This is a genomic window from Paraburkholderia unamae (assembly GCF_003268775.1).
Classification (GTDB): Bacteria; Pseudomonadota; Gammaproteobacteria; order Burkholderiales; family Burkholderiaceae; genus Paraburkholderia; species Paraburkholderia unamae.
The window spans coordinates 229213-286512 of the sequence record NZ_QLSU01000010.1; the positions used below are offsets into that span (position 1 = coordinate 229213).

Sequence of the window (57300 nt, forward strand, 5' to 3'; positions counted from 1 at the left end):
TCGTGCCGATGCCGCGACGTTCACTCCCCCAGCCACAGGCAAAGGATTCCATCATGGTCGAACTGCACACGAACCACGGCGTCATCAAGCTCGAACTCAACGCCGAGAAGGCCCCGAAAACGGTCGCCAACTTCCTCAACTACGTGAAGAGCGGCCACTATGACGGCACGGTGTTCCACCGCGTCATCGACGGGTTCATGATCCAGGGCGGCGGCTTCGACGCCGCCATGAAGCAAAAGCCCACCGAAGCGACGATCGAAAACGAAGCGAACAACGGCCTGAAGAACGAGCGCGGCTCGATCGCCATGGCTCGCACGAACGACCCGCACTCGGCAAGCGCCCAGTTCTTCATCAACGTCGCCGACAACGACTTCCTGAACCACTCGTCGCCCACGCCGCAGGGCTGGGGCTACGCCGTGTTCGGCAAGGTCGTCGAAGGCCTCGAAGTGGTCGACAAGATCAAGAAGGTCAACACCGGCTCGAAGGGCTTCCATCAGGACGTGCCGGTCGACGACGTCGTGATCGAGAAGGCTGTCGTCGTCGAATAAGTTTCACTCAACACTCAAGCGAATCCCTCTTCAATGTTGCAGGAAAAGGCATTACGACACGCAGCCGCGGGCGTGCCCGGCGAGGGCAAGCGCCCGCACGCGGCACGTCCGTTCCTGTTCATTTCCGATGTGCATCTGAATGATGGGATTCCGCACACGGTCGCCGCGTTCGAACGCTTCATCCGGGTCACGGCCGATCAGGCCGACTCGGTGTTCATTCTCGGCGACCTCTTCGAATACTGGATCGGCGACGACATGCTCGTCGATCCCTTCGTCGCGCGCATGGCCGCGCTGATGCATACGCTCTCCGAGCGCGGCATCGCGCTCTACATCATGCACGGCAACCGCGACTTCCTGATGGGCAAGCGCTTCATGAAAGCCGCGGGCGCGATCTGGCTGCCCGACCCCATCGCCATCACCGCGTTCGGCACACGCCTCGCCCTCGCCCACGGCGACGCGATGTGCACCGACGATCACGGCTACCAGCTCTTTCGCAAGATCGCGCGCAACCGGCTGCCGCAGTTGCTTTTTCTGGCGTGGCCGTTCCGCTGGCGCCGTGCGCTGGCCGAGCGGGCGCGCCGCGCGAGCGAGGCGCGCCGCAACGGTCCGCGCCTGCCGAAATACGACGTGACCGCGAAAGGCGTGGCGGCGCTTTTCAAGCGCGCGCGCACCGGCTCCATGGTGCACGGCCATACGCACCGGCCTGCGCGCCACCAGGAGCCTGGCGGCACGCGCTGGGTTCTGCCCGACTGGGATCTCGATCACGGCAAGCCGCGCGGCGGCTACCTGCGCGTGGATGCCGAAGGTTTCAGGATGATGCCGTTGGACTGAGCTCCGGCGCGCGGCTCACCGCCGCCCTTTCGCGCCGCGTGCTTCGATGCACGTGAAGGCGCGCAGGAGCACATCAGACGCGTGCGGGCGCTTTCTCTTCGCGGCTCTCCGCCTCGCCTTGCGCCCCGCCGCACTCCAGCCCCGCCGAAACACGACGCAGTTCGGCCAGCGCCGCATCGGCGCCATGCAACGCTTCGAGACGCGCACCGAGTTGCTCGAGCGCGACGACGATGGCGTCGACGCGTTGCGTTTGCGTGGCCGCGTGGTCGATCAGACCGTGAATGGCCAGCGAAACCGGATCGTCGGCGTTGGGCGAGATGCCATAGGCGCAGAAACCTTCGCGAGCCGAGGACGCTTTGGCCTGGACCGGCGCGCTCTTCGCGGGCGCGACAATGCGAGCGGGGTTGCCCACCGCCGTCGCGCCTTCGGGCACGGGCTTCACGACCACGGCGTTCGAGCCGATCTTCGCCCCGGCTCCCACGGTGAAACCGCCGAGCACCTTCGCACCCGCGCCCACGATCACACCCGCGCCAAGCGTGGGATGGCGCTTCGCGCCGCGCGTGAGCGAGGTGCCGCCGAGTGTCACGCCCTGGTAAATCGTGCAGTCGTCGCCGACCTCGGCCGTCTCGCCGATCACGACGCCCATGCCGTGATCGATGAACACGCGCCGGCCGATCGTCGCGCCCGGGTGGATCTCGATGCCGGTCAGAAAGCGCGCGAGTTGCGAAACATAACGCGCGAGCCAACGGCGCTTCGCGCGCCAGCACGCATGCGCGAAGCGATGCAGCACGAGCGCATGCAGACCCGGATAACAGGTCAGGACCTCCCACGCGCTGCGAGCGGCGGGATCGCGCTCGCGGATCGTGGCAATGTCTTCGCGAAGTCTCTTGAACATGGCAGTCACGCTTAAAACGTGTGAATCGAGGGGAATGGCGGTCGCGCGCCGTCAGACAGCGCGCGCAACCCGCGTCGCGGCCTTTGCAGCCACGCGCATTTGCTTATGAGCTTTTCGCCGGTTTTCAGGCGATTGTAGGCGTAAAGCCGCTTGCGGGCCGCAAGCCCCCGTCGGCGGCAAGGTTGGACGCGGCACTGGCGCCGCCGCGCGCGCCTTAGCGGTTCTCGCCGCCTTTGCCCTTGAGCATGAGGATGTGCTTGGCGACTCCGCGCACGATATTGACCTCCTCGCGTTCGAGCCCCGAGCGCGCGAAGAGGCGGCGCAGGCGCGACATCAGCTTCTTCGGATTGGCCGGATCGAGAAAGTCGAGCGCGATCAGCGCATTTTCGAGGTGCACGTACATGCGTTCGATGTCGTCGCTCGTCGCGAGCGGCGACACGGCGCCGGGCTGGAGCGCGCCGCCAGCGCCACCTGCTGCCGGCAGCGCCGCGGCAGGCGCACTTTCGCCGAGGTACGCAAGACGCAGTTCGTAGGCGAGCACCTGCACCGCCTGGGCGAGATTGAGCGAGCTATAGGCCGGGTTCGCGGGGATATGCGCAAGCGCGCTGCAACGTTCCACGTCGTCGTTCGACAGACCCGTGCGCTCGTTGCCGAACACGAGCGCGATGTCGCCGCCATGCGCCACCTGGCGGCAGGCGTCCTGCACCGCGATGCGCGGCGCGGCGGGCGGCGGCCCGTACTCGCGCGTGCGCGCCGTGAGCGCGAGCGACCACTGGACACCCGTAAGCGCGTCGGCCAGCGTCGGCACGATGTGGGCGGCCGCCAGCACGTCGTCGGCGCCGCTCGCCATCGCCACCGCCTCGGGGTCGCAGTGGACCTGCGGCACGCGCGGCGCGACCAGCACGAGGCGCGAAAAACCCATCGTCTTCAGCGCGCGCGCCGCCGCGCCGACGTTGCCGGGATGGCTCGGCTCGACGAGCACGAAGCGGGTGGACGTGAAGCCGCCGCGCAGCGGCTCGTGGGCTTCGCCGGCGGTGGCCGCCGGGGCGTGGGTAGCGGGTGAATCGGGGTGCACCAAGATCAGTCTCTAACGCGGGTGTAAGGAAAGTCTCTATGTTAGCGCGCCTCGCGCGCGCAGGCAGGACGGGCAGAACAGACGGAGCGAGCAGACCGGACAAAACGGACTAAACGGACAAACCGCACGCGCGCAAACGGGAAAGCGGCGCGCCGCCAGCCAGAGCGGTCCGGTCTCGGGTAAAATGGTCGTTTCGCGCGCGTCGGGCGTGCCGTGCTGCTGTGTGTTTTCGGTTCGCGCGACGCCCGGCAGGCAACTGGCTACCAGCGCCGCCGCGCCCCGCTCTTATCCAATTCGTCTCCGTTGGCGGGACAGGAACCGCAAGGCCGTACCCCGGCCCGCGTCCTGTCCAATCGTTAGACGCTTCATCTTTTGCATCACCGGCGCGCCGCAAGCTGCGGCACGGGCGCCGGACAACAAGGATCCTGGCTCATGCATCCCATGCTCAACATCGCTGTCAAGGCCGCGCGCCGCGCCGGACAGATCATCAACCGCGCGTCGCTCGACCTCGACCTCGTGCAGGTCGCGAAGAAGCAGCATAACGATTTCGTCACGGAAGTCGACAAGGCGGCCGAAGCCGCCATCATCGAAACGCTCAAGACCGCGTACCCCGACCACGCCATCCTTGCCGAGGAATCGGGCCAGTCGGAGAACGAATCCGAGTACCAGTGGATCATCGATCCGCTCGACGGCACCACCAACTTCATTCACGGTTTCCAGTACTACTGCGTCTCGGTCGCGCTCGCGCACAAGGGCATCGTCACGCAGGCCGTGGTCTACGACCCCACGCGCAACGACCTCTTCACCGCCTCGCGCGGCCGCGGCGCGTTCCTGAACGACCGCCGCATCCGCGTGGGCCGCCGCGACCGTCTCGCCGACGGCCTGATCGGCACGGGCTTCCCGTTCCGCGAGAAGGACGGCCTCGACAGCTACTGCGAACTGTTCGCCGCAATGACCAACGCATGCGCGGGCCTGCGCCGCCCGGGTGCGGCCGCGCTCGACCTGGCGAATGTCGCCGCCGGCCGCATGGACGGCTTCTTCGAGCAAGGCCTCAATCCCTGGGACGTCGCCGCGGGCGGCCTGCTCGTGACGGAAGCCGGCGGCCTGATCGGCAACTACACGGGCGACTCGGACTTCCTGCACGTGGGCGAAGTCGTCGCGGGCAACCCGAAGATCTACGCGCAGATGGTGCCGATCCTCTCGAAGTACACGCGCGTGAACAAGGCGGCGTAAGCGCCCATGCGCGCCGCGGCGCACTCAACGCTGCGCCGGGGCGCGTACAGAACGCACGCGGGGTCAGGCTTCGGCCACGCATGTGCAACGAGCGGCTTCGGCCGCTTTTTTGTTTCGCCGGTCGCCCTGCTGCACGAGGCCCCCGCACGCATCCGATGAAAAAAGGCTTCTATACGATCATCGCCGCGCAATTCGTGTCGTCGCTCGCCGACAACGCGCTGCTCATCGCGGCGATTGCGCTGCTCACGGTGATCTCCTCGCCCGCCTGGGTCACGCCGCTGTTGCAGATCTTCTTCACGATCTCGTATGTGCTGCTCGCGCCGTTCGTCGGCGCGTTCGCCGACGCCTTGCAAAAGCGCCACGTGATGTTCGTCTCGAACGCCCTCAAGGCGTGCGGCTGCCTGCTGATGATCGCGGGCATGCATCCGATGATCGCCTACGGCGTGGTCGGCTTCGGCGCGGCGGCCTACTCGCCCGCAAAGTATGGAATCCTGACTGAATTGCTGCCGCCGGAAAAGCTCGTGGCCGCCAACGCGTGGCTCGAATCGGCCACAGTGCTCTCCACCATCGTCGGCACGATGATGGGCGGCGCGCTCGTCTCGACTTACGCCGACCGGTTCGTCGCGCGCCATCCGCTGCCGATCATTCATTCCGCCGCCGACCTCGCGATGCTCGCCGTGATGATCACGTACTTGTTCGCCGCGATCATCAACATCGGCATTCCCGACACGGGCGCACGCTACGAGAACCGCCTCAGGGAGCCCGCTCGGCTCATGGGCGATTTCACGCACAGTTTCAACGTGCTGTGGACCGACAAGCTCGCGCAGATCGCGCTCTGGGTCACGACCCTGATGTGGGGCGCGGCGGTCACGCTGCAACTGCTCGTGCTCAAATGGGCGGACGCCAACCTCGGCCTGTCGCTCTCCAAGGCCGCCGTGATGCAGGGCGTGACGGGGCTCGGCATCGCGCTCGGCGCAGGCGCGGCCGCCGCGTGGGTGTCGCTGCGCGCCTCGCTGCGCGTGCTGCCGGTGGGCATCCTGTGCGGCGCGGTGGCGGTGGGCATGGCGTTCTACAGCAAGGGGCTGTTCCCGGGCGGCGGCGGTGTGCGCTTCGGCGCGTTCATCATGCCCTTCTATCTGCTTTTCGCGTACCCGCTGATGGTGCTGCTCGGCGTGCTCGCAGGCTTTTTCATCGTGCCGATGAACGCCCTGCTCCAGCATCGGGGCGCGACGCTGCTCTCCGCCGGTCACTCGATCGCGGTGCAGAATTTCAACCAGAATCTCGCGGTGCTGCTCATGCTCGGCGCGTATGCGCTGCTGCTCACCGCGAAAATGCCAGTGCAATGGATCATCGTGGTGTTCGGCGTATTCGTCGCCTCGATGATCTGGCTCGCCATGCGGCGCAGTGCGGCAAACGCGCGCACCGTGGACCTGAAGGCACTGGTCGACGAATAACGGGTGCGCCTTTGGCGCAAGGTTGGCCGAACGGCTGACTGTACATGCAATCGGCGCGCGTTAAACTCACGCCCTGAACCCCAAGCAAGACACCGAGGATGGCCACACATACCGCCGGCGCGGCCGACACCGCGCAACACACTCCCATGATGCAGCAGTACCTGCGCATCAAGGCCGATCATCCGGGCACACTCGTGTTCTACCGGATGGGCGACTTCTATGAGCTCTTCTTCGAAGACGCCGAGAAAGCCGCGCGCCTGCTCGACCTCACGCTCACGCAGCGCGGCGCGTCGGCGGGCAATCCGATCAAGATGGCGGGCGTGCCGCATCACGCGGTCGAGCAGTACCTCGCGAAGCTCGTGAAGCTCGGCGAATCGGTGGCGATCTGCGAGCAGATCGGCGACCCGGCCACCTCGAAGGGTCCGGTCGAGCGCAAGGTCGTGCGCGTCGTCACCCCCGGCACGCTGACAGACGCCGCGTTGCTCTCCGACAAGAACGACGTCTACCTGATGGCCGTGTGCCCCGGCCATAACCGGCGCGGCGTGACCGTCAATGTCGGTCTGGCGTGGCTCAATCTCGCGAGCGGCGCGCTGCGCCTCGCGGAAGTCGCGCCGGAACAGGCCGCGACAGCGTTCGAACGCATTCGCCCGGCGGAAATACTCGTTGCCGAAATGCCCGCCGAAACCGCCGCGTGGGCGCCGCCCGCAGGCAGCGGCGCGCTGACGCGCGTGCCCGCATGGCACTTCGATATCGGCTCGGGCAAGCAACGCCTGTGCGACCAGCTCGACGTGGCGAGCCTCGACGGCTTCGGCGCGCAAACGCTCACGAGCGCGTGCGGCGCGGCGGGCGCATTGCTGCTCTACGCGGCGGCCACGCAGGGTCAGCAGTTGCGTCACGTGCGCAGCCTGAAGGTCGAAGCCGAATCGGAATACATCGGCCTCGATCCGGCCACGCGCCGCAACCTCGAACTCACGGAAACGCTGCGCGGCACCGAATCGCCCACGCTGTGCTCGCTGCTCGACACGTGCAGCACGGCCATGGGCAGCCGCCTGTTGCGCCACTGGCTGCATCATCCGCCGCGCGACGCGGCGATCGCGCAAACGCGCCAGCAAGGCATCGGCGCGCTGCTCGACGCGCCACCACAGGCGAGCGTCGACACGCTGCGCGGCGCGCTGCGCCAGATCGCCGACGTCGAACGCATCACCGGGCGGCTCGCGCTGCTCTCCGCGCGCCCGCGCGATCTGTCCAGCCTGCGCGACACCTTCGCCGCGCTGCCCGCGCTGCGCGAGCAGGTCGCGGCCGCGAGCGGCGCGGCGCCTTCGCTCGTGCATATCGCCGAGGCGCTCGAACCGCCCGCCGAATGCGCGGCGCTCCTGCAACGCGCGGTCGCGCCCGAACCCGCCGCCATGGTGCGCGACGGCGGCGTGATCGCCCGCGGCTACGACGCGGATCTCGACGAACTGCGCGACATCTCCGAGAACTGCGGCCAGTTCCTGCTCGACCTCGAAACGCGCGAGCGCACGCGCACCGGCATTGGCAATTTGCGCGTCGAGTACAACAAGGTCCACGGCTTCTATATCGAAGTCACGCGCGGGCAAACCGACAAGGTCCCCGACGACTATCGCCGCCGCCAGACGCTCAAGAACGCCGAGCGCTACATTACGCCGGAACTCAAGACGTTCGAGGACAAGGCGCTCTCGGCGCAGGAGCGCGCGCTCTCGCGTGAAAAAGCGCTCTACGACGCGCTGCTGCAAGCGCTGCTGCCGTTCATTCCCGACTGCCAGCGCGTAGCCGCGGCGCTCGCGGAACTCGACCTGCTCGCCGCGTTCGCCGAGCGCGCCCGCGCGCTCGACTGGAGTGCGCCCACGTTCTCGGAAGCGCCCGGCATCGACATCGAGCAAGGCCGCCACCCGGTGGTCGAAGCGCAGGTCGAGCAGTTCATCGCCAACGACTGCGCGCTCAACGCCGAGCGCAAGCTGCTGCTCATCACCGGCCCGAACATGGGCGGTAAGTCGACCTTCATGCGTCAGACCGCGCTCATCGCCCTGCTCGCCTATGTGGGCAGCTACGTGCCGGCCAAACGCGCGCGCTTTGGGCCGATCGATCGCATCTTCACGCGCATCGGCGCCGCCGACGACCTCGCGGGCGGCCGCTCGACCTTCATGGTGGAGATGACCGAAGCGGCGGCCATCCTCAACGACGCCACACCGCAAAGCCTCGTGCTGATGGACGAGATCGGGCGCGGCACGTCAACGTTCGACGGCCTCGCACTCGCGTGGGCCATTGCGCGACACCTGCTCGCGAGCAACGGTTGCCACACGCTCTTCGCCACGCACTACTTCGAGCTCACGCAACTGCCCGCCGAGTTCGCGCAAGCGGCGAACGTGCATCTGTCGGCGGTCGAGCATGGGCACGGCATCGTGTTCCTGCATGCGGTGCAGGAAGGCCCGGCTAACCAGAGCTACGGCCTTCAGGTCGCCCAGCTCGCGGGCGTGCCGACGGCAGTGATCCGCGCTGCGCGCAAGCATCTCGTTCACCTGGAGCAGCAGTCGGCGGGACAGCACACACCGCAACTCGACCTGTTCGCCGCACCCGCCGCCTACGACGACGAACCGCCCTACCTGGAAGACCGGGCGCAAGACGGCGCATCGCAAGGCGTGCAGGAAGACCCGGCCGCGTCGCTTGTCGCGCAGCGGTTGCGCGAACTCGACCCGAACGAGCTGCGCCCGCGCGATGCGCTCGATCTGTTGTTCGAACTGCATGAGCTGGCCACAGCGCCGGACGCGAAACGCTGAGCGTCGCCTGGCGACGCCACCGCGGCCGCCGCGAATGCGGGGCCGCGGCTGGTGCGCCGCGCGTTATCTGAAATTTATGCGCGGCGTGGCCTGCGCATGGGTGCTCGCGTCGTCGCTCGGCGCACCACTTGCCGCGCACGCGCAGTCGCCGCGTTTTGCCTTCGCCGTCGTTTCGAGCGTGCTCAGCTCGCCAGGCGAGGAAGCCGCGACGCAACGCCTCATCGACGCCATCGGCCGCGATCCGCAAATCGCTTTCACCGTGTACGACGGCAATCTCAAGGGTGCGCACGAAACCTGCGCGGACCACCTTTACGAACGTCGGCACGACCTTCTCGACGCATCGCGCCCGCCGCTCGTGTTCGTGCCTGGCGAGCGCGACTGGGTGACCTGCGGCGCGAATGGATCAGGCGCCTACGACGCGGTCGAGCGACTCGATTTCCTGCGCCAGAATTTTTTTGCGGACTCGAACTCGCTCGGCCAGAACCCCTTGACCCTCACGCGCGAGAGCGAGGTTTCACGCTTTCGGCCGTACCGCGAAAATGTGCGCTGGCAACTCGGCGACACCGTGTTCATCGGCCTGAACGTGCCGGACGGCAACAACCACTTTCTCAACGCCGGCGGGCGCAACGGCGAGTTCGAAGACCGCGTGATCGCCAACGGCTTCTGGCTGGAGCACGCGGCCGAATACGCGAAGCGCCGCAACGCGCGAGCGATCGTCGTCTTCATGCAGGGCAATGCGCTCCCGGAGCACTACGAGCGCCCCGAGCGCTTCGCCTGGCTGCGCTTTCGCCGCGCGCCGCGCGACGGCTATGTGGAGTTGCGCCGCAGCCTCGTGAAGCTCGCGCAGACGTTCCGCGGCCCGGTCATCATCGTGAACGCGGACGACACGAAGCTTGCGCACGGCTTCACGATCGATCAGCCGTTGCGCAATGAAAAAGGGATAAGGATAGATAACGTCACGCGCATTGCGTTTTCGCTGCGCGATCCGCTTACGCAATGGCTTCAGGTGGACGCCGACATGACGCGCGGTACGCCGCTGCGCGTGAGCGTGCGGGACGTCCCGAAACATTTGCCGCTGCTGCCTCCGCTGCTCACGCCAGGAGCCGGGCAAGCGCCCGTCATGCCGGAAATGCCTGAGATCTCGTCGATGCCTGACGTGACCGAGATTCCCGGCATGCCGCAGTCGCCGGATGTGGCGCCCGGTGCGTCGGGTACCGCGTTGCCCGCCAGCAGCGTGCCGCAGGGCAACGCAGGCGACGGCATGCTGGTGCCCGCCTGGCCCGCACAGGGCGGTCAGACCGGATCGAATGGGGCCAATGGTGAGAGCGGCGTGAACGGCCAGAACGGCCTGAATGGCGAGCACCACGGCGTGCGCCAGGTGTTGCCGCCCGGCGCACCAGCGTCAGGCGGCGTCGCTCATTGATCCACAGGGATCAGTGCAGCGTCGGCTTCGAAGCGCCTTCGTCGCCGTCGTCTTCTTCGTCTTCATCGACGATTTCGAGGCCGTCCGCGCCATGCGCGTGCTCATGCTCGATCTCGTCTTCGGTGGCCACGCGCACTTCCTTGACCGTCAGCGCGAAACGCAGCGCCATGCCCGCGAGCGGGTGATTGCCGTCCAGCACGACCTTGTCTTCCGCGACGTCGGTGACGGTGTAGATGAGCGTGTCGAGATCTTCGTCGCCTTCTTCAGGCGTGCCTTCGAACTGCATGCCGACTTCGAGCGGCTCGGGAAAGCGGTTGCGCGGCTCGATCTTCACGAGATCGGGATCGTATTCCCCGAAAGCGTCCTGCGGTTCGAGCTGGATCTGGGTCTCGAAGCCCGGCTCCTGCCCGTCCAGCACTTCCTCGATCTTGGGGAACGTGCCATCATAGCCGCCGTGCAGATAGACCATCGGCTCGTCGCTTTCCTCAATCAGATTGCCCTGCGCATCCGATAGCTTGTAAGCGACCGACACGACGGTGTCCTTTGCAATTTTCATTCGTTCCTCCAGATTACAGACCACATTATACGATGCCGAAGCGGTCCCCAGACCACCCGGTGGACGCGCGCAAGCGGCGCGCCTCCCTCCCCCTGGCATGTCCCGCGCCCGATGTTCCCACGCCGCTTCTGGGCGGCCTGACTCCGGCGCAGTTCATGCACAAATACTGGCAGAAAAAGCCGCTTTTGATCCGCCAGGCGATTCCCCAGATCGAGGCGCCGCTCTCGCGCGACGAGCTTTTCGCGCTGGCCGACAGCGACGACGTCGAGTCGCGCCTCATCACGCATTTCCGCCGCCGCTGGGCGCTCGAGCACGGTCCGTTCTCGCCCGACGAACTACCCACGCCGAAAACGCGCCAGTGGACGCTGCTCGTGCAAGGCGCCGATCTGCACGACGATCGCGCCCGCGCCCTGCTGGAGCGTTTTCGCTTCGCCCCGGACGCGCGTCTCGACGATCTCATGATTTCGTATGCGACGGACGGCGGCGGCGTCGGCCCGCATTTCGATTCATACGATGTCTTTTTGTTACAGGTTCACGGCAAGCGGCGCTGGCGCATCGGCGCCCAGCGCGACCTGTCGTTGCAGGACGGCCTGCCGCTCAAGATTCTTGCGAATTTCGAGCCGGAGGAAGAGTGGGTGCTGGAGCCCGGCGACATGCTCTACCTGCCGCCGCACATCGCCCACGACGGCGTGGCCGAAGGCGAGTGCATGACCTGCTCGATCGGCTTTCGTTCGCCTTCCACGACCGAGCTGACGAGCCAGTTCCTGTACTGGCTCGCCGAGCGCCGCGCGGACGACGGCGCAGGCAAATCCTCGCTCTATCGCGACCCCGACCAGCCGGCCGTGTCGCGTCCGGCGCAACTGCCCCCGGCACTCGTAGAGCGCGTTGCCGGCGTGCTTGCTAAAGTGCGTTGGAGTGACGCAGACGTCTCCTCGTTCGTGGGCTCGTGGCTGTCCGAACCGAAAGCCAATGTCGTGTTCGACACCCCTGAAAAACCGCTCGACGAAGCCCGTTTCGTTGCGCGAGCCGCAAAAAGCGGGATAACACTCGACCGCAGGACAATCCTGCTTTACGATGCGCGCTCGTATTACCTGAACGGGGAACAATACTTGCTCAGAGAAGCGAGAAAGTGGCTACCGGAATTGGCCGATAATCGCTTGCTGGATGGGAAACGCTTTGTAACACTCTCACACGATTCGTGTGTGACAGCGTTGCTACACGAGTGGTATCGTGCGGGCTGGTTACGGCTCGGGGTGCTTGCCTAAGCGCTTCGGACTGTTATACCGTACTAATATAGTGCTTGTATGAGAAAGACAACGTATTGTCCCCGGATTTGTCGACGGTCGATACGAAAGTGCCTATAATTTCCGCCCAGGCCGTAGGGAAGATTCACGCTCTTGCAGTGCGTCTCCACCAGCGGCTCAGGTCGGTGTTGGGGCACATTACCGGTTTTATTTTGCGCTGTTGCTTACCTTTAACCATAAAAGGACGTGATCATGAAGAAATCCCTCCTCGTAGCATCCCTGCTGGCAGCCGTTGCACTCGCTGCGTGCAACAAGAGCAGCGACCAAGCTGCTGCGCCGGCTAGCGATGCTGCTGCCGCTTCGGCACCGGCTGCTGCCGCTTCGGACGCGGCAGCTGCTGCTTCGGGCGCTGCTGCTGCTGCGAGCGACGCTGCTGCTTCGGCTACCGCCGCTGCTTCGGACGCAGGCGCTGCTGCTTCGGACGCAGGCGCTTCGGCTCCGGCTGCTGCTTCGGGCGCAAGCCAGTAAGTTGCGTTCGCGCGAGGCTCGCGCGGGACTTCGGTCCCCGCGGGCATCGATGCGGATCGTCGTACAGTCTGGCGCCAGCGCCATGCGTGCGGCGGGCAAGCAAAAAAGCCACGAACTTTCGTTCGTGGCTTTTTTGTTTTGGAGCGCGCATGCCGATGGCATACGCGCCGCGTTCACGCGCTAGTTGGCCGCGCCCGGCTCCAGTGCCTGCTCGCCTTCCCCTTCGAAGAAGGCCTTCACCACCTCGATCTCGCGCGTGCGCTTGAACGGCGGCAGGCTTTGCCAGATGCGCCGCCCGTACGGTTTGTCGACGAGGCGCGTGTCGCAGATCATTAGCACGCCGCGGTCGGTTTCGGCGCGAATCAGCCGCCCTGCGCCCTGCTTGAGCGTGATCACCGCTTGCGGTAGCTGGTGCACCGCGAACGGGCTCAGACCTTTCTTTGCGAGCGCATCGAGTCGCGCCGCCAGCACGGGGTCATCAGGCGGCGCAAACGGCAGCTTGTCGATCACCACGAGCGAGAGCGCGTCACCGCGCACGTCCACCCCTTCCCAGAAACTCTGGCTCCCCACGAGAATCGCGTTGCCATAGGCGCGAAAGCGCTCCAGCAGCTCCGTGCGGCTCGCGTCGCCCTGCACGAGCAGCGGCGTGTTCCAGCCGCGTGCTTCGATCGTGTCGCGCAGCTTCGCAGCGATGCGGTCGACGGCGCGCAACGTCGTGCACAGCATGAAGACGCCGCCACCCGACGCCTCGATGGCCGGCAGCGCGGCCTCGAACACCGCGTCGGTGAACTGCGGCGACGACGGCTGCGGCATATTGCGCGGCACGTAGAGCAGCCCTTGCGTGGGATAGTCGAACGGGCTTGGCAGCGTCATCGAGCGGCGCGAACTGAGGCCCATCTGCGCCGCGTAATGCGTAAAATCGCCGCGCACCGAAAGCGTCGCCGAGGTGAAAATCCACGTGCGCGGCACGCCGGCGCGCTGCTTCGCGAAGATCGGCGCCACCGAAAGCGGTGTTTCGTGCAGTTGAACCGTGTGCGAGAACACTTCGACCCAGCGCACTTTCTCGTCGGCGTCTTCGGCCGCCTGAGCGGCGTCTGCCCCCTCTGCGCGCTCGCTCGCATCGGGCTTGCGCGTTTCGCGCGACGGCGCGGCGTCATCGGCCACGGCCACGGTCCAGCCCGCGAGGATGCCTTGCAGCTCGCGCGCACGCCGCAGGCAAGCGCCCAGCGACTCCGCACGCTCCGCTTGACCCGCGAGCGCCGTGGCGAGCGCGCCCAGCTCGGTTTGCAGTGCGTCGAGCGCGTCGAAAAGCGGATGATCGGCGGGCAACTGCGTGATCGAGAGCCGCAGCGAGTCTTCCTTGAATGCAAGCCGCACGTCGCGCGCGGCACGCTCCAGCGCCGCGCCGAGTTTCACCCACTCCACGGCGTCGCGCGCATGGCTCAGACCTTCGGCCACACAGTCGCGCGCCAGTTCGAGGAACTGCGCTGTCGAGAGCGTTTCGCCGAAGAAGAGCGTCGCCGTTTCGGGCAACTGGTGCGCTTCGTCGAAGATGATGGTGTTCGCGCTCGGCAGCAGCTCGGCCATGCCCGTGTCGCGCAGCATGATGTCGGCGAAGAACAGATGGTGGTTCACCACCACGATATCGGCTTGCTGCGCTTCGCGGCGCGCCTGCATTACGAAGCAGTCCTTGTAATGTGGGCATTCCTGGCCGAGGCAGTTGTCGCGCGTCGACGTGACCATCGACCACACCGCCGCCGTCTCGGGCACGCTTGCGAGCTCCGCCTTGTCGCCCGATCGCGTGATCTTCGCGAAACGCACGATCTCCTGCAAATACGCCGTTTCCTGGCGCGAAGGCAGGCGGCCGTTGTCCGCCGTGCGTTGCAGGTAGTAGTGGCACAGGTAGTTCGAGCGGCCCTTGAGCATCGCAACGCTCACGGGCACCGCGAGCGCGTCGCGCACCGTGGGAATGTCGCGCGCGAAAAGCTGGTCCTGCAAATGCTTCGTGCCCGTGGAGACGACGACCTTGCCGCCCCACAGCATGGCCGGCACGAGATACGCATAGGTCTTGCCGGTGCCCGTGCCCGCCTCGACGATCAGCGTGTTGTCGCCTGCCTCGGCGGCGCCGCGCGCCGCTTCCTCGGCGCCCGTCTGGGCCGCAACCGGCGCGCCGCGCTCGAGCCGTCGCGCGGGGCGCGACTGTGCTTCGAACATCGCGGGTTCGGGCAAGGCCTGCGCGGCGGCTTCCATGGCCGCCGCTACCGCGCGCGCCATTTCGATCTGCGCGGCACGCGGGCGATAGCCGTCGATCTCGCGCGCGAGCAGGCCGTCGGCGGCGAACAATTCTTCGAGTTCGGACGCGCGGCGCGGGCTCAAGGCGCTCGCCGCGGGGGAAGATTCGGCGGCGCGCGCGCCGGCCTCCGGCGCGCCGCTTTCGCGCGCGGGCCGGGAACGGGAAACGGTCGGTGAATTCAAGGCAAGCGGTTCCTGCTCGGTCCGGAAGGGCGCGGCCTGCCAACTGCCGCGCCCCGGCGCCTGCCGGGACCCGGAATCAGGCGTGCCCGTCCGAAGTCTTCGTTGAATCGGGGTCCAGCTGCAATTGCAGCAGGATGATGTTGTCCTTGACCTTGAGCTTGCGCTTTTTCAGCTTTTGCAATTCGAGATCGTCGTAGTCCGGTGTATCGCACATTCGGTCGATCAGACGGTCCAGATCGCCGTGCTCGGATTCCAGTTGCAGAATGCGGTCACGAAGGACCTCGACCTTGACTTCACGATGCTCGCGCATGCTCGCCTCCTCGACATAAGCGGCGCGCGCTTGCGAAGGACGACGCGCCTGAGGTTGCAGTCCGGCTGAAAAAGCGTGCTACTCGTGCTACTGGTCCTGCTGCTGCTGCTGTTGCTGCTTGAGTTGTTGCTGCTGCTGTTCTTCCTGTTGCTGCTTTTGCTGCGCCTTCTCGGCCGCCTGTTTCTGACGCGCTTCCACATCGGCCTGATGCTTCGCCGCGTCTTGCTGCTTCTGCTCGAAGCGCTGGGCCTTGTCGGCGCGTTCCTGCGCCTTCTGCTCGCCCTGGCGCCGCGCATCATCCAGTTGCTTCTGGTAATTCGACTGCTTCTGGTCGTACGCCGCCTGGTTCGCATCGCGCTGCGGCTGCTCGCCCTGGCGCTGCGCCTGGGCCAGCGCGTGCTGGCGCTGCTTTTCCTGGTACGCCTGCTCGTTCGCGGCGCGCTGCGGGGCTTCCGCGTCGCGCTGCGCCTGATTGATCGCGTGCTGCTGCTGCTTCTGCTCGTACGCCTGCGCGCTTGCCGCTTCGTTGGCGGCGCGCTGCGGCGCGTTGGCCTCGTCCTGTGCGCGCTGCAACGCGGCTTGCTGGTCGCGCTGCTGCGCATGGGTGGCGCGCTTGTCGTCGTCGAGCGACAGTTGCTCGCGCCGAATGTCCGCCTGGACCACGCGCATCTGGTCGCGCGCCTTGCCGAGACAGTGATTCACGAAGAACGTGCTATAGCAGTCGTGCTGCGCGACTGCATAGCGGTAGTTATTCTCGGCGGTGCGGCGGTCCAGCACCTTTTGCCGTGCGTCGAAATCGCTCTGCGCCCCCGCTGCGCCGGATGTTCCGGCCACACCTGCATCGGACGCCGCAAGCGGCGTAGCAGTATTGGCCGGATTGCCGGACTGCGCAGCCGGCGACGCGGCGCGCGCGCCCTGCGCCTGCTCCGTCCCGGACGCCGGCAACGCTTGCGCGAGGGCCGGAACGCTTGCCCCCACGCTCAATGCGACGGCACAAATCGCCCCGAGGGCGGAGAACCGCCAGGTGGCGCCAACGGGCGCGCGATACCGGGCAAGGGGCAAATCGGGGGAGAAGCGGGAGGTCGTCAACGTCTTCTGTGGGCAACGGAACATGGCTGAAATTCTAACACCCCCCGGGTTGAGCGCTCGGCCATTTATGGCAAAATGCCCCGCTCCACCGGCCGGCGGGCGCACCCGGCAAAGCGCCCCGTAGCGCGACGCCGAAGCGCAGCAAACAGGCTGCTGGCGCGCCAGCCCGCCCCGGCCACCGGAATGCAAACCCGGACCGCAAACCGATCCTCGCAGGAATAGCCAGAACCTATGACGGAAACCGTAGCACTCAAGATCGTCCAGCGTATCGCCACCGAACTGAATGTGCAGCCACGCCAGGTCGCAGCCGCCGTGCAGCTTCTCGACGAAGGCGCGACCGTTCCGTTCATCGCCCGTTACCGCAAGGAAGTCACGGACAACCTCGACGATACGCAACTGCGCACGCTCGAAGAGCGCCTGCTCTATCTGCGCGAGCTCGAAGACCGCCGCGCCACGATCCTTGCGAGCATCGATGAGCAAGGCAAGCTCACCGCCGAGCTGCGCAGTGCCATCGAAGCCGCCGACAGCAAGCAGGTTCTCGAAGACCTCTATCTGCCCTACAAGCCCAAGCGCCGCACGCGCGCGCAGATCGCCCGCGAAGCCGGCCTCCAGCCGCTCGCCGACGCGTTGCTCGCGAACCCGCTGCTCGACCCGCAAACGGAAGCCGCCCAGTATGTGGACGCCGAAAAGGGCGTGGCCGACGTGAAGGCCGCGCTCGACGGCGCGCGCGACATCCTCTCCGAGCAGTTCGGTGAAACGGCCGAACTGCTGGGCAAGCTGCGCGACTGGCTGCACAACCAGGGCGTGGTGATGTCGAGCGTGGTCGAAGGCAAGGAAAACGAGGAAGGCGAGAAGTTCCGCGACTACTACGACTATTCCGAGACCATCAAGACGGTGCCGTCGCACCGCGCGCTCGCCCTTTTCCGCGGCCGTAACGCCGGTGTGCTGATGGTCAAGCTCGGCCTTGGCGGCGAACAGGATACGCAGGTCCCGCATCCGGGCGAAGGGATGATCGCGCGCCACTTCGGCATCGCGAACCAGAACCGCCCGGCCGACAAGTGGCTCTCCGACGTGTGCCGCTGGTGCTGGCGCGTGAAGGTACAGCCGCACATCGAAAACGAGCTGCTCACGAACCTGCGCGAACAGGCCGAAAACGAAGCCATTCGCGTGTTCGCGCGCAATCTCAAGGATCTGCTGCTCGCCGCGCCCGCGGGTCCGAAGGCCGTGATCGGGCTCGACCCCGGCCTGCGTACCGGCGTGAAGGTGGCCGTGGTCGATCGCACGGGCAAGCTGCTCGCAACCGACACGATCTACCCGCATGAGCCGCGCCGCGACTGGGACGGCTCGCTCGCGAAGCTCGCGCGCATCGCCGCGCAAACGCAGGCGGAACTCATCAGCATCGGCAACGGCACGGCCTCGCGCGAAACCGACAAGCTCGCGAGCGAGCTGATCTCGAAGCATCCGGAGCTGAAGCTGCAAAAGATCGTGGTATCCGAAGCCGGGGCGTCGGTTTATTCGGCATCCGAACTGGCGGCCAAGGAATTCCCCGAACTCGACGTTTCGCTGCGCGGCGCCGTCTCCATCGCGCGCCGCCTGCAAGACCCGCTTGCGGAACTCGTGAAGATCGAGCCGAAGGCGATCGGCGTGGGCCAGTACCAGCACGACGTGAACCAGCGCGAACTCGCACGCTCGCTCGACGCCGTGGTCGAGGACTGCGTGAACGCCGTGGGTGTCGACGCGAACACGGCCTCGGTCGCGCTGCTCGCCCGCGTGTCGGGTCTGAACTCGACGCTTGCGCGCAATATCGTCGATTACCGCGATGCAAACGGGCCGTTCCCCTCGCGCGAGCAACTGAAGAAGGTGCCGCGACTGGGCGACAAGACCTTCGAGCAGGCCGCGGGCTTCCTGCGCATCAACGGCGGCGACAATCCCCTCGACCGCTCCTCGGTGCACCCGGAAGCCTATCCGGTCGTCGAGCGCATGCTCGCGAAGATCAAGCGCACGATCGGCGATGTGCTCGGCAGCCGCGAAGCGCTTTCGGGCCTCTCGCCCACCGAATTCGTCGACGACCGCTTCGGTCTGCCGACGGTGCGCGACATCCTGAGCGAACTGGAAAAGCCGGGCCGCGATCCGCGCCCCGAGTTCAAGACGGCGACGTTCCGCGACGGCGTCGAGAAGGTGTCCGACCTCGTGCCGGGCATGCTGCTCGAAGGCGTCGTGACGAACGTGGCCGCGTTCGGCGCGTTCATCGACGTGGGCGTGCATCAGGACGGCCTCGTGCACGTCTCCGCCCTGTCGACGAAGTTCATCAAGGACCCGCACGAAGTCGTGAAGGCCGGCCAGGTCGTGAAGGTGAAGGTGCTCGACGTCGACGTGAAGCGTCAGCGCATCGCGCTCACGATGCGCCTGGACGACGACCCCATGAGCGCCGGCGGATCGCGCGGCGGCGGTGCCGGTCAATCGGGCAACCGCGACCGCGATAACCGCGGCGGCGGCAATCGTGACAATCGCGGCGGCCAGCGCTCACGCGACGCCGAACCGGCGGGCGCGATGGCGGCGGCATTCGCGAAGCTCAAGCAACGCTAACGCCCGCACGACACGGCGTGAGCGCCCACGGTTCACGTTGTGAGCGCAACAAAAAAGGCACCCTCGGGTGCCTTTTTTGTTGCCGGTCGAAACGAAGCGATCGATCAGATCTCGATCTTCGTCCCGAGCTCGACCACGCGGTTCGCAGGAATACTGAAGAAGTCCGTGGGCTTCGCCGCGTTCTGATGCATCCACGCAAACACGCGCTCGCGGAAAATCGACATGCCGGGCAACTGCGTCGGCACGACGGTCTCGCGGGCGAGGAAGAACGACGTATCCATCATCTCGAACGTCATGTTGTGGGTGCGCGAAATTTCTTCAAGCACGGCCTGCACATCGGGCGTTTCGTTGAAGCCGTAATCGGCCTTCACAAGATAGAGCCCGCCGCCCACGTCCTTCACCGTCACGCGATCGGCGTCCGCCACGTAGGGAATATCGCGGATCACGAAGGTCAGGAAAATCGTGCGCTCGTGCAGCACCTTGTTGTGCTTGAGGTTGTGCAGCAAGCTCACCGGCACCAGTTCCTCGCTGCCCGTGAGGTAGATGGCCGTGCCCGACACGCGGTGCGGCGGGTGCGCGAGCAGCCCCTGCAGGAAGGGCATGAGCGGAATGCCGTCAGCGGCCGTACGCTCCTTCACGATCATGCGGCCCTTGAACCAGGTCATCAGCAGGAAGAACAGCAGCGCGCCAATGCCGAGCGGCAGCCAGCCGCCCTCTTCGACCTTCAGCAGATTCGCGCCGAAGAAGCCCAGATCGACGGCCAGCAGCACCGTGATGATGCCGGTGACGAGCGCCTTGTTCCACTTCCACACTTTCGTCATCACGACGGCGACGAGCACCGTGGTGATCACCATCGTCGCGGTCACGGCGATACCGTAGGCGGCGGCCAGATTGTCCGAACTCTTGAAGGCCACCACGATGCACAGGATGATGAAGAGCAGCATCCAGTTCACGACCGGCACGTAGATCTGGCCGATGGCGAGATCCGACGTGTGCAGGACCTTCATGCGCGGCACGTAGCCGAGGAGGATGGCCTGGCTCGTGAGCGAGTACGCGCCCGAAATCACGGCCTGCGAGGCAATCACGGTGGCGACCGTGGAGAGCACGACGAGCGGCAGCAAAGCCCAGTCGGGCGCGAGCAGGAAGAACGGGTTTTCGATCGCGCGATGGTCCTGCATCAGCAGCGCGCCCTGCCCGAAGTAGTTGAGCACGAGCGAGGGCATCACGAGCGTGTACCACGCGCAGCGAATGGGCTTCGCGCCAAAGTGGCCCATGTCGGCGTAGAGCGCTTCCGCGCCGGTCAGCACCAGCACGACCGAGCCGAGCACCACATAGGCTTGCAGCATGTGCGCGCCCATGAAGGAGATCGCGTAATACGGGCTGAGCGCGGCGATGACGCCCGGCGCCTGCACGATGCGCGAGACGCCCAGCACGGCGATGGTGATGAACCACAGCACCATGATCGGCCCGAACAGGCGGCCGACGAGCGCGGTGCCGTGCCGCTGGATCCAGAACAGCAGGACCAGGATCACCATGGTGAGCGGCAGCACGAGGTGCGAGAGCTTGGGCGCCGCGATCTCCAGACCCTCCACCGCCGACATGACGGAGATGGCCGGCGTGATGACGGCGTCGCCATAGAACATGCACGCGCCGAAGATGCCTAGCGCCGTGAGCAGCGCAGCCGATTTGCTCTTGCGGTTGAACGAGCGCATGGCGAGCGCCATGAGCGCGAGCACGCCGCCTTCGCCGTTGTTGTCGGCGCGCATCACGAAAAGGACGTACTTGATGCTCACGACGATCACGATCGCCCAGAACAGGAGCGAAATGACGCCGAGAATGGAGGTCTCGTTGAGCGGAATGCCGTGAGACGGGCTGAATGCCTCTTTCAGCGAGTACAGCGGACTCGTGCCGATGTCGCCGAACACCACGCCGATGGCCGCTACGGCAAGGGAAGGTAGCGGCTGTTTGGCCACGTGTGTGCTAGTTGTCATATACGCGGTAGTCCGTTTCGAGGCGGAAAAAACGAGCGCTATTCTAAACCGGGCTGCGGCGGAATCCGAGCCATCGTCGCGGCACTGCGACATACCTTGTCCCCGCGCAGTGTAGCACCGGCCCCAAACGCCGTCTGCCCGCCTGCCCGTCTGCTCGCTCGCTGGCGTTTCGCATGCGCGGCATGGGACGCGTCGCGGCGCTACGAGACAAAAAAAACGGAGCCATGAAGGCTCCGTTTCTGGTAGGCAGCGCCGCGCGGCCCTAAGGCCCCGTGGCACGCAGCCAGCCCTTACTTCTGCGCGTCCTGCGCCTGCTGCAAACCGCGCTTGATCCACGCACCGAGATTGTGCGGGCGAACCGTATCCCACTCCTCGAACGGCTGGTGGATCCACGGATTGGTCGGCAGATGCTGGACGAAATAGTCCGGCGTCACCTTCGAGCAGCCCTTGTACCAGAGCACGGCCGAGCGCACGCCGGTCACAGCCGGGTAACGCTCCTTGAGGTGCTCCTGCACGCGTGCGAGCGTGACGCCCGAATCGACGAGATCGTCGACGAGCAGCACGTTGCCCTCCAGATGACCGCGCGTCATCGTGATGTACTGTGCGATGTCGAGATCGCCCTGCTCCGTGCCCGCGGCTTCGCGGTACGAGCTCGTCGCGAGAATCGCGAGCGGCAGGTCATAGATGCGCGAGAGCTGGTCGCCCACGCGCAAACCGCCGCGCGCGAGACACAGGATCTGATCGAATTTCCAGCGCGACTCGTGCACCTTCAGCGCGAGCAGTTCGATCAGCCGGTGATATTCATCCCAGCCGACCCACAGGTTTTTCTCGTCATTGCGCGGGTCCATCATTTGAATCATTTTTGCTTCTGCCTTCTTACGACTTAGACCTTGAACGGATGGCGCAGCAGGATCGTTTCGTCACGATCCGGGCCGGTCGAAACCATGTCGATCGGCACACCGGCGACTTCCTGCACGCGCGTGAGGTAAGCCTGCGCGCTCTTCGGCAGCGCGTCGAACTGCGTGATGCCGATGGTGCTTTCCTTCCAGCCCGCGAACGTTTCGTAGACCGGCTCACACGCGGCCACTTGCGAGGCGCCGCGCGGCAGGATGTCGAGATCCTTGCCGTCGACCTTGTAGCCCACGCACAGCTTCACTTCGTCGAGACCGTCGAGCACGTCGAGCTTCGTGATGCACAGACCCGTCACGCCGTTGATCTGGATCGAGCGGCGCAGCGCGGCGGCGTCGAGCCAGCCGGTGCGGCGCGGACGGCCCGTGACCGAACCGAATTCCTTGCCGACCTTCGCGAGCGTGAGGCCGACTTCTTCCTGGCGATCGGCGTTGTCGGCGTCGTACAGTTCGCTCGGGAACGGGCCCGAACCGACGCGCGTGCAGTACGCCTTGGTGATGCCCAGAACGTAGTTGAGCTTTTGCGGACCGACGCCCGCACCAGCGGAAGCCGCACCCGCGACGCAGTTGCTCGACGTCACGAACGGATAGGTGCCGTGGTCGATGTCGAGCAGCGTGCCTTGCGCGCCTTCGAACAGCAGGTTGCCGCCTTCGTTGTTCACGTCATAAAGACGACGCGAAACGTCCGTCACCATCGGCTTCAGACGATCGGCGTACGAGAGCATCGTGTCGAGCGTTTGCTGATAGTCCACGGCCGGCGCACCCAGATACTGGGTGAGCACGAAGTTGTGGTAATCGAGGTTCTCGCGCAGGCGAGCGGCGAAGTTTTCCGGCTCGAACAGGTCCTGCACGCGCAAGCCGCGACGCGCCACCTTGTCTTCGTAGGCCGGGCCGATGCCACGACCCGTCGTACCGATCTTCGCGGCGCCGCGCTTGGCTTCGCGTGCCTGGTCGATGGCGATGTGGTACGGCAGGATGAGCGTGGTCGCTTCGGAGATGTAGAGGCGCTTCTGGACGTCGATGCCCGCTTCTTCGAGCTCGCCGATTTCCTTGAAGAGCGCTTCGGGCGAAAGCACCACGCCGTTGCCGATGTAGCAGGCGACGCCGGCGCGCATGATGCCCGAAGGGATCAGCCGGAGAATGGTCTTCTTGCCGCCGATGATGAGCGTATGGCCGGCGTTGTGACCGCCCTGGAAACGCACCACGCCTTGCGCGTGGTCCGTCAGCCAGTCGACGATCTTGCCCTTGCCCTCATCGCCCCATTGGGTGCCCACGACGACGACGTTGCGCCCCGGGGTTACATTCACTGCGCTGGCAGACATGGTGTTTCGTTAGCTGGTTAAAAACGTATTCTACCTGGGTTCGGCGGCAAGGCCGCCTTTTTTTCCCGCAATTCGCGGAAATTCCTTTTGCGCTCAACGGCATGCGCGAATTGGAGCGCCCTGCGGGACGCTTGCCCAGGCCCTTGTCGGGCGGCGCAAATGGCCGCCCGGGCGTGCTTCTCAGACGTGCTTTTCGACGACCCAGACACCGTCGCGCTCGACGAGCACGCGGTCACAGGCGAACTCGTCCATGTCGTGCTCGTGGCCCGGCAGCGCCTGGATCACGACCTCGCCCGCGTCGCGCAACGCGGCGATGGCGGCGCGCAGCGTCTCGTCATGGCGCCACGGCGCGAGAACCGCGCTGCTGCGCGCCTCGACGGGCGAAATGCGCGCCACTTCGCGCAGGTCGAGCGAAAAGCCCGTGGCCGCGCGGGCGCGCCCGTAGACCTCGCCCACCTTGTCGTAACGGCCGCCGCGCGCCACGGCGTTGGGCACGCCATCCACATAGGCCGAGAACATCACGCCGCTGTGATACGCGTAGCCCGCCAGATCCGCGAGGTCGATCATCAGTTCGGCGCCTTCGATTTCGCCCACGAGGAACGCGAGGTCGTCGAGCGCACGGTCGATGCCCGGCAGCGCCGGCAGACGCTTGCGCGCTTCGTCGATCACGCTCGCGTCGCCGTAGAGCGCAGGCAGCGCACGCAGCGCGTCGCGCGACACGGCTTCGAGGTTCTGCGTGAGTTCCGCGAGGCGCGGCACGTCCTTGCCAGCCAGCGCTTCATACAAAGCGTCGCCGAGCGCCGCTGCGGCCGGATCGGCCTCGAAGATCGCCGCGAGCACGCCCGCGTGCGAGAGGTCGAGGCGCACCTTCGCGAGGCCCGCGAGGCGCAGCGCGTCGAGCATCAGCTGCTGGATTTCGAGATCGGCTTCGAGGCCCGCATGGCCGTAGATTTCAGCGCCGATCTGGATCTGCTCGCGCGTGGCGTGCAGGCCGCGCGGCAGCGTATGCAGCACGTTGCCCGCATAGCACAGGCGCGTCACGCACTGGCGGTTGAGCAGGTGCGCGTCGATGCGCGCGACTTGCGGCGTGATGTCGGCGCGCAGACCGAGCGTGCGGCCCGAGAGCTGATCCACGAGCTTGAAGGTGCGCAGATTCAGGTCGCGCCCGCTGCCCACGAGCAGCGACTCCAGGTATTCGAGCATCGGCGGCATGACCATCTCGTAGCCATACGCGCGGAAGCGGTCCAGCAGACGGCGGCGCAGCTCTTCGATCTTGCGCGCCTCGGACGGCAGCACGTCTGCAATATTCTCGGGAAGTAACCAGGTCGACATCGGTTGAGTCCTACCACAATGAGGGCCGCGTGCGGCGAGACGCCACACGCAGCCGATAATTCGGAATCCGGCAAATACACGGCGACGGCCCGTGGCCGTCAGGTCGCCAGCATCAGCAGCACGAGGCCGAGCCCCATCACGATGAGCCCACCAATCCGGATGTGATGCGGCGGCCGCTCCGCGATTTTACGAAATGTGTCACGCCACGCCGTCGGAAAGACGAACGGGAACATGCCCTCGATAATCAGCATCAGCGCGATCGCGAGCAAGAGGGAGCCAGCTATGTCCATGCGAAGGAAAAGCGCCGCGCGGTGCGCGGCGCCTGTGTCTCGTTTTGTCTAGTGTTTGCGCGGCGCGGCGGAAGGCTGTGACGTATCGCCACCGCCCGTGCCGCCGTTCGGGCCACGCATGAAGCGGAAGAACTCGCTCGACGAATCGACGACGATCACGTCGCCGGGCCGGAAGCTCTCACGGTATGCGAGCATGCTCTGGTAGAACCGGTAGAAGTCCGGGTCGCGCCCGAACGCCTCGGCGGCAATGGCCGCGGCCTTACCGTCGCCTTCACCCTTGATCGCCTGCGCCTGGGCGTAGGCATCGGCCACCACGCCCTGCTGCTTGCGTTCCGCGTCGTCCTTGATCTGCTGCGCCTCGGCCGCGCCCTTCTCGCGCGTTTCGGCCGCGGCCTGCTCGCGTGCGGCGCTCATGCGCTTGAAGACCGTTTCGGCCAGCTCCGGCGGGTAGTCGACGCGCGTGAGCTCGATCGAGATCACGTCGATGCCGAGCGCCGCCGCGGTCTGCCGCAACGCATCGCGCGCGCCGTTGGCGATGGCTTCCTGCTGCCCGAGCGCCTCCGTGAGCGTGACTTTCGAGAACGCGTCGCTGAGCGCGTCGCGCGAAAGCGCGGCAAGGCGGTCGGCGAGCGTCTGCGCGTCGCCCTTGGTGGCGGCGAACAGCTTGAGCGGGTCGGAAATGCGGTAGCGCACGACCGGGTTCACGAGCAGCTCGGTTTTGTCCGAGGTCGTGTAGCGGTCAGCGTCCGGGGCGTCGAAGGCCTGAACACGCGTGTCGATCCACGTGACGGTCTGGAACGGCGGCGGCAGCTTCACATGAAGCCCCGGACCCGCGAGCGTGGCGTTGGCCCCGCCCGATGAAGAAACAATGGCGACGTGACGCGGATCGACCATGAAAACGGCCGACGAGGCAACCAGCACGACAACCACGACGGCGACGACGAGCGCAATGATCTTGTTCATATCGGCGCTCCCCTTATTGCACGTCGTCTTCGCGACCGCGCGAGCGGAACGCGTCGCGCGACCGGAAGGCGTCGCTCGCGGCGGCCGCCGCGTCGCTGGCCGTGGGCGCGGGAGCCGCGCCTTGCTGCTGTGCGCCTGGTTGTGCGCCCGGTTGCGCACCTTGCTGCTGTGGCTCACTCGTGGCCGCCGGCGCGGAAGCGGCGCCCGCGTCCGAGGCCGCAGCCGGCGCTGCCGCGGCGGCGCCCGGAGCCGCGACAGCACCCGCTGCCGCCGCGGCGCGCAGGCGCGTCGCGTCGACGAGCTTGTCGAGCGGGAGATAAATCACGTTGTTGCCCGACTTGCTGTCGACGAACACCTTCGTCGCGTTCGAGTAGATGTGCTGCATGGTGTCCAGATACATGCGCTCGCGGATCACGGCAGGCGCCTTCGCGTATTGCTCGTAGACCTGCGTGAAGCGTTGTGCGTCGCCCTGCGCCTGCGAGACCACGCGCTCGCTATACGCCTTGGCGTCGTCGATGAGGCGCGTGGCGTCCGCCTGCGCGCGCGGCAGCAACTGGTCGGCGTAGGCCTGTGCGTCGCGCTTCGCGCGCTCGCGGTCCTGGCGCGCCTTGGCTTCGTCGTCGACCGCGGCCTGCACCTGGTCGGGCGCGGACACGCTCTGGATCGCCACGCCGGTCACGCCAAGACCCGTCTTGTACTCGTCGAGCGCATGCTGGATCGTGTCAGCCAGTTGCGCGCGAATCGGCTCGCGGTCCGCATAGAGCACGTCGGTCGTGCTGCGCGCGCCCACCACCGTGCGCACCGCGGCCTGCGCGGCCTGGGTAACGGTGAGGTCGGGGTCGACGCTGCGGAAAAGGTAATCGGTAGGCTGCTTCACCTGGTACTGGACCGTGAAACGCACGTTGAGAATGTCGCCGTCATGCGTGATGACCGCGGCGTCCTTCACGTTCGCGGGACGCACGAGGTTGCTGCGGCCGATCTCGACGGTGCGGATCTGGCCGACATTGACGATTTCGTGGGTCTGGAACGGATACGGCAAGCGCCAGTGCACGCCCTGGCCGACCGTGTGGCGATACTGGCCGAACTGCAACACGACACCCGCCTGGCCTTCCTGGACGACGAACACGCCGCTGCCCACGTAGATCGCGATGAGCACGCCGAGCACGATGCCCACGCCGATGCGCGCGCCATGACCGTTATCCGGGCGCGGCCCGAAGCCGCCCGGCCCCTTGCCCTTGCGGCCAAAGAAAGCGGACACGCGGCGGTTGAAGTCGCGCCACATTTCGTCGAGATCGGGCGGGCCGTCACCCTTGTCGCCCTTGTTGCCGTTATTGCCCGACGGGCGACGCGAGTCGTCGGGGCGCTGACCATTGCCCTCGCCTCGTCCCCAACGCGGGTCGTTCAGCGAGAAAATGGCGCGCGCGCGCTGCCAGCCAGTCCGCTTGTTGTAATCGTTCACCTGTGTTCGTTCACCAGAGTAGACAGCGGGTCAATTGCGTGCGGATTCGATCGGAACCACCGGGGAACCGCCGGGCCGGCCCTGCATGCAAGGCGGGCGACGGCAGGCGCGCTTCAGCGCTCGTGCCCGGCTTGCCAGCCTGATTCTTGCTGCGCCGCGCTCCAGTCGGCGCCCAGGGGCTGCGACGTTTCGGCAAGCGGCTCGGCAGTCGCAATTTCAGCGATGGCGGAGCGCAGCGCGTCAAGTCCGACACCCGTGCGTGCGCTCAAAAAGACGCGCGAAATATTACCATATTCATCTCGCTCGACCGTTCCGCCGCGGGCCGCCAGCTCTGGCACCGCGTCGATCTTGTTGAAGACGAGCACCTGGCGGATCGTGTCCGCGCCGATATCGCGCAGCACCTCGTTCACCTGATCGATCTGGTCGAGGCGCACGGCGCTCGACGCATCCACCACGTGCAGCAGCAGGTCGGCCTGAACCGTTTCCTGAAGCGTTGCGCGGAACGCGGCGACGAGCTGGTGAGGCAGTTCGCGGATGAACCCGACCGTATCGGAGAGCACGATCTGGCCCACTTCGTCACCGAGCCAGACGCGCCGCGAGGTCGTGTCGAGCGTCGCGAACAACTGGTCGGCGGCGTAGGCCTGGGCCTTCGTGAGCGCGTTGAAAAGCGTGGACTTGCCCGCGTTCGTATAGCCCACGAGCGAGACCGACATCGTACGGTTGCGTTCGCGCTGGCGCCGTTGCGTGCCGTGCTGGCGACGCAGCTTCGCGAGCTTGCCCTGAAGCATCTTGATGCGCTCGCCAATGAGCCGGCGGTCGGTTTCGAGCTGCGTTTCACCGGGACCGCGCAGACCGATACCCCCCTTCTGGCGCTCAAGGTGAGTCCAGGCGCGCACGAGGCGCGTGGCGAGATACTGAAGCTGTGCGAGCTCGACTTGCAGCTTGCCTTCGTGGCTGCGGGCGCGTTGCGCGAAGATGTCGAGAATGAGGCTCGTGCGGTCGATCACGCGGCGATTGAGCGCACGCTCCAGGTTACGTTGCTGGGCGGGCGACAGCGCGTGATTGAAAATGACGATTTCGACGTCGTTCGCCTCGCAGGCGAGACGCAGTTCATCGGCCTTGCCGCTGCCGATAAACATGGCGGCGTCGGGGCTCGAGCGTCGGCCGGTGAGCGTGACGGCGGGATGGGCGCCCGCGCTTTTGGCGAGCAGGCTGAGTTCTTCGAGACTGGCTTCGAAGTCGGTCTTGCCGAAGTCGATGCCGACAAGTGCGGCGTTGATCAAATTAGCGGATGTCAAAATGAAAGCGGCCGGACCGAAGCCGCCTGGAAGGCGCCCCGGGCCGGCCGCGTCATGGATCAGGACGCTTCCGAATCCGGGTGGAAATTCACCGGACGGGCCGGGACGACCGTGGAAATGGCGTGCTTGTAAACCATTTGCGTAACCGTATTACGGAGCAACACGACGTACTGGTCGAACGATTCGATGTTCCCTTGAAGCTTGATGCCGTTGACCAGATAGATCGAAACAGGCACGTGCTCCTTGCGCAGCGCGTTCAGAAACGGGTCTTGTAACAATTGCCCTTTGTTGCTCATAGCAAACTCCGTATTTTTTTGCAGGTTTAACTTATATTGGGGTGAAGAAAAAGAAATCCACCACCAATCGCTACACTATAGCTGATTCTCGTTCCCCCGCGCGGTTCCTGGCGGTTCGGCCAGGAGGCCTTTGCGCGGTAGCGAACGCTCGTCAGCAATAGCGCGCTATTTATCGGTATAGGGGTTCGTCGAGGAACGAAACTCTATGCGCAATGGAGTGCCGGTGAGCGAGAAAGTTTCCCTGAAACGGTTCTCCAGATAGCGCTTGTAGGTTTCGGTCACGGCGTCGAGTGCATTACCGTGAATCACGATAATCGGCGGGTTCTGTCCCCCCTGGTGCGCGTAGCGCAGTTTCGGGCGAACCGGGCCGCGACGGCGCGGCTGCTGGAACTCCACGGCTTCGATGAGCGCGCGCGTGAGCTTCGGCGTAGGCAGCTTCGCCATGGCCGCCGCATAGGCCTCGTCCACCGAGCGCATCAGCGGGCCGATGCCGAATTTTTCCGTCGCCGAGATGAAGCGCATTTCCGCGAAGTCGAGGAACTTCAGCTTGCGTTGCAGGTGGTGCTTGGTGCGCTCGCGCGCGTGATCGTCCATGCCGTCCCACTTGTTCACGCCCACCACGAGAGCGCGCCCCTGCTCCACCACGAAGCCCGCGATATGCGCGTCCTGGTCGGAGATTTCCTGCTGCGCATCGAGCAGCAGAATCACCACATTGGCGTCGGCGATCGATTGCAGCGTCTTCACCACCGAGAACTTCTCGATCGCCTCGAACACCTTGCCGCGGCGGCGCAGGCCGGCCGTGTCGATCAGCGTGTACTTCTTGCCGTTGCGCTCGAAATCCACGTAGATCGAATCGCGCGTCGTGCCCGGCATGTCGAACGCGATCACGCGGTCTTCGCCGATCAGCGTATTGACGAGCGTGGACTTGCCCACGTTCGGACGACCGACGATCGCGATCTTGACGCCGTGCTTCGAGGCATCTTCTTCGCTTTCCTCGGGCTGATCGGCGTAGGCCTTTTCAAGCGCCTCGTTGATCATCTCCGTCACGCCGTCGCCGTGCGCCGCGGAAATCGCGCGCGGGTCGCCGAGGCCGAGTTCGTAGAAGTCGGCGGCCACGGCGCTGTACTTCATGCCCTCGGCCTTGTTCACGACGAGGAAGATCGGTCGGCCGGTCTTGCGCAGGTAGTCGGCGATGTGCTTGTCCTGCGGCGCGAGACCATTGCGACCGTCGCAAATGAACACGACGATGTCGGCTTCCTCCACGGCTTGACGCGTCTGACGCGCCATCTCGTGAAGGATGCCGTCCTTGGCCACGGGCTCGAAGCCGCCGGTGTCGACCACGAGATACGCGCGATCGCCCACACGCCCTTCGCCGTAGTGGCGGTCGCGCGTGAGGCCCGGCAGGTCGGCCACCAGCGCATCGCGCGAACGCGTGAGCCGGTTGAACAGCGTGGATTTCCCCACATTGGGGCGCCCGACGAGGGCGATTACGGGTTTCATCTGATCTTTTCTACAGTAAGGCGCGGCGCCGGAGAGTCCGGCGCGCTGCGCGGCAAGCCCTGCGCCAGCAAGGCTGCATCAGTTGCAAATTATCACGAAATTCACGAGCGGGGCCGCGGCCCCGAGCCGAAAGTGCGCGGCGGCCGAATCCGGCCACCGTGCATCCGCCGCTGACGGCAACGACAGGAAGCGCGGCCGTGCGCGCCGCGATCCCAAAATGCGCGCGGCCGGCTTGAGCCGGCCAGCGGGAGCGGCGCCGGAACCAGCCGGCTTCGCCGCCTTGCGCAATCCGCGTGCAACAGACTGCCGCTCGTGAAACGCGGCCGCCTGTGTCTTGCCCGCGGTGCGAATGTCTTGCCTGATGCGCCGGCTGTGCGGGCCGGCGCGCGGACGCTGCCTTGAGGCTTGAGGCGGCGCCCGTCAGAATGGCGCTTAGTGCGGACGCAAGCCGTAGATATCGCCGTCCTTCGTCTGCACGACCAGCGTATTGCCGGCCAGCACCGGTGCGGCCGTGATCGGGCTGCCGTCGGTCTTCACGCGCGAGACAAAGCTGCCGTCGTCGAGCGAGAGGAAGTGCACGTAGCCCTGATAATCGCCGAGCACGAGCGCGTGGCCCAACACGGCGGGCACGCTCACGTCGCGGCTCTTGAGCTTTTCGTTCGTCCAGGTCGGCTGGCCCGTCGACACGCTGAAGGCCCGCACGACCGACCAGTCGTCGCCGCCCGCCACCGTGCTCTCGTCCTGAGCGATGCCGCTCGTGCTCGAGAACGCCTTTTGCCACATCGGACGACCCGAGTTGGCGTCGAAGCAGCCAAGCTGCCCCTGGAACGTGACCGCGCAGGTCGTCGCGCCGACGAGCGTGGGCGGGCCGCTCACGTCGTTGATGCGCTCGACTTCCGTCACGCCCTTCGGATACGAAACCGGCGTTTCCCAGAAGGCATCGCCGCTCTGGATGTTGATGGCCGCGAAGGTGCCGCCCGGGAAGCCCGCGAGCACCGCCTGGTCGCCCGCGAACGTCATGCCCGCCGACACGCGCAGGTTCAGCGGCACGGCACGGTTGCGGTAGATCCACTTCTGCTCGCCCGTCTGCCCGTTGAAGGCGACGATCTGGCCGTCGATCGTGCGTACGATCACAAGACCGTTACCGACGAGCGGCGGCGAGATGATCTCGCCCGGCGCCTTGGCTTGCCACGACAGCTTGCCGTTCGCGTCGAGCACGTAGACGTCGCCCTTCAGGCCGCCGACGGCCGTGAGATTGCCGTCGCTGCCCACGCCCGCCGAAAGGTCGTCCTTGAGCTTCGTGCGCCAGACTTCCTTGCCCGACGTCGCGTCGAACTTCGCGACCGAACCGTTTTCGCCCGCCGCATAGACGGTGTCGCCCACGGCGACCGGCGTGAACAGATAGCGGCCGGCCTTGCCGACGCTCGCCTTCCACACCTGCTGGACGTCCAGCACCGGCTTGAACTCGGTCAGCGGCACCGGCACGCGGCGCTCGTCTTTCGTCGATGAGCAGGCTGCGAGAGCCAGGACGGTCATCGCGAAAGCGACGGGCACTACGGTTCGTTTCAGCAGATTCATCGGTGAACGAAGCATGAATGAAGTTGGTTTTGAGTGGTTTCGCAACGCCATGCGCCTTTCGCGCAGGTTAGCCGCCCAGTGCGTCCAGCTTGAACTGGATCAGCTGACGCTCGGAAGCGTCGCTCTTCGGCAGGCTGTCGAGGGCCAGCTTGTAGGCCGCGCGCGCGTCGTCGCGCTTGCCGGCGGCCGATAGCAGGTCGCCGCGCCCGTCGGCGACGACGCCCTTGAACGGACCCGAATCGGGTTGAGGAATCAGCGCGAGGCCCTGATCGTAGGCCTTTTCGTCGAGCAACAACGAGGCGAGACGCAGCTTCGCGATCTGGCGGAATTCGTTGTCCTTCGCGTGGTCGGCCGCCCATTGCAACTGGGCTTTCGCACCGGCCGTGTCGCCCGCCATATAGAGCGACTTGGCCACGGCGAGCGCCGTCATCTGCGCATAGGCGGTGCCGCCGAAGCGGTCTTCCATGTCCGACGCCACGCGCGTGAGCATCGCCTTGTCACTGCCGCTCGCGGCCTGCTGCACCTGGTCGTACAGCACGGCGGCCTCGGCCGCCTGACGGCGCTGCCAGAAGTTCCAGCCGTTCCACGCGGCGAGCGCGAGCAGAACGATCAGCACGACCCACGTAGTGGCGTTGCCCCACTGCGTCCACCATGCCTTGAAGCTCTCGATCGATTCCTGTTCGTCGTGGTAACTCATCGCGTAGCGATTCCTCGTTTATTCTCAAGCCTGTTTTCGAATGCCCGGCAACCTGTGCGCCCCCTCACGGGAGCGCACTGTTCAGTCGTCGCCGTCTTCGGCGGATGCAACCATCGCATTGATCAGATATTCGGTCAAGTCCTCGAGCGCTACCGTTTGTTGCTCGTTGCGGGCCTCGGCGTCGACACCGCGCAGCGCCTTCACGCCCGCCTCGCCCTTCGCCACTTCGTCCTCGCCGAGCACCACGGCGAACGCCGCGCCGCTCGCATCCGCGCGCTTCATCTGCGACTTGAAGCTCGCGCCCTGACCGTCTGCGCTGCAATGCAGGATGACGTCGAGCCCCGTGTCACGCAGCCGCTCGGCCACGATGAACGCCTGCTCGCGCGCCGTTTCACCCTGGTGGACAACGTAGACGTCGCAACCATCCTCTTCCGGCACGAGGTCTTCTTCCTTGAGCAGTTCGAGAATGCGCTCGATGCCCATGGCCCAGCCGCACGCGGCCGTGGCCTTGCCGCCCAGTTGCTCGATCAGCGGATCGTAGCGGCCGCCCGCCGCCACCGTACCCTGCGCGCCGAGCTTGTCGGTCACCCACTCGAACACGGTCAGATTGTAGTAATCGAGACCGCGCACGAGACGCGGATTGATCTTGAACGGAATGTTGTTCGACTTGAGGATGCGTTGCAGCCCCTCGAAGTGCGCAAGCGATGCCTCGCCGAGGAAGTCGATCAGCTTCGGCGCCTTGTCCGCGATCTCTTGCAGCGCGGGGTTCTTCGTGTCGAGCACGCGCAGCGGGTTCGTGTAGAGGCGGCGCTTGCCGTCTTCGTCGAGCAGATCGACGTGCTGCTCCAGATACTTGATGAGCTCCACGCGATGCGCCGCACGCTCCTCGGCCACGCCGAGCGAGTTGAGTTCGAGCTTGATGCCCGTGAGGCCGAGGTCGTCCCAGAGGCGCTGGCACATCAGGATGATTTCAGCGTCCGCATCCGGGCCCGCGAAACCGAGCGCCTCGACACCCACCTGATGGAACTGGCGATAGCGGCCGCGCTGCGGACGCTCGTGACGGAACATCGGGCCGATGTACCACAGGCGCTTCGGGCCGTCGTAGAGCATGTTGTGCTCGATCGACGCGCGCACGGCCGCAGCCGTGCCTTCCGGGCGCAGCGTGAGGTTCTCGCCGTTGAGCGCGTCGGTGAAGCTGTACATCTCCTTCTCGACGATGTCCGTCACCTCGCCGATGCCGCGCGTGAAAAGCTGCGTATGCTCGACGATCGGCGTGCGGATATTTTGATAGCCGTACGAACGAAGCAGCGACTTCACCGTGGTTTCGAAGAATTCCCACAGCCCTGCCTCCTGCGGCAGGATGTCGTTCATGCCCTTCACACCCGTGAGCTTTTCGGGCTTGCGTTTTTGTTCAGTCATTGCGTTGCGGATGGCGTTATTCGGTTGTGCGTATCGAACCAGATCGAAACTGCGGCAGAACTACAAAGAACTGCGGACGGCCCGGCGAACCGGCTCAGGTCGTTGCTTCGGCCTTGCCGTACTTGCGCGCCACGTAGTCGCTCACGATCTGCTGGAATTCTTCGGCAATGCGCTCACCGCGCAGCGTCTTCACCTTCTCGCCGTCGATGAACACCGGCGCCGCGGGATTCTCGCCCGAGCCCGGCAGGCTGATGCCGATGTTGGCGTGCTTCGACTCGCCCGGGCCGTTCACGATACAGCCCATCACGGCGACGTTCATCGTCTCGACACCCGGATACTCGCCGCGCCAAAGCGGCATTTGCGCGCGCAGATAGTTCTGGATCTGCGAGGCCAGCTCCTGGAACAGCGTGCTGGTCGTGCGGCCGCAGCCGGGGCACGCGATGACCATTGGCGTGAACGAGCGCAGGCCCATGGTCTGGAGGATTTCCTGGCCGACCACGACTTCACCCGTACGCGCGCCACCCGGTTCCGGCGTGAGCGAGATACGAATCGTGTCGCCGATGCCCTGCTGGAGCAGCACGGAAAGCGCGGCCGTCGAAGCGACGATGCCCTTCGAGCCCATGCCCGCTTCCGTGAGGCCCAGGTGCAGCGCGAAGTCACAACGCTTCGCGAGTTCCTGGTAGACGGCGATCAGGTCCTGCACGCCGCTCACCTTGCACGACAGGATGATCTTGTCGCGGTCGAGGCCAAGCTCGACTGCGCGCTCCGCCGAGCCGATGGCCGACTGGATGAGCGCTTCATACATCACGCTTTGCGCTTCCCAAGGCGTCGAACGCGCGGCGTTCTCGTCCATCATGCGCGCGAGCAGGTCCTGGTCGAGGCTGCCCCAGTTCACGCCGATACGCACCGGCTTGTCGTACTTGATGGCCGCTTCGATCATCTGCGCGTATTGCGTGTCGCGCTTCGCGCCCTGGCCCACGTTGCCCGGGTTGATGCGGTACTTCGAGAGCGACTCGGCGCAAGCCGGATAGTCGCGCAGCAGCAGATGGCCGTTGTAGTGGAAGTCGCCGACGAGCGGCACCGTCACGCCCATGCGGTCGAGTTGCTCGCGCACGTGCGGCACGGCCGCCGCCGCTTCCGGCGTGTTGACCGTGATACGCACGAGTTCCGACCCGGCCTGCGCGAGTTCCTTGATCTGGATCGCGGTGCCGATGGCGTCGGCGGTATCGGTGTTGGTCATCGACTGCACGCGCACCGGCGCGTCGCCGCCGATCGTCACCAGTTGACCGCCCCAGCGCACATGCACGGCGTGCGACTTGCGGCGCGGCGCGTGGCCGCCGAGGACCGGCTCGTTCGAGCAGATCTGACTGTTGCTGGTCGAAGATTGCGTTTCGCTTTGCATCGAAAAACCCATTTACGCCTCACGCGCCAGCGCTAGCTCGCTAGCGGCGGCCCAACGTGAATTGAAAAAGCGTCGCGGCCGGCAAATAAACGCTTCGCCGGCCGCGACGCATGCCATGTCCTGATCAGGGCAACACGAAGCGCGCGACATTGCCGCGCGCCGACGCGTACTTCGACGCGTCGACCGGTTGGCCGTCGATGGTCATCGACTCGATGCCCGCCCGGTTGCCCACGGTGATCTTGAGCGGCTCGGTGCCGGTGATCTCACGGGCGTCGCTGCCGTGGATCATGCCCGAGAACACTTCCTTGCCATCCTTCTGACGCACGCTCACCCAGGTGTCCTGCGTCACGCGGATCGCGAAGGTCGAGGTGTCCGCGCCGCTGTCGGCTGCGGCGTTTTGCGCCGCCGGCGCGCTCGCCGCCTGGGCCTTCGCCGCAATGGCCGCGCTTGCGGCGTTAGCCGCCGCCGCGCCGGGCGCCGGCGCGCTGGCCGCCGCGGGACGCGCTGCCTGCTGCACCGGTTGAGGCGCGGGCTGGGCCGTCACCTGGGGCGCGCTGGCCGCCGCCTGCTGCGCGGGCGCGGCACTGCCGTTTTCGCCTGCGCTGTTTGCATTCGCCGCGTCGTTGGTGTCGCCGGCTGCCGGCGCCGCCTGCTGCTCCGACTCCTGCGCCGCCGAAGCACCGCCCGCACCCGTCGCCTCGCCTTGCGTGACCGTGGGCGACGACGCGCCCGTCTGGACGCTTGCGCCGTTCGCCATCGCCTTCAGGCGCGAGAACCATGCCGACGACTCGCCGCTGTTCGTATGCCACATCGAGAGGGCGAGCACCGCAATGACGATGATCCCCACGCCCCAGAGCCACGAAGCGCGACGGCGCGGCGCACGCGCGCCGCCACCGCCGAGCGAGAGCGAAACGCGCCCGCGCGGCAGGTCCGAGCCTGCCGAAGCCGGCATCGACAGATCCGGCTGCGCGAGACCGCGCTCGCGGCGCAGCGCCTGCGTAAACGGCGCGGGATCGGTGCCGAGCAGCTTCGCGTAAGCACGCACCACGCCCAACGCGAACGTCGTGTCCGGCAGATGGCTGATATCGCCCGCTTCGAGCTCGCGCAGCTTCGACACCGCCACCTTCAGACGCGCCGAGACGTCCTCGATCGCCCAGCCCTTGGCCTCGCGCAGTTGTGCCAGCCGCGCGCCGGCCGCAGCCAGCGTGTCGGGCACGGCCTGCACCGGCGAGGGCGCCGAACGACCTGCGTTGCTGTCAGTTCCGTCTGTCCCGAAAGGGTGCTGCGGCTCGCTCATCCCAAAGTCCTTGCGTCGATTCTTTTCCATACTGCAACCGGTGGGCCGCGGCGCATCCCGCCCCCGCCTCCACCCGATTCGCAGACCGTTTATAACAAAATGCGCAGCCCGTTGCGAAACCCCAGGCCGCTTCCGATCGCTTCTGCAACTTTCTTTTCAAATACCGCCTGCGACAGCGCGTTCCCCCTGCTCGCCGCCGCGGCTTCTTCCTGCATCGGCCTCAGTGTTGAACCGGCCGAACTTCGATCACCTTGCCCGCGGCCCGCCCCGTGCGCTCGGCAAGTCGCGTACGGTCCTTCACCTCGCCGGCGAGCTGCCCGCAGGCCGCGTCGATGTCGTCGCCGCGCGTCTTGCGCACGGTCGTGACGACGCCCGCATCCATCAGGATCTGCGCGAAGCGCTTGATCTGGTCCGATTTCGAGCGCAGCAGGCCCGACTCCGGGAACGGATTGAACGGGATCAGATTGAATTTGCACGGCACGTCGCGCGTCACAGCGAGCAATTCCCGCGCGTGCTTTTCGGTGTCGTTGACGCCGTCGAGCATGCAGTACTCGAACGTGATGAAGTCGCGCGGCGCGACTTCCAGGTAACGCTGGCACGCCGCCATCAATTCGCGCAGCGGGTACTTGCGATTGAGCGGCACGAGCTCGTCGCGCAGCGGGTCGTTCGGCGCGTGCAGCGAAACGGCGAGCGCCACGGGCAATTCGGCGCCCAGGCGGTCCATCATCGGCACGACGCCCGACGTGGAAAGGGTGACGCGCCGGCGCGACAGGCCATAGGCATTGTCGTCGAGCATCAGACGCATGGCGGGCACGACCGCGTCGTAGTTCAGAAGCGGCTCGCCCATACCCATCATCACGACATTCGTGATGACGCGCTCGCCCTTGCCGTCACCGCCGGTCGCGCGACCGCCCGCCTCTCCGAGAAGCGAGGCGCGCAAGGCGAACTCCGCCATGCGCAGCTGGCCGATGATCTCGGCAGTGGTGAGATTGCGTGAAAAACCTTGCTTGCCGGTGGAGCAGAACCGGCAGTTGACCGCGCATCCTGCCTGCGAGGACACGCACAGCGTGCCGCGGTTCTCTTCGGGGATGAACACGGTTTCGACCGCGTTGCCGTTGCCGACGTCCACGAGCCATTTGCGCGTGCCGTCGGAGGAAACGTTGTCGCTGATGATGCCGGGCATGCCGATGGTGGCACGCCCTTTGAGCTTCTCGCGCAGCGATTTGGCCAGATCCGTCATGCCGTCGAAGTCGGCGGCGTTGTACTGATGGATCCAGCGCTGAAGCTGCTTGGCGCGAAACGGCTTCTCGCCCAGGCTCTCGCAATAGGCGACAAGCCCTTGGGCGTCGAGATCGAGAAGGTTGACGGTGGAACTGCTCGTCATATCGAATCCTGCCATTTCAGTGCGAGAGCGCGCTCACCGCCCGTATTGCCCGGCTGCCCGCGCATTGGCGGGGCAACGGGAACCGGGCGGTAAGCGTCATCGCCGTTCGCGACCCTATGCTACTACTGCTATCTGCCCGCGCCTTGCTTAGCGCGAGTAGACGTTGACTTGCGGGAAGAAGAACGCGATTTCGACGGCAGCCGTTTCAGCTGCGTCCGAACCGTGCACGGCGTTCGCGTCGATGCTGTCGGCGAAGTCGGCGCGGATCGTGCCCTTTTCAGCCTTCTTCGGATCGGTTGCGCCCATCAGTTCGCGGTTCTTCAGGATGGCGTTCTCGCCTTCCAGCGCTTGAATCATCACCGGACCCGAGATCATGAAGTCGACGAGATCCTTGAAGAACGGACGCTCTGCGTGAACAGCATAGAACTTCTCTGCGTCGGCACGCGAGAGGTGGACCATGCGCGAGGCAACGATCTTCAGGCCAGCGTTTTCGAAGCGGCTGTAGATCTGACCGATCACGTTCTTTGCCACTGCGTCCGGCTTGATAATCGACAGGGTGCGTTCGATCGCCATAAAAACTCCAGAAAATTAAGAGGTTACAGATTCAAATGAATCCGCAATTGTAGCATGTTCCAATGTATGATTGCGATTGAACCCTCTTAGGCCCGCCAAACCTGCAACAAGCGCCCCGCAAGCAGGCCCAGGCGCGCAAGAGCCGTGCCGCCGCGCCTTTCAGTGAGGCTTAATATTGGCGGCATAGGCTGTGCGCAATGTGGTGCGAGGTGCGGTGGAAGCCGCTGTTCGAACCGCAGCTGAAACATAACGCAAACTGTGTGGCAACCCGTTGAAACTCTGGGTCGGCGCACTTATCTTATGGGGGAGCGGACCGCGCATCGGCGCACCCTCAACCACGCGTCTCACGTAAGGAGAAAGCATGAACGAGTATCCCTATAACTTCGGCCGCGGCGGCTCCGTCTCCTCGGCCGAGACCCGCAATCGCGTACTGCGCAACACCTACTGGCTGCTCGCGCTGTCGATGGTGCCGACGGTGCTCGGCGCGTGGGTGGGCGTCGCGACCGGTTTCTCGCTCTTCGCCGCAACGAGCCCGGCCATGAGCCTGCTCGCGTTCTTCGCGATCGCTTTCGGCTTCATGTTCGCCATCGAGCGCACCAAGAACAGCTCGGTGGGCGTGTTCGTGCTGCTCGGCTTCACGTTCTTCATGGGCCTGATGCTCTCGCGCCTGCTGTCGTTCATCCTCGGCTTTTCGAACGGCCCGCAGCTCATCATGCTTGCTTTCGGCGGCACCGGCGTCATTTTCGCCGCCATGGCCACCATCGCCACGGTCAGCAAGCGCGACTTCTCGGGCCTCGGCAAGTGGCTGTTCATGGGCGTGATCGTGATCCTGCTGGCCGGCGTCGCGAACATGTTCCTGCAACTGCCCGCGCTGATGCTCACGGTTTCCGTGCTCGCCATCCTGATCTTCTCGGCCTACATGTTGTTCGACGTGCAGCGCGTCGTGAACGGCGGCGAGACGAACTATATCTCGGCCACGCTCGCGATCTATCTGGACCTGTATAACGTGTTCACGAACCTGCTCGCGATCCTCGGCATCTTCGGCGGCAATCGCAACTAAAGCTAACCAAACCCTGGCGGGGCCGGATCGATCGATACCGGCTTCGCAAGACAAAAAGCCCATGACTCGCATCATGGGCTTTTTTTCGTCCGTCGATTTTGCCCGGCGGCGCCGGCTAGCGACGCAAGGCGGGTTCAAAGCGGGCTCAGAGCGAAATCCAGTCGAAACCTTCCGCCTGCGAGGCCACGCCGATTTCCGTCGCCGCGTTGCCCAGCACCGCCGCCATTGCCGCGCGGGCCAGGTCGGGCGTGTTGTTCTGCTGACTCAGGTGCGCCGCGATCAAGTGCCGCAGTTTCGCGCGATCGAGCCCCGCAAGAATGCCACCGGCCGCCTCGTTGTTCAGGTGCCCATGCGATCCGCTGATGCGCGCCTTGAGCGACGCCGGGTAGCGACTGGTCGCGAGCATGTCGAGATCGTGGTTGCATTCGAGCACGAGCGCATCGCAGCCGCCGAGCACGTTGCTGATATGCGGCGTCGATTCGCCAACGTCGGTGAGTACGCCGAGGCGGCTGGCGCCGTCGCTGAACACGAACTGTAGCGGCTCGCGTGCGTCATGCGGCACCGTATAGGGCAACACGCCGAGTTCGCCGATTTCGACCGTTTCGTCGCCCCACAGCACATTGAGCTCGACGCCGGCGGCATCGTCCGCGCCCACGGCCTGGGCCGTGCCCCAGCTCATGTAAAGCGGGATCGACCAGCGGCGCGCCAGTGTGAGCGCGCTGCCAATGTGATCGCTGTGTTCGTGGGTGATGAGGATCGCGGTGAGCGAGTCGGCGGCCAGCCCCGCGCGGGCGAGGCGCCGCTCGACTTCCTTCGCTGAGAATCCGCAGTCGAGCAGCGCACGCGTGGGCGTCGCGCCGCCGCCTGCCTCTACGACCAGTGCGTTGCCCTCGCTGCCGCTGCCGAGGCTCGCAAATCGCATATCAGCGCACGTCAGTTCAACTGCGAATGCAGCGCAGCCACGATGCGCTGCGCGTCCGACGAGGTGTCGATGTGACCGCTCTGATCCACCACGGCGACCTGGGTCGAGTTGCCCGTTGCCCGAACCGCAACGACGAATTCCGGACCCTGATCCTTCGCGGCCTTCTTCGGGTTGTAGAACAGCTTGCCGAGCAGGCCGTCGCCCTTGAGCTCCTGCATCGAATCGGCATAGCGCACGTAGTACAGGCCCTTCTCGCGGTCGCGGTTGTCGACCGTGAAGTTCGTGCGGTCGAGCGCGAGGCCCACGCGCAGCCACGCGGTGTCGAACGCTTCGGGCAGATCGAGCGTCGTGCCGTCAGGACCAGCGGCGACCTTGACCCCGGCCGTGGACGGACGGGCGTCGGTCAGCAGTTGCTTCGACTGCGAGTCGGTCAGACCGAACTTCTGCATGATCTTCGCGAGAAACGCGGCTTCCAGCGCCGGGTCGCGCGGGCGCTCCACCCACTTCGAGCCCGTCTTGTCCTGCCCCGTCAGCACTTCTTCCATCGCGTTATGCGTAACGGAAATATCGGTTTGACCGTCCGGACCGCGCGAAACCAGCACACGGAAGCGGTCGCGCGTGCCAGACGAGTACGCGAAGTCAATCACGCGGCCGATCGTGCGGCGGAACCAGTCGTCCGGAATATTGGCGCGATTCTCGGCCCAGTCGGTCGTCATGATGCCCGTGGACGGCGAGTCGGTCGTCAGCGTGAAGCCATTCTCGGTCCAGAACTCCTGCAACTGCGGCCAGACGTCGTCAGGCGAGCGCCCGTCCACCACCAGCCAGCGGCGGTCGCCGTCGCGCTCCACGTGCATGCCCAACGGGTCTTGCGAGCTCGGCACGCCGAGCGTGGCGTTGCCCGCCGGTGTGACCGTGCGCTGCGCGGCGCCGCCGAGCGTGATGGTGGGCGGCGGCGCGACATACTTCTGGTCGTTCGGAGCCGACGACAGATCCTGCGGCACGCTCAGCGGCGGCGCCGTAGGCGTGTCCTTGTAGTTGACGCGATCCGTCGCGAACATGTCGTTCAGCGACTCGCAACCTGCGAGCGAGCCGAGAGCAAGCGCCAGCACCGCCATGCGGGTTGCGTGGAGGGAAAGAGCGGAACGTTTCATGTGGGCCTTCGTGATACGGGAACGCTAAGCCTTGCTCTGCCAGATGGACTGTCCGGGGTCTGTCAGCGATTGGGCGGGTGGGCCGTGGCGGCGTCGGTTGAAAAAACGGCGACTGGCTGACTGGATCAGCCAGTCAGGCCGGCTTCGCGCAGCGCGGCGCGCACCACGTCGTGGTAGCGCGCATCGAGCGGCGTGAGCGGCAGACGAATGCCGCCTTCGATGCGGCCGAGTTCCTGCAACGCCCACTTCACCGGAATCGGATTCGATTCGATGAACAGGTTCTTGTGCAGCGACAACAGCTTCAGATGAATCTCGCGCGCCGTCTTGACGTCGCCGGCAATCGCGGCGCGGCACAACTCGCTCATCTGGCGCGGCGCGACGTTAGCCGTCACCGAGATATTGCCGTGGCCGCCCAGCAGCATCAGCGCGATCGCGGTGGGATCGTCACCACTGAAAATCTTGAAGCCGTTCGGCGCATGCTTGATGAGGTGCGCGGCGCGGTCGATGTTACCCGTCGCTTCCTTCACCGCGATGATGCCCGGCACCTCGGCCAGACGCAGGATGGTCTCGTTCGACATGTCCGCGACCGTACGGCCCGGCACGTTGTACAGGATGACCGGCAGGTCGACCGACTCCGCGATCTTCGCGAAGTGCAGGTACATGCCTTCCTGGGTCGGCTTGTTGTAGTACGGCACGACCTGGAGCGACGCCTGCGCGCCCACTTCCTTCGCATGCTTCGTGAGTTCGATCGCCTCGGCCGTGGAGTTGCCGCCGGCGCCCGCGATGATCGGCATACGGCCGGCAGCGTGCTCGACCGCCGTCTTGATCATCAGGATGTGCTCTTCGACGTCGAGCGTCGCGGACTCACCGCTCGTACCGACGACGACGAGGGCATCCGTCCCCTCTTCCACGTGCCAGTCGATCAGTTTGCGGAACGCCGGCAGATCGAGACTGCCGTCCTCGTGCATGGGGGTGACGATCGCGGGAATGCTGCCGCGCAGCGTAATGCCGTCCTGAGTGCCGTTAGCCATGAAACGCCAGAAAAATGAGTCGGTTAAACCGCGATTGTAGCGGATTAGCCGGTCAGATCGTAACGCGGTGCGGGTAGGCCCTGGTTCTCAGGTACATTACCGATGCTTTCGAGGGACACTGAGGTCGTTTTTTCCCGTACCGCGCAGATGCGCTGAATATACGCCTCACGGGGCTGCGAGAGAAACCCGTCCTCGTAGGCGATCACCCGCAAGGCGGGCGCGCAGACGGCGAGCAATTCGCCGGGCGCGAGCAGAAAAGCGGGGTTCGATGGCTTGCCCACGGTCTCGTTGCCCTGTGCAAAGGTTTCGTAGACGAGGACGCCGCCGGGCGCGAGTGCGTCGATGAGACGCGTCATGAGCGGCCGGTGCAGGTAATTCGTGACCACGACGGCGGCAAAGCGCGCGTCGGCGGCCAGCGGCCAGGGCGCGCCTTCGAGGTCGCACTCTAATGAGGTGACGCCCGCCACGCCATGGAGCGTGGCGAGCGCGGCGGCGTCGCGATCGAGCGCCATAACCGGATGGCCTTGCGCCGCGAGCCAGCGTGCGTGCCGGCCCGCGCCCGAGGCCACGTCGAGCACCCTGCCGCCAGGCGCGATCAGCTGCGCCCAGCGGCGCACCCAGCGCGAGGGCTCCGAAAGCCCGTGGACGAGCGGCGCGGCGGCAGGCGTCGGCGTCATCGGCTGCGTCAATTGCGTCAGCTGTAGGAGAGGCCCATGGCCTCGCGCACGTCGCGCATGGTTTCGTTGGCGAACTTGCGCGCCTTGTCGCAGCCGTCCGCAACGATGGCGCGCAGGAGCGACGGATCGTCCATGTACTTCTGTGCGCGTTCGAGCATCGGTTGCTGCTCGCGCAGGATGCCCTCGATCACCGGTTGCTTGCACTCCAGACAGCCGATGCCCGCCGAACGGCAGCCCTTTTGCACCCAGTCGTGCGTCTGCTCGTCGGTGTAGACCTGGTGCAGTTGCCATACCGGGCACTTGTCCGGATCGCCCGGATCGGTGCGGCGCACGCGCGCCGGGTCGGTCGGCATGGTGCGCACCTTCTTCGTGATCGACTCGGCGTCTTCGCGCAGGCCGATGGTGTTGCCATACGACTTCGACATCTTCTGGCCGTCGAGGCCCGGCATGCGCGAAGCTTCGGTCAGCAGCACCTGCGGCTCGGGCAGGATGATCTTGCGCGAGCCTTCGAGGTAGCCGAACAGGCGCTCGCGATCGCTCATCGAAAGGCTTTGCGATTCCGAAAGCATGGCGCGGGCCTGTTCGAGCGCCTCTTCATTGCCTTCCTGCTGGTAGGCGTTGCGCAGCTCGTGGTAGAGCTTCGAGCGCTTGCCGCCCAGCTTCTTCGCGGCGTCGTTGGCCTTCTCTTCGAAGCCCGGCTCGCGGCCGTACATATAGTTGAAACGGCGCGCCATTTCGCGGGCCATTTCGACGTGCGGCACCTGGTCCTCGCCCACCGGCACGAGCGACGCGCGGTACAGCAGGATGTCGGCGGCCATCAGCACGGGGTAACCGAGGAAGCCATAGGTGCCGAGGTCCTTGTCGCGCAGCTTTTCGATCTGCTCCTTGTAGGTCGGCACGCGTTCGAGCCAGGACAGCGGCGTGCTCATGCCGAGCAGGAGCGCGAGTTCGGCGTGCTCGGGCACGCGGCTCTGGATGAACAGCGTCGCCTGGTTCGGGTCGATGCCCGATGCGAGCCAGTCGATCAGCACGTCCCAGACGTTCTTCTCGATGACATCCGGCGTTTCGTAGTGCGTGGTGAGCGCATGCCAGTCCACCACGCAGAAGAAGCACGGGTACTCGGACTGAAGCCGCACCCAGTTTTTCAGCACGCCGTGATAGTGGCCGAGGTGCAGCGACCCGGTGGGCCGCATGCCGGAGAAGATACGGTCAGGGAACATGATGTTATGAAAAGAGCGATACAAGAGGGGTAAGAACCGCCGTGACCACGTCGTAACCTAGACTTACGAGCGGACGCAGCCAGAATCGCGTGAAGATGCCACTCACGAGCAACCCCATCACGATGATGAAACCATAGGGCTCGATACGGGCGAGCGCAATGCTCGCGCGCGTGGGCAGCAGCGCCCCGAGCACGCGGCCGCCGTCGAGCGGCGGCAGCGGAAAGAGATTGAGCACGCCCAGCACGAGGTTCACGCCCACGCCGGCGGCGGCCATGCGCGTGAAGAACGGCTCGTTCACGGCGAGCACCGCCAGCGCCACGCCGAACACGCCCCACACGAGCGCCTGCACGAAGTTGCACAGCGGCCCGGCCGCCGCGACCCACAGCGTGCCCCAGCGCGGATTGCGCAGATTGCTGAAGGCGATCGGCACGGGCTTCGCGTAACCGAACACAAACGCACCATTCGTCAGGAAATACAGCACGAGCGGCATGGCGATCGTGCCGATCGGGTCGATGTGGCGCATCGGGTTGAAGGACACGCGGCCGAGCACATAGGCGGTGTTGTCGCCGAGCATGCGCGCGACGTAGCCGTGCGCGGCCTCGTGCAGCGTAATCGCGAAGATGACCGGCAAGGCGTAGACGACGATCGTCTGAATCAGATTGGCTTCCATGGCGGGCTATTGTATCAATGCGGTATCAATGCGGAATCCATGCCTTTCGGCCACGCGAGGCGCGCGCCGCTTCGTGTTCCTCCGCCAGGTACGTTTCTAGGCTTCTTCTTCCTCGATGCCGAACGGCTCGAGTGCGCCGCGCCCGGGGCGCACGAGCACCGGCTCCTCGCCCGTGAGGTCGATCACCGTGGACGGCTCGCACGGGCACGCCCCACCGTCGATCACGAGATCGACCTGCTTTTCGAGGCGCTCGCGAATCTCTTCGGGGTCGTTCAGCGGTTCGGTGTCGGGCGGCAGGATCAGCGTGGATGCGAGCAGCGGCTCGCCCAGTTCTTCGAGGATCGCCTGCGGGATCGCGTGCCCCGGCACGCGCAGCCCGATCGTCTTGCGCGACGGATGCGAGAGACGGCGCGGCACTTCCTTGGTCGCCACCAGCACGAACACGTACGGCCCCGGCGTCACCGACTTGATGAGCCGGTACTGGCGGTTGTCCACCATCGCGAAGTTCGCGAGTTCGGAAAGATCGCGCACCATCAGCGAGAGCAGCGCCTTCTCGTCGAGCCCGCGGATACGGCGCAGGCGCTCGGCCGCGTGCTTGTCGTCGATGCGCGCGGCGAGCGCATAGCTCGAATCGGTGGGCAGCGCGATCACGCCGCCATCGCGGATGATCTGCACCGCCTGCTTGACGAGGCGCGGCTGCGGATTCTCTGGGTGAAGCCGAAAAAACTGGGACATGGCAGTAATCAGCTCAACGGGTGGCGACGGGAAACTGCGGGACAGCACGGAACGCAGACGACTGCGAACTACACCGGGAATTGACGACAACCGCGGACGACAACCGCGGACTGCAACCACGCCGGACGGGACCGGCCCGTTCAGGCCGCCGGCCTTGCGTGGCCTACAGCCATCGCTCCCAGACGGGCTTGAGATCGGAAGGAAGCGGCGGCAACGTGCCCGGCTCGATCGAATCCGGGCCCGGCGCGTGGAAGTCCGAGCCGCGCGACGCCTCGAAGCCGAAGCGCCGTGCGACGGCAGCATACTCGCCGTACTGGTCCGGCGTGTGGCTGCCGGTCACGACTTCGATGGCCTTGCCGCCCAGATCGATGAATTCGCCGAAAAACGTGTCGAACTCGAGCTGGCTATAAGCATAGCGGCCCGGATGCGCGACGATCGCCTCGCCGCCCGCCGCCTTGATCCAGGAAACCGCGTCGGCAAGCTTCGCCCAGCGGTGCGAGACGTAGCCCGGCTTGCCTTCGCCGAGCCAGCGGGAAAATGCGTCCTGGATGTTCTGCGCGCGCCCGCTCTCCACGAGAAAGCGTGCGAAGTGCGTGCGCGAGATCAGGTCGGGATTCGAGACGTAACGCAGCGCCCCGGTGTAAGCGTCGGGAACGCCGAGTTCGCCAAGGCGCTCGCCGATGGCTTCCGCGCGGGCGGCGCGGCCGTTGCGCGTGCGCGCGAGCCCGTCGACCAGCGCGGCACACTCGGGGTCGACGTGCAGGCCGACGATGTGCACCGTGCGCGAAGCCCAGGTGACGGAAATCTCCACGCCGCTCAGATAGCGCATGCCGAGCGCTTCGGCCGCTTCGCGCGCCTCGCGCTGGCCGCCGAGCTCATCGTGATCGGTGAGCGCCCACAGCGTCACGCCGCCCGCCTTCGCCAGCTGCGCAACGGCAGCGGGGGCCAGTTGGCCATCGGAGACAGTGGAGTGGCAGTGGAGATCGGCGTTCATTGCGTGCAGGAAAAGGATGAATATCCATTTTACTGCAATGCAGTGAAGTCGTCGGGGTCACCCTTTGCGCGCGGCCACGAGGCGCTCAGGCGCAGAACGCCTCGATGAGGCGCGCGATCTCTTCGGGCTGGTCGTGATGCACCATGTGCCCCGCCCCGCTCACGATGCGCTCGCGCCAGTCGGGGAACACCTCGAAGCGCTTCTTGAATGCGTCGATGGACGACGCGGCCGCGAGACGCGCGAGCGTTTCGGAATCGGCCGCTTCCACGTGCAGCACCTTCGCGCGCACCTGCGACCAGATCGCCATCACCTCGTCGAGCTGATAGAGCAGCGGCCCGTGCACCTTGTGCGCCGGATCGCCGAGCAGCACGAAGCCGCCCTCGCCGTCCGGCTTCGACCAATGCTGCGCAAGAAACTGCGCGCGCGACTCGATCAGGCGCGGATTCGTCTTCACGAGCCGCGCGGCCACCGCGTCGAGCGAGGCATACGAGCGCAATTGCGGCGGCGTGCGCACGTCGTCGAGCCAGTCGCGCACGCGGCGCGGCGCCTGCGCGGGCGAGCTTGCCGGCAGCCCGAAGCCTTCCAGATCGACGACCCGGCGCACGCGCTCGGGCCGCACGCCCGCATAGAGGCAGACGATGTTCGCGCCGAGGCTGTGCCCGACGAGATCCACCTGGCCTTCGGGCGCGTAGTGCGCGAGCAGCGCGTCGAGATCGGCGAGATAGTCGGAGAACCAGTAGTTGCTGCCGCGCCCCTGCGCGACCGGCCACTCGGAGAGGCCGAAGCCGCGCAGGTCGGGGGCGATCACCTGCCAGTCGTCGCCCCGCTCGCAGAGCGCATCGACGACGAACTGGAACGACGCAGCCACGTCCATCCAGCCGTGCAGCATGAAGAGCGTGGGGGCGTCCTCGCGGCCCCAGCGGCGCACGTGCTGGCGGATGCCGTTGACTTCTACGAATTCGGATCGGGAGAGATTCATGGGCGTCGCCGCGAGAAAAGAATGATCGTTCGATTATATAGACGCCGCGTGGCGGCGGCGGGTCATTCGGTCGAGCCGTGCTCAGTTGACACCTTCGTTGACACCTTCGTCGCGACTTGTTCTGCCGCGTCCTGGGCCGCCAGCGTGCTGAGTTCGGCCTCGTCGAAGCCCGCCGAGCGGCGCGCCTCGAAGTTGAACGGCCCGCGCATGCGCGGCGCGTGATACTGCTCGGCAAGCGTGAGCCACGCCGCGTGCGGATCGAGGCCGCGCACTTCGCACAGATGGCGGAACCAGTGGTTGCCGATATGCACGTGCCCCACTTCGTCGCGCAGGATGATGTCGAGGATCGCCGCCGACTCGTCGTCGCCGGCCTGCTTCAGGCGCGTGCGAATGGGCGGCGCGGCGTCGAGCCCGCGCGCCTCCAGCACGCGCGGCACGAGCGCCATGCGCGCGAGCACGTCGGCGCTCGTGCGCTCGCACATCTCCCATAGACCGTTATGCGCCGGAAAATCGCCATAAGCGTGGCCGTAGTCGGCCAGGCGCTTGCGCAGCAGCGAAAAGTGGTAGGCCTCCTCGGCCGCGACCTTGAGCCAGTCGGCGTAGAAGGCGTCGGGCATGGCGGGGAAACGCCAGACCGCGTCGAGCGCCAGATTGATCGCGTTGAACTCGATGTGGGCCAGCGCGTGCAGCAGCACCACCCGGCCCTGCGGCGTGCTCATGGCGCGGCGCTTGAGTTCGCGCGGCTCGACGAGCGCGGGCTGCGCGGGGCGGCCCGGCAAGCCGTCCGGCGCCGCAATGACGCGCTGCGGGTCCCAGCGCGGCGCCGGGTCTTGCGCTTGTGCGTACAGCGCGCGCACCGCGTTGGCCTTGGCAAGCGGGTCGCGTTCGCGCAGTGCGTCGAGCGCGGCCTCGCGCCAGCTCACGGGTATGCCCGAGGCGTCGGACGGCTCGGATGCTGCGCCCGCTTGGGGCGCGTGGGATCCCTGGACGGCGGAGAAAACGGAATTCATCGGCAAAAGAAACGGGGAGCGAAAAACCATCGCACGAAGTCGTGCCAGGCGGACTATGCGCGCAACCGTTTACAATACGCGATTCACCTGCCTTGCGTCGCGCGCTTCGGTTGCGCCGCGCCACCAGACCGCGGCCGTCCCAAGGACCGCTGCAACGACCCAGCATGGGACCGAAGCCGGCGTTTTACGCTGACTCCGGCCAACATAGGAGACGCAATACCGTGGCCATCTACAAGCTTGGCGAAGCCGCACCCGTCATTCACGAAAGCGTGTTCGTCGCGGACAACGCGACCATCATCGGTCACGTCGCACTGGCTGAAGACGCGAGCGTCTGGTTCGGCGCCACGCTGCGCGGCGACAACGAACCGATCACCGTGGGCCCGCGCAGCAACGTCCAGGAAGGCTCGGTGCTGCACACCGACCCCGGCTACCCGCTCACGCTCGAAGCCAACGTGACGATCGGCCACCAGGCCATGCTGCACGGCTGCACCGTCAAGGAAGGCTCGCTCATCGGCATTCAGGCCGTGGTCTTGAATGGCGCGGTAATCGGCCGCAACTGTCTGGTTGGCGCGGGTGCGGTGGTCACGGAAGGCAAGGTGTTCCCCGACAACTCGCTGATTCTCGGCGCGCCGGCCAAGGTCGTGCGAGAACTGACCGAGGCCGATATCGCCGGCCTCAAGCGCAACGCGGATGTCTACACGAAGCGCCGCGAATATTTCAAGGCGCAGCTCGTGCGCATCGGCTGAGGGCGGCATGCTCCGGCCGTGCGCGGCGCGGGCCGCGCCGCCCCGATTGAAAAGAAGGAAAAGATTGTGAACGACCAGTTGCAGAAATTCATGTTCAGCGCCGCCCCGGTGCGCGGTGAGATCGTCACGCTCGGCAGCGCATGGCAGGAAGTGCTCACGCGCCGCCAGTATCCGGCGCCCGTGCGCACCGTGCTCGGCGAAATGATGGCGGCGTGCGCGCTGCTCTCGGCGAACCTCAAGTTCGACGGCACGCTGATCATGCAGATCTTCGGCGACGGCCCCGTGAAGATGCTGGTCGTGCAATGCGGCTCGGATCTGACGATGCGCGCGACCGCGCGTCTCGGCGAGGATTTCACCGGCGAAAACGCCCTGCCGCTCGCGGACAACCTCACGTTCGCCGACCTCGTGAACCCCGACGGCCAGGGCCGCTGCGTGATCACGCTCGACCCCGCGAACAAGCAGCCGGGCCAGCAGCCTTACCAGGGCATCGTGCCGCTGAACGGTGAAGACGGCCCGCTCAAGTCGATCGCCGCGGTGCTCGAGCACTACATGCACCACTCGGAGCAGCTCGACACGCGCCTGTGGCTCGCCGCCAACGACGAACGCGCCGTCGGCATGCTGTTGCAGAAGCTGCCGGGCGACGGCGGCATCGTGCCGCACCAGGGTGAGCACGACCTCGACACGTGGGAGCGCGTCTGCACGCTCGGCGGCACGCTCACGCGCGAGGAAATGCTCGAGCAGGACAGCGAGACGCTGTTCCGCCGCCTCTTCTGGCAGGAAAACGTGCGCCACTTCGAGCCGCTCGCACCGCGCTTCCAGTGCTCGTGCTCGCGCGAGAAAGTGGGCGCGATGCTCAAGATGCTGGGCCGCGAGGAAGTCGATGGCGTGATCGAAGAACGCGGTCATGTCGAGATTCACTGCGACTACTGCAACCAGCGCTATGAGTTCGACCCCGTGGACGTCGCGCAACTTTTTGCGCTGCCGGGACTCTCAGAAGGCGTCAGCCCGGCTGCGGAACGCCGTCACTGAGCGGCGAAAGCCCCACGCGGATCAACGGGGGCTCGCGCCGCCGCCCTTGCGCGGCGGCGCGGCGATAAGCTCCGGGAATCGAGCCGAATCGCAGACCGGCTTGCATCTCATATTGCTTAGGCGTCCGATAGATGGAGAGAAGCATGATCAAGAACAAACGCTTCGCCCGCCCCCCGCACGCACCGCGCATGGCGGCCGTATTGGTTCTGGCCGCGCTTGGCGCGGGCGTCGCGTTGACGAGTGGCTGCACGCTGGACCCGCCGGGACCGTCGCCGATCTACAGCCGCTTGCCCGCCAACCAGGCGGACGCGCTACAGAACGCGCCGGTGCTCACGCCGGACGAGCGTCAGCGCTACGACGCCATCGACCGCCAGGCGCTCGCCGAGTCCAACCAGGCCGCCGCGGCCGATGCCGCCGCGCAGGCCTGGTCGCGCGCTTATGCGCCGCCCGTGACCGTCTTTGGCAGCTACTACAGCGGCGGGGGTGGCTGGGGAGGCGGCTGGGGCACCGGCATCGGTTACGGCTATCCGGGCTGGGGCTGGTAAGCGCGAGCGAACACGTGCAAGCGCGTGTAAGCGCGCAAACGAAAAAAGGCGCGGCATCGAGCCGCGCCTTTTGCTTGACGGTGCACCCACGGCACACCGCTTACCCAACTTATCCCGCTTTCTTCGCTTCCTTCCCGTGGCCGTGCCGTTTCTCCGGCACGCGCGAGACGGGGTTCGGCACCACCTTCACAGGCGCGGCCGACATCTGCCCGCGCGTCGAGGTATTCGACGAACCGTTGGGCGTAGCCGGCGGCGTCTGGTTCGGCGAGACGAACTGCACGAACACCTCGCCGTCCTTCACCATGCCCATCTCGTAGCGCGCGCGCTCCTCGACGGCCGACGTGCCGTTCTGCAAATCCTGCACTTCGCCCGCAATGCGTTCGTTGCGCAGTTTCTCGTCGTCGTTCTGCTTTTGCTGCTGCGCGAGCTGCTGCTGAAGTTCGTGCACGCGCAACCAGCCACCATGGCCCCACCAGAGCGGATACTGAATCAGCACGAGCAGGATGATCAGGACGACAGTGACAAGCCGCATGAAAGGCGCCGGATAAATACACGCCGCCCTGCGCTATACGCAGGGCGGCGGAAGGAGATGACGAAAAAGGACAGCAAGGCTTGCTGCCGGTGTCGGGTCCGCTTAACGCAGGTTATAGAACGCCGACTTGCCCGGATAGCTGGCGATATCACCGAGATCTTCCTCGATGCGCAGCAGCTGGTTGTACTTCGAGATACGGTCGCTGCGCGAGAGCGAACCGGTCTTGATCTGACCGGCGTTCAGGCCCACGGCGATGTCGGCGATCGTCGAGTCTTCGGTTTCGCCCGAGCGGTGCGAGATCACAGCCGTGTAACCGGCGCGCTTGGCCATTTCGATGGCTGCGAAGGTTTCCGTCAGCGTGCCGATCTGGTTGATCTTGATAAGGATCGAGTTGGCGATGCCCTTCTCGATGCCTTCCTTCAGGATGCGCGTGTTGGTCACGAACAGGTCGTCGCCCACGAGCTGGACCTTCTTGCCGAGCTTGTCGGTGAGCGTCTTCCAGCCGGCCCAGTCGCTTTCGTGCATGCCGTCTTCGATCGACACGATCGGGAACTTGTCGGCGAGGTTCGCCAGGTAGTCCGCGAACTCCGTCGACGACAGTTGCAGGCCTTCGCCCGCGAGCTGGTACTTGCCGTCGTGGTAGAACTCGCTCGCTGCGCAGTCGAGCGCGAGCAGCACGTCTTCACCGGCGCGGTAGCCCGCCTTTTCGATGGCTTGCAGGATGGTCGAGAGGCATTCGTCGTTGCTGCCGAAGTTCGGTGCGAAGCCGCCTTCGTCGCCCACTGCCGTGCTCATGCCGCGATCCGAGAGGATCTTCTTGAGCGCGTGGAACACTTCCGCGCCGCAACGCAGCGCTTCACGGAAGGTCGGCTGGCTCACCGGCACGATCATGAATTCCTGGATGTCCAGGCTGTTGTTCGCGTGTGCGCCGCCGTTGACGATGTTCATCATCGGGACCGGCAGTTGCATCGCGCCCGAGCCGCCGAAATAGCGGTACAGCGGCAGGCCGGCTTCTTCAGCGGCGGCCTTCGCGACGGCCATCGAAACCGCCAGCATCGCATTCGCGCCAAGGCGCGACTTGTTGTCGGTGCCGTCGAGTTCGAGCAGGGTCTTGTCGAGGAAAGCCTGTTCCGAAGCGTCGAGGCCCATGATCGCCTCGGAGATTTCGGTGTTGATGTGTTCGACGGCCTTCAGCACGCCCTTGCCGTTGTAGCGGCCGGCTTCGCCGTCGCGCAGCTCGATCGCTTCACGCGAGCCCGTCGAGGCGCCCGACGGCACCGCTGCGCGGCCCATCGTGCCCGATTCGAGCAGCACGTCGCATTCGACGGTGGGATTGCCGCGCGAATCCAGAATCTCGCGACCGATGATATCTACGATTGCACTCATGGTTTCCTCAGGAAATGACAGTAATTCTTGCGCGACCGGCGTCGCCTGCTGCACTGGCCCGCGAGGCATGGTTTCCATGCTCGTTCGGGGCACACCGTCACATGGGACAGGCGGCGCGGTCGTCGGGTTCAACCTGGCGCAACGCAACGGTCATGTTCGCATGACCGATGCGCTGACACGCTGCCTTGTACATCGCGCGCGGCTCGCGAAGCCCGTTGCGTACAGCATGATGCCGTTTCATGACATCCGCTGCCCGCCAGACCCTGCGCCGCGCTGCTCCTCCATCGCGCCGCTCATGCAATCGAAGCGGCGCGCACTGCGTACTCAACAACACTGCGCGAAACCGCGCCAGACTACGGCTGAAACTGCGTGCGATCAGTTGAAATCGCTCTCGAGGAACGGCGAGCGCTTGACCGCCTGGTCAAGCGTCACGAGCGTTTCGAGCAGGTCGGCCATGCGGTTCAACGGCACGGCGTTCGGGCCGTCGGACTTCGCCTCGGCCGGGTTCGGGTGCGTTTCCATGAACAGACCCGCCACGCCCGTGGCCACGGCCGCGCGCGCGAGCACCGGCACGAATTCGCGCTGGCCGCCCGAGCTCGTGCCCTGCCCGCCCGGCAACTGCACCGAGTGGGTCGCATCGAACACGACCGGCGCACCCGTCTCGCGCATGATAGCGAGCGAACGCATGTCCGAGACGAGGTTGTTGTAACCGAACGAAACACCGCGCTCGCACGCCATGAAGCGGTCTTCCGAGAGACCCGCCTCACGCGCCGCGTCGCGCGCCTTGTCGATCACGTTCTTCATGTCGTGCGGCGCGAGGAACTGGCCTTTCTTGATGTTGACCGGCTTGCCCGAGCGCGCGCACGCGTGGATGAAGTCGGTCTGACGGCACAGGAACGCGGGCGTTTGCAGCACGTCCACGACCGACGCCACGGGCCCGATTTCCGCTTCCGAGTGCACGTCGGTCAGCACGGGCAGGCCGAGCTGACGCTTCACTTCGGAGAGGATGCGCAGGCCCTCGTCCATCCCGAGGCCGCGAAACGACTTGCCGCTCGAACGATTGGCCTTGTCGTAGGACGACTTGTAGATGAACGGGATGCCGAGCTTCGACGTGATTTCCTTCAGGCGGCCCGCCGTGTCGATCGTCATCTGCTCCGATTCGACGACACAGGTGCCCGCGATCAGGAAGAACGGCTTGTCGAGACCGACCTCGAAACCGCACAGATTCATGCTTTCTCCTCAGCGTGCGCCTGCTGGTGCGCAACCGCCGCTTCGACGTATGCCTTGAACAGCGGGTGGCCGTCACGCGGCGTGGACGTGAATTCCGGGTGGAACTGCACGCCGACGAACCACGGGTGCATGTCGCGCGGCAATTCCATCATTTCCGGCAGGTCCTCGGTCGGGGTACGGGCGCTGATGATAAGGCCGCCCGCTTCGAGCTTGGGCACGTAGCCGTTATTGACTTCATAACGGTGACGGTGACGCTCGTTCACGTCCTTGCCATAAATTTCCGCCGCCATCGTGCCGGGCTTGATCGGGCAGCGCTGCGAACCGAGGCGCATCGTGCCGCCGAGGTCCGAGTTTTCGGTGCGCTTTTCGACCTTGCCTTCGCGGTCGGCCCATTCGGTGATGAGCGCCACCACGCGATCCGGCGTGTCCGGGTCGAATTCCGTGCTGTTCGCGTGCTTCAGGCCCACCACGTCGCGCGCGAATTCGATCACGGCGAGCTGCATGCCGAGGCAGATGCCGAGATACGGCACCTTCGCTTCGCGAGCGTATTGAATCGCCTTGATCTTGCCTTCGGTGCCGCGACGGCCAAAACCGCCCGGCACGAGAATCGCGTCGAGATGCTTGAGGCTCTCGACACCTTCTTCGTCGATCTGCTCGGAGTCGATGTACTCGATGTTCACCTTCGTCGAGGTCTTGATCGACGCATGGCGCAGCGCTTCGATGAGCGACTTGTACGATTCGGTCAGATCGACGTACTTGCCGACCATACCGATCGTGACTTCGTGCTTCGGGTGCTCGAGCTTCTCGACCATCTCCGCCCACACCGACAGATCGGCGGGCTTGGCGGAGAGCTTCAGCTCGTCGCAGACGATCGAGTCGAGACCCTGGTCGTGCAGCATCTGCGGAATCTTGTAGATGCTGTCGGCGTCCCACACCGAGATCACGGCGTCTTCGGGCACGTTCGAGAACATCGAGATCTTCGAGCGCTCGTCGTCGGGAATGCGGCGGTCGGCGCGGCACAGCAGCACGTTCGGATAGATACCGATTTCGCGCAGCTTCTGCACGCTGTGCTGCGTGGGCTTGGTCTTGAGCTCGCCTGCGGTGGCGATGAACGGCACGAGCGTGAGGTGCACGAAGCACGCGCTGTTGCGGCCAAGGCGCAGGCTCATCTGACGCGCGGCTTCGAGGAACGGCAGCGATTCGATGTCGCCCACCGTGCCGCCGACTTCAACGATCGCGACATCGGGCTCACCGCACGTCGCCGATGCGGCGCCGCGCTCGATGAACGCCTGGATCTCGTTCGTGATGTGCGGAATGACCTGCACGGTCTTGCCCAGATAGTCGCCGCGGCGTTCCTTGCGGATCACCGATTCGTAAATCTGGCCCGTGGTGAAGTTGTTGGCCTTGCGCATCTTCGTCGAGATGAAGCGCTCATAGTGGCCGAGGTCGAGGTCGGTTTCCGCTCCGTCTTCCGTTACGAACACTTCGCCGTGCTGAAACGGGCTCATCGTGCCGGGGTCGACGTTGATGTAAGGATCGAGCTTGAGGAGGGTGACTTTCAGACCGCGCGATTCGAGGATCGCGGCGAGGGAGGCGGCGGCAATACCCTTGCCAAGGGAAGAAACTACGCCGCCGGTGACGAAAACATATTTGGTCATCGCTGGATGCTCGCGGGAAAAACGGATTATACCGTAAAGCAAGGGCTAACCCTGAATTTTGAACGAGCCGGATGCGATGTGTCCCGGCCCTCCCCGTGCGGAGCGCGACGGCATGCGGGCGACCGCTCAGGCGCCGTTTTCCATGGTGTACAGCATGCGCTGCACGGCGCGCGCCGTTTGAATGGGACGCTCCATCGGATACAGGTGGCTGCCCTCGATCCACTCAAAGCGCTCGCCCGCGATGCGCCGCGTCGCCGCGAGGCCGACCTGGCGAACTTCGCGCGATTCGGTGCCCGCCAGAAAGCTCACCGGCACCGGGGAGCCGTGCACGAGCCGCGCGCCGAGCGTGTGCGGCAGCGTGCGGTAAATCATGTACTCGGTATGGCGGTCGAAGGCGAGCGTGCGGGCGCCGTCGATCGAAGTCTGAGGAATGCCGAAGTCGATGTAGTCCGAGAGCACGCGCTCGTCCCAGCGCGCGAACGCGGGCTTCGAGTGGAAGTGGCGCCACGCCTCGTCGCGGTTTGCCCAGTTCGTGCGGCGCGTGCGCGTGGCGGCGGCGGGCGAGATGCGCTCGTCGAGACCGGTCCACTGCGACACCCGCAGCATGCCGCTGCGCCAGCCCGCGATCACAGGCGAGTCGAGCATCACCACGCCCCTCACCCAGTGCGGCCTCTTGAGCGCGGCCATCAGCGAGAGATAGCCGCCGAGCGAATGGCCGACGAGCCACACCGGATCTTCATACGTGCGGCCGATGTCGTCGATCAGCTGCTCGACGAGATGCGTCCAGTCGCGGGTGACGGGATAACGCGCGTCGTGGCCGATACGCTCGATGTAGCGCAATTCATAGTTGTCGCCCAGCTCGGCGAAGAACGTGCGATACGTCGAAGCCGGAAAGCCGTTCGCATGCGAAAAATGGATGACGTTTTTCAAGGGCGCGTTGTCTCTGGATGGTCGATTTATGTCGTTGCCGTTGT

At 65.6% G+C, this 57300-nt stretch carries 52 protein-coding genes; 13 read left to right on the forward strand and 39 right to left on the reverse strand.

Translation table 11 applies throughout. From position 1 onward, the window contains the following. The first annotated feature begins 53 nt into the window (after nt 1–53). Nucleotides 54–548: a peptidylprolyl isomerase gene (locus tag C7401_RS18595; RefSeq protein ID WP_112172856.1), complete on the forward strand. Its 495-nt coding sequence runs from the start codon at nt 54–56 to the stop codon at nt 546–548. 33 nt (nt 549–581) lie between these two features. After that, on the forward strand, nt 582–1379 hold the full coding sequence (locus tag C7401_RS18600) for a UDP-2,3-diacylglucosamine diphosphatase (RefSeq protein ID WP_112172857.1): 798 nt from the start codon (nt 582–584) through the stop codon (nt 1377–1379). Between the two features lie 73 nt (nt 1380–1452). Here C7401_RS18600 and cysE read toward each other — a convergent pair whose 3' ends face one another. Then, complete coding sequence (gene cysE, locus C7401_RS18605; RefSeq protein WP_112172858.1) at nt 1453–2274, reverse strand: serine O-acetyltransferase; 822 nt, start codon at nt 2272–2274, stop codon at nt 1453–1455. Nucleotides 2275–2488: 214 nt separating this feature from the next. Continuing rightward, the gene (locus tag C7401_RS18610) at nt 2489–3349 is read right to left on the reverse strand and encodes an RNA methyltransferase (protein ID WP_372460561.1); all 861 of its coding nucleotides are present in this window, start codon (nt 3347–3349) and stop codon (nt 2489–2491) included. A gap of 432 nt (nt 3350–3781) precedes the next feature. Between C7401_RS18610 and C7401_RS18615 the strand changes: the two genes are divergently transcribed. From C7401_RS18615 to C7401_RS18630, 4 genes are all read left to right on the forward strand, one after another. Then, nucleotides 3782–4582: an inositol monophosphatase family protein gene (locus C7401_RS18615; RefSeq protein ID WP_112172860.1), complete on the forward strand. Its 801-nt coding sequence runs from the start codon at nt 3782–3784 to the stop codon at nt 4580–4582. Nucleotides 4583–4737: 155 nt separating this feature from the next. Next, on the forward strand, nt 4738–6036 hold the full coding sequence (gene lplT, locus C7401_RS18620) for a lysophospholipid transporter LplT (RefSeq protein ID WP_112172861.1): 1299 nt from the start codon (nt 4738–4740) through the stop codon (nt 6034–6036). Between the two features lie 98 nt (nt 6037–6134). Further along, nucleotides 6135–8831 (forward strand): DNA mismatch repair protein MutS, encoded by a 2697-nt coding sequence (mutS, locus tag C7401_RS18625; protein ID WP_112172862.1) that lies wholly within the window; start codon nt 6135–6137, stop codon nt 8829–8831. A 76-nt stretch (nt 8832–8907) separates the two neighbouring features. Then, the gene (locus C7401_RS18630; protein WP_220092831.1) at nt 8908–10254 is read left to right on the forward strand and encodes a hypothetical protein; all 1347 of its coding nucleotides are present in this window, start codon (nt 8908–8910) and stop codon (nt 10252–10254) included. A 10-nt stretch (nt 10255–10264) separates the two neighbouring features. Here C7401_RS18630 and C7401_RS18635 read toward each other — a convergent pair whose 3' ends face one another. After that, nucleotides 10265–10810, reverse strand: a complete 546-nt coding sequence (locus tag C7401_RS18635) for an FKBP-type peptidyl-prolyl cis-trans isomerase (RefSeq protein ID WP_112172863.1) — start codon at nt 10808–10810, stop codon at nt 10265–10267. A 32-nt stretch (nt 10811–10842) separates the two neighbouring features. On the opposite strand from C7401_RS18635, the gene C7401_RS18640 reads away from it, so the two are divergent. Next, the gene (locus C7401_RS18640) at nt 10843–12075 is read left to right on the forward strand and encodes a cupin domain-containing protein (RefSeq protein WP_112172864.1); all 1233 of its coding nucleotides are present in this window, start codon (nt 10843–10845) and stop codon (nt 12073–12075) included. 231 nt (nt 12076–12306) lie between these two features. Further along, on the forward strand, nt 12307–12582 hold the full coding sequence (locus C7401_RS46110; protein WP_112172866.1) for a hypothetical protein: 276 nt from the start codon (nt 12307–12309) through the stop codon (nt 12580–12582). Between the two features lie 180 nt (nt 12583–12762). Here the strand turns inward: C7401_RS46110 and yoaA are convergent, their stop codons facing one another. The 3 genes from yoaA to C7401_RS18665 form a co-directional block, all read right to left on the reverse strand. After that, nucleotides 12763–15057, reverse strand: coding sequence for a DNA repair helicase YoaA (yoaA, locus tag C7401_RS18655; RefSeq protein WP_112172867.1), 2295 nt, complete (start codon nt 15055–15057; stop codon nt 12763–12765). A gap of 76 nt (nt 15058–15133) precedes the next feature. Further along, nucleotides 15134–15367: a DUF465 domain-containing protein gene (locus C7401_RS18660; protein WP_112172868.1), complete on the reverse strand. Its 234-nt coding sequence runs from the start codon at nt 15365–15367 to the stop codon at nt 15134–15136. 87 nt (nt 15368–15454) lie between these two features. After that, nucleotides 15455–16480 (reverse strand): hypothetical protein, encoded by a 1026-nt coding sequence (locus tag C7401_RS18665; RefSeq protein ID WP_444980875.1) that lies wholly within the window; start codon nt 16478–16480, stop codon nt 15455–15457. A 207-nt stretch (nt 16481–16687) separates the two neighbouring features. Between C7401_RS18665 and C7401_RS18670 the strand changes: the two genes are divergently transcribed. Beyond that, nucleotides 16688–19042, forward strand: a complete 2355-nt coding sequence (locus C7401_RS18670; RefSeq protein ID WP_112172870.1) for a Tex family protein — start codon at nt 16688–16690, stop codon at nt 19040–19042. A gap of 104 nt (nt 19043–19146) precedes the next feature. Here the strand turns inward: C7401_RS18670 and C7401_RS18675 are convergent, their stop codons facing one another. The 18 genes from C7401_RS18675 to ndk form a co-directional block, all read right to left on the reverse strand. Further along, on the reverse strand, nt 19147–21033 hold the full coding sequence (locus C7401_RS18675) for a potassium transporter Kup (protein ID WP_112172871.1): 1887 nt from the start codon (nt 21031–21033) through the stop codon (nt 19147–19149). 290 nt (nt 21034–21323) lie between these two features. Beyond that, complete coding sequence (locus C7401_RS18680; protein WP_112172872.1) at nt 21324–21893, reverse strand: phosphoribosyltransferase; 570 nt, start codon at nt 21891–21893, stop codon at nt 21324–21326. 23 nt (nt 21894–21916) lie between these two features. Further along, the gene (locus C7401_RS18685) at nt 21917–23263 is read right to left on the reverse strand and encodes an adenylosuccinate synthase (RefSeq protein ID WP_112172873.1); all 1347 of its coding nucleotides are present in this window, start codon (nt 23261–23263) and stop codon (nt 21917–21919) included. Between the two features lie 180 nt (nt 23264–23443). Further along, complete coding sequence (locus C7401_RS18690) at nt 23444–24595, reverse strand: ATP phosphoribosyltransferase regulatory subunit (RefSeq protein WP_112172874.1); 1152 nt, start codon at nt 24593–24595, stop codon at nt 23444–23446. A gap of 98 nt (nt 24596–24693) precedes the next feature. Beyond that, nucleotides 24694–24885: a DUF2065 domain-containing protein gene (locus C7401_RS18695; protein WP_028210024.1), complete on the reverse strand. Its 192-nt coding sequence runs from the start codon at nt 24883–24885 to the stop codon at nt 24694–24696. A gap of 48 nt (nt 24886–24933) precedes the next feature. Continuing rightward, a complete protein-coding gene (hflC, locus tag C7401_RS18700; RefSeq protein WP_112172875.1) occupies nt 24934–25848 on the reverse strand; it encodes a protease modulator HflC in 915 nt (304 codons plus the stop codon). Between the two features lie 13 nt (nt 25849–25861). After that, a complete protein-coding gene (gene hflK / locus C7401_RS18705) occupies nt 25862–27307 on the reverse strand; it encodes an FtsH protease activity modulator HflK (protein WP_112172876.1) in 1446 nt (481 codons plus the stop codon). A 113-nt stretch (nt 27308–27420) separates the two neighbouring features. After that, nucleotides 27421–28590 (reverse strand): GTPase HflX, encoded by a 1170-nt coding sequence (hflX, locus tag C7401_RS18710; protein ID WP_372460489.1) that lies wholly within the window; start codon nt 28588–28590, stop codon nt 27421–27423. A 74-nt stretch (nt 28591–28664) separates the two neighbouring features. Next, entirely contained in the window at nt 28665–28901 is a 237-nt protein-coding gene (gene hfq, locus C7401_RS18715) for an RNA chaperone Hfq (RefSeq protein WP_027814901.1), read from the reverse strand. 165 nt (nt 28902–29066) lie between these two features. Continuing rightward, nucleotides 29067–30401 carry a ribosome biogenesis GTPase Der gene (der, locus tag C7401_RS18720; RefSeq protein WP_112172877.1) on the reverse strand — a complete coding sequence of 445 codons (1335 nt, stop codon included), beginning with the start codon at nt 30399–30401 and terminating at the stop codon, nt 29067–29069. A 432-nt stretch (nt 30402–30833) separates the two neighbouring features. Continuing rightward, the gene (gene bamB, locus C7401_RS18725) at nt 30834–31979 is read right to left on the reverse strand and encodes an outer membrane protein assembly factor BamB (RefSeq protein ID WP_112172937.1); all 1146 of its coding nucleotides are present in this window, start codon (nt 31977–31979) and stop codon (nt 30834–30836) included. A gap of 67 nt (nt 31980–32046) precedes the next feature. Continuing rightward, nucleotides 32047–32676 carry a tetratricopeptide repeat protein gene (locus C7401_RS18730; protein ID WP_112172878.1) on the reverse strand — a complete coding sequence of 210 codons (630 nt, stop codon included), beginning with the start codon at nt 32674–32676 and terminating at the stop codon, nt 32047–32049. Nucleotides 32677–32757: 81 nt separating this feature from the next. Beyond that, on the reverse strand, nt 32758–34095 hold the full coding sequence (gene hisS, locus C7401_RS18735; RefSeq protein WP_112172879.1) for a histidine--tRNA ligase: 1338 nt from the start codon (nt 34093–34095) through the stop codon (nt 32758–32760). Nucleotides 34096–34189: 94 nt separating this feature from the next. Beyond that, nucleotides 34190–35497 (reverse strand): flavodoxin-dependent (E)-4-hydroxy-3-methylbut-2-enyl-diphosphate synthase, encoded by a 1308-nt coding sequence (ispG, locus tag C7401_RS18740; protein WP_112172938.1) that lies wholly within the window; start codon nt 35495–35497, stop codon nt 34190–34192. A gap of 124 nt (nt 35498–35621) precedes the next feature. Continuing rightward, a complete protein-coding gene (locus C7401_RS18745; protein WP_112172880.1) occupies nt 35622–36794 on the reverse strand; it encodes a helix-turn-helix domain-containing protein in 1173 nt (390 codons plus the stop codon). Nucleotides 36795–36883: 89 nt separating this feature from the next. Continuing rightward, nucleotides 36884–37009 (reverse strand): hypothetical protein, encoded by a 126-nt coding sequence (locus tag C7401_RS45605; RefSeq protein ID WP_258397139.1) that lies wholly within the window; start codon nt 37007–37009, stop codon nt 36884–36886. A gap of 5 nt (nt 37010–37014) precedes the next feature. Beyond that, nucleotides 37015–38178, reverse strand: coding sequence for a dual-specificity RNA methyltransferase RlmN (gene rlmN, locus C7401_RS18750; RefSeq protein WP_112172881.1), 1164 nt, complete (start codon nt 38176–38178; stop codon nt 37015–37017). A gap of 147 nt (nt 38179–38325) precedes the next feature. Next, the gene (ndk, locus tag C7401_RS18755) at nt 38326–38751 is read right to left on the reverse strand and encodes a nucleoside-diphosphate kinase (RefSeq protein WP_112172882.1); all 426 of its coding nucleotides are present in this window, start codon (nt 38749–38751) and stop codon (nt 38326–38328) included. A 361-nt stretch (nt 38752–39112) separates the two neighbouring features. On the opposite strand from ndk, the gene C7401_RS18760 reads away from it, so the two are divergent. After that, a complete protein-coding gene (locus C7401_RS18760; protein WP_112172883.1) occupies nt 39113–39811 on the forward strand; it encodes a Bax inhibitor-1/YccA family protein in 699 nt (232 codons plus the stop codon). 145 nt (nt 39812–39956) lie between these two features. Here C7401_RS18760 and C7401_RS18765 read toward each other — a convergent pair whose 3' ends face one another. From C7401_RS18765 to C7401_RS18810, 10 genes are all read right to left on the reverse strand, one after another. After that, complete coding sequence (locus tag C7401_RS18765) at nt 39957–40733, reverse strand: MBL fold metallo-hydrolase (RefSeq protein ID WP_112172884.1); 777 nt, start codon at nt 40731–40733, stop codon at nt 39957–39959. An 11-nt stretch (nt 40734–40744) separates the two neighbouring features. Continuing rightward, nucleotides 40745–41884, reverse strand: coding sequence for an NlpB/DapX family lipoprotein (gene bamC, locus C7401_RS18770; RefSeq protein WP_112172885.1), 1140 nt, complete (start codon nt 41882–41884; stop codon nt 40745–40747). 125 nt (nt 41885–42009) lie between these two features. Then, nucleotides 42010–42915, reverse strand: coding sequence for a 4-hydroxy-tetrahydrodipicolinate synthase (gene dapA / locus C7401_RS18775; RefSeq protein WP_112172886.1), 906 nt, complete (start codon nt 42913–42915; stop codon nt 42010–42012). Between the two features lie 44 nt (nt 42916–42959). Further along, the gene (locus C7401_RS18780; protein ID WP_112172887.1) at nt 42960–43592 is read right to left on the reverse strand and encodes a class I SAM-dependent methyltransferase; all 633 of its coding nucleotides are present in this window, start codon (nt 43590–43592) and stop codon (nt 42960–42962) included. Nucleotides 43593–43609: 17 nt separating this feature from the next. Continuing rightward, a complete protein-coding gene (locus C7401_RS18785; protein WP_042264918.1) occupies nt 43610–44812 on the reverse strand; it encodes a tryptophan--tRNA ligase in 1203 nt (400 codons plus the stop codon). A 4-nt stretch (nt 44813–44816) separates the two neighbouring features. Beyond that, complete coding sequence (locus tag C7401_RS18790; RefSeq protein WP_112172888.1) at nt 44817–45482, reverse strand: site-2 protease family protein; 666 nt, start codon at nt 45480–45482, stop codon at nt 44817–44819. 96 nt (nt 45483–45578) lie between these two features. Next, nucleotides 45579–46217, reverse strand: coding sequence for an L-threonylcarbamoyladenylate synthase (locus C7401_RS18795; RefSeq protein ID WP_112172889.1), 639 nt, complete (start codon nt 46215–46217; stop codon nt 45579–45581). Nucleotides 46218–46380: 163 nt separating this feature from the next. Next, nucleotides 46381–47211 carry a 3',5'-nucleoside bisphosphate phosphatase gene (locus tag C7401_RS18800; protein WP_112172890.1) on the reverse strand — a complete coding sequence of 277 codons (831 nt, stop codon included), beginning with the start codon at nt 47209–47211 and terminating at the stop codon, nt 46381–46383. Nucleotides 47212–47296: 85 nt separating this feature from the next. Then, nucleotides 47297–48190, reverse strand: coding sequence for an alpha/beta fold hydrolase (locus tag C7401_RS18805; protein ID WP_112172891.1), 894 nt, complete (start codon nt 48188–48190; stop codon nt 47297–47299). Between the two features lie 62 nt (nt 48191–48252). Then, complete coding sequence (locus C7401_RS18810) at nt 48253–49200, reverse strand: ferritin-like domain-containing protein (RefSeq protein WP_112172939.1); 948 nt, start codon at nt 49198–49200, stop codon at nt 48253–48255. 221 nt (nt 49201–49421) lie between these two features. Here C7401_RS18810 and C7401_RS18815 point away from each other — a divergent pair, with 221 nt between their 5' ends. The 3 genes from C7401_RS18815 to C7401_RS18825 all read left to right on the forward strand — a co-directional run bounded on the left by C7401_RS18815 (nt 49422) and on the right by C7401_RS18825 (nt 51520). Continuing rightward, nucleotides 49422–49946, forward strand: coding sequence for a gamma carbonic anhydrase family protein (locus C7401_RS18815; RefSeq protein WP_112172892.1), 525 nt, complete (start codon nt 49422–49424; stop codon nt 49944–49946). 66 nt (nt 49947–50012) lie between these two features. Next, entirely contained in the window at nt 50013–50975 is a 963-nt protein-coding gene (gene hslO / locus C7401_RS18820) for an Hsp33 family molecular chaperone HslO (protein ID WP_112172940.1), read from the forward strand. Nucleotides 50976–51118: 143 nt separating this feature from the next. After that, a complete protein-coding gene (locus tag C7401_RS18825; RefSeq protein WP_373864443.1) occupies nt 51119–51520 on the forward strand; it encodes a hypothetical protein in 402 nt (133 codons plus the stop codon). A gap of 109 nt (nt 51521–51629) precedes the next feature. On the opposite strand, the gene ftsB is transcribed toward C7401_RS18825, so the two are convergent. From ftsB to C7401_RS18850, 5 genes are all read right to left on the reverse strand, one after another. Continuing rightward, a complete protein-coding gene (gene ftsB / locus C7401_RS18830) occupies nt 51630–52052 on the reverse strand; it encodes a cell division protein FtsB (protein ID WP_112172893.1) in 423 nt (140 codons plus the stop codon). Between the two features lie 102 nt (nt 52053–52154). After that, nucleotides 52155–53438, reverse strand: a complete 1284-nt coding sequence (gene eno / locus C7401_RS18835) for a phosphopyruvate hydratase (RefSeq protein WP_064268981.1) — start codon at nt 53436–53438, stop codon at nt 52155–52157. A gap of 375 nt (nt 53439–53813) precedes the next feature. Next, a complete protein-coding gene (gene kdsA, locus C7401_RS18840; protein WP_112172894.1) occupies nt 53814–54668 on the reverse strand; it encodes a 3-deoxy-8-phosphooctulonate synthase in 855 nt (284 codons plus the stop codon). Then, complete coding sequence (gene pyrG, locus C7401_RS18845; RefSeq protein WP_112172895.1) at nt 54665–56326, reverse strand: CTP synthase; 1662 nt, start codon at nt 56324–56326, stop codon at nt 54665–54667. Before pyrG ends, kdsA begins: the two co-directional genes overlap by 4 nt. A 126-nt stretch (nt 56327–56452) precedes the next feature. Beyond that, nucleotides 56453–57256 carry an alpha/beta fold hydrolase gene (locus C7401_RS18850; protein ID WP_112172896.1) on the reverse strand — a complete coding sequence of 268 codons (804 nt, stop codon included), beginning with the start codon at nt 57254–57256 and terminating at the stop codon, nt 56453–56455. Nucleotides 57257–57300: the final 44 nt, after the last annotated feature.

Bases quoted from the DNA above. Each gene is read 5' to 3' on its own strand.
- mutS (WP_112172862.1), top strand. From the start codon at position 6,135: ATGGCCACACATACCGCCGGCGCGGCCGACACCGCGCAACACACTCCC.
- ispG (WP_112172938.1), bottom strand. From the start codon at position 35,497: ATGCAAAGCGAAACGCAATCTTCGACCAGCAACAGTCAGATCTGCTCG.
- pyrG (WP_112172895.1), bottom strand. From the start codon at position 56,326: ATGACCAAATATGTTTTCGTCACCGGCGGCGTAGTTTCTTCCCTTGGC.
- C7401_RS18765 (WP_112172884.1), bottom strand. From the start codon at position 40,733: ATGCGATTTGCGAGCCTCGGCAGCGGCAGCGAGGGCAACGCACTGGTC.
- rlmN (WP_112172881.1), bottom strand. From the start codon at position 38,178: ATGACGAGCAGTTCCACCGTCAACCTTCTCGATCTCGACGCCCAAGGG.
- C7401_RS18660 (WP_112172868.1), bottom strand. From the start codon at position 15,367: ATGCGCGAGCATCGTGAAGTCAAGGTCGAGGTCCTTCGTGACCGCATT.
- ftsB (WP_112172893.1), bottom strand. From the start codon at position 52,052: ATGCGGCTTGTCACTGTCGTCCTGATCATCCTGCTCGTGCTGATTCAG.
- kdsA (WP_112172894.1), bottom strand. From the start codon at position 54,668: ATGAATCTGTGCGGTTTCGAGGTCGGTCTCGACAAGCCGTTCTTCCTG.
- C7401_RS18810 (WP_112172939.1), bottom strand. From the start codon at position 49,200: ATGAATTCCGTTTTCTCCGCCGTCCAGGGATCCCACGCGCCCCAAGCG.
- C7401_RS18785 (WP_042264918.1), bottom strand. From the start codon at position 44,812: ATGTTCCCTGACCGTATCTTCTCCGGCATGCGGCCCACCGGGTCGCTG.
- C7401_RS18800 (WP_112172890.1), bottom strand. From the start codon at position 47,211: ATGAACGCCGATCTCCACTGCCACTCCACTGTCTCCGATGGCCAACTG.
- C7401_RS18805 (WP_112172891.1), bottom strand. From the start codon at position 48,190: ATGAATCTCTCCCGATCCGAATTCGTAGAAGTCAACGGCATCCGCCAG.
- hflC (WP_112172875.1), bottom strand. From the start codon at position 25,848: ATGAACAAGATCATTGCGCTCGTCGTCGCCGTCGTGGTTGTCGTGCTG.
- C7401_RS18665 (WP_444980875.1), bottom strand. From the start codon at position 16,480: ATGTTCCGTTGCCCACAGAAGACGTTGACGACCTCCCGCTTCTCCCCC.
- C7401_RS45605 (WP_258397139.1), bottom strand. From the start codon at position 37,009: ATGCAGGAAGAAGCCGCGGCGGCGAGCAGGGGGAACGCGCTGTCGCAG.
- C7401_RS18795 (WP_112172889.1), bottom strand. From the start codon at position 46,217: ATGTCCCAGTTTTTTCGGCTTCACCCAGAGAATCCGCAGCCGCGCCTC.
- C7401_RS18825 (WP_373864443.1), top strand. From the start codon at position 51,119: ATGATCAAGAACAAACGCTTCGCCCGCCCCCCGCACGCACCGCGCATG.
- C7401_RS18615 (WP_112172860.1), top strand. From the start codon at position 3,782: ATGCATCCCATGCTCAACATCGCTGTCAAGGCCGCGCGCCGCGCCGGA.
- hfq (WP_027814901.1), bottom strand. From the start codon at position 28,901: ATGAGCAACAAAGGGCAATTGTTACAAGACCCGTTTCTGAACGCGCTG.
- C7401_RS18790 (WP_112172888.1), bottom strand. From the start codon at position 45,482: ATGGAAGCCAATCTGATTCAGACGATCGTCGTCTACGCCTTGCCGGTC.
- lplT (WP_112172861.1), top strand. From the start codon at position 4,738: ATGAAAAAAGGCTTCTATACGATCATCGCCGCGCAATTCGTGTCGTCG.
- C7401_RS18600 (WP_112172857.1), top strand. From the start codon at position 582: ATGTTGCAGGAAAAGGCATTACGACACGCAGCCGCGGGCGTGCCCGGC.
- C7401_RS18685 (WP_112172873.1), bottom strand. From the start codon at position 23,263: ATGTCTGCCAGCGCAGTGAATGTAACCCCGGGGCGCAACGTCGTCGTC.
- bamC (WP_112172885.1), bottom strand. From the start codon at position 41,884: ATGAAACGTTCCGCTCTTTCCCTCCACGCAACCCGCATGGCGGTGCTG.
- C7401_RS18630 (WP_220092831.1), top strand. From the start codon at position 8,908: ATGCGCGGCGTGGCCTGCGCATGGGTGCTCGCGTCGTCGCTCGGCGCA.
- C7401_RS18695 (WP_028210024.1), bottom strand. From the start codon at position 24,885: ATGGACATAGCTGGCTCCCTCTTGCTCGCGATCGCGCTGATGCTGATT.
- dapA (WP_112172886.1), bottom strand. From the start codon at position 42,915: ATGGCTAACGGCACTCAGGACGGCATTACGCTGCGCGGCAGCATTCCC.
- C7401_RS46110 (WP_112172866.1), top strand. From the start codon at position 12,307: ATGAAGAAATCCCTCCTCGTAGCATCCCTGCTGGCAGCCGTTGCACTC.
- bamB (WP_112172937.1), bottom strand. From the start codon at position 31,979: ATGAATCTGCTGAAACGAACCGTAGTGCCCGTCGCTTTCGCGATGACC.
- der (WP_112172877.1), bottom strand. From the start codon at position 30,401: ATGAAACCCGTAATCGCCCTCGTCGGGCGCCCCAATGTGGGGAAATCC.
- C7401_RS18640 (WP_112172864.1), top strand. From the start codon at position 10,843: ATGCCGAAGCGGTCCCCAGACCACCCGGTGGACGCGCGCAAGCGGCGC.
- cysE (WP_112172858.1), bottom strand. From the start codon at position 2,274: ATGTTCAAGAGACTTCGCGAAGACATTGCCACGATCCGCGAGCGCGAT.
- C7401_RS18635 (WP_112172863.1), bottom strand. From the start codon at position 10,810: ATGAAAATTGCAAAGGACACCGTCGTGTCGGTCGCTTACAAGCTATCG.
- C7401_RS18730 (WP_112172878.1), bottom strand. From the start codon at position 32,676: ATGAGTTACCACGACGAACAGGAATCGATCGAGAGCTTCAAGGCATGG.
- C7401_RS18780 (WP_112172887.1), bottom strand. From the start codon at position 43,592: ATGACGCCGACGCCTGCCGCCGCGCCGCTCGTCCACGGGCTTTCGGAG.
- C7401_RS18595 (WP_112172856.1), top strand. From the start codon at position 54: ATGGTCGAACTGCACACGAACCACGGCGTCATCAAGCTCGAACTCAAC.
- C7401_RS18745 (WP_112172880.1), bottom strand. From the start codon at position 36,794: ATGAGCGAGCCGCAGCACCCTTTCGGGACAGACGGAACTGACAGCAAC.
- C7401_RS18760 (WP_112172883.1), top strand. From the start codon at position 39,113: ATGAACGAGTATCCCTATAACTTCGGCCGCGGCGGCTCCGTCTCCTCG.
- C7401_RS18690 (WP_112172874.1), bottom strand. From the start codon at position 24,595: ATGTCGACCTGGTTACTTCCCGAGAATATTGCAGACGTGCTGCCGTCC.
- eno (WP_064268981.1), bottom strand. From the start codon at position 53,438: ATGAGTGCAATCGTAGATATCATCGGTCGCGAGATTCTGGATTCGCGC.
- C7401_RS18670 (WP_112172870.1), top strand. From the start codon at position 16,688: ATGACGGAAACCGTAGCACTCAAGATCGTCCAGCGTATCGCCACCGAA.
- hisS (WP_112172879.1), bottom strand. From the start codon at position 34,095: ATGACTGAACAAAAACGCAAGCCCGAAAAGCTCACGGGTGTGAAGGGC.
- C7401_RS18680 (WP_112172872.1), bottom strand. From the start codon at position 21,893: ATGATTCAAATGATGGACCCGCGCAATGACGAGAAAAACCTGTGGGTC.
- ndk (WP_112172882.1), bottom strand. From the start codon at position 38,751: ATGGCGATCGAACGCACCCTGTCGATTATCAAGCCGGACGCAGTGGCA.
- C7401_RS18675 (WP_112172871.1), bottom strand. From the start codon at position 21,033: ATGACAACTAGCACACACGTGGCCAAACAGCCGCTACCTTCCCTTGCC.